Source organism: Microbacterium sp., from assembly GCF_047606385.1.
In the GTDB taxonomy this organism is placed as follows: Bacteria; Actinomycetota; Actinomycetes; order Actinomycetales; family Microbacteriaceae; genus Microbacterium.
Genome location: NZ_JASGEL010000131.1, coordinates 1 through 56,157 on the forward strand (window position 1 = coordinate 1; position 56,157 = coordinate 56,157).

A 56,157-nucleotide genomic window follows, 5' to 3' on the forward strand; every position below is an offset into this window, starting at 1 on the left:
CGATCACGAGCAACCGCGACGACGTCCTCACGGAACTCGCGGGGATAGGGCTTGGGCATGATGACATCCTCCCAGCGGCACCTCTCGGCACCACAGATCAGTTGTCACCTATACGTTCAGCAGACCCGCATGGGCCGGTGCCGCAGTATTCGCGCCCCTGAATTGTTCGCTTCGCCCCTGAAATATTCGCGGAGTCCGTGCGTCCATTTGGGATCAGGAGCGCTTACTCCGGGACTTCGGGTGAAGCGTCCTACCGCCTTCGCTGCGATTGCGGTATACCGACGCAGTGAAGGCGAGGTGGTCGATCATAGCTTGGCGCGCTCTCGTTGCATCCCGGTCGCGGACGGCGTCGAGAATCTCCCGGTGCTGGTGTTCAGTTGCCCGCACATAGTCCGAGGGAAACTCCACCCCCTCGATCTCCAGTTCGACCCCGTGAAGTGCCTCCACGACTGAACCCATCAATGCATTGCCGGTGGACTTCGCTAGGAGAATGTGGAACGCGGTGTGCATCACATCGGCGGCCATTGGGTCGAGAGAAGGATTGGCCGCTGCGGCAATGCTCTCCTCCATCTGGGTGATCTCGTCGTCCGAGTGCCGGGTAGCCGCCATCTCGGCCGAGGGCAGCTCCAGCAGCTCCCGCACCTCGATCATCTCCTCGAGCGAGACAACGCCGAGACGCATGACCGCATCAACAGCAGCGCGAAGGCGATCGCTGAGCTCTGTCGCGCTGAGAGCTTGGACGAACGTCCCCCCTCGCGCTCCCGGTGACTTACGGACGAGGCCCTCGTCGGCGAGGCTTCGGAGCGCCTCGCGCACGGTTGCTCGGCTGACTCCGAAGCTTGCTGCCAAGTCGATCTCGTTCGGCAACCGGCTACCCTCGGCGAAGATGCCATCGAGTATCGCAGCGCGCAACTGCGTTTCCACCTGTTGACGTGGCCGAAGCACGCGGGAGGGCTCGAACGACATCAAACCTATGCATCCTCTCGACCGGCCGCGATCTCCGCGCACAGAGTGCCGAGGTAAGGCGGTGTTCCGTTGTGCCAATAAAAGTCGAACAATCGACCGTTCATCGAAGCGTTCAACTCCAACATAAGCACACATCGGGGCTTGGGTGCACTCATCCGACGGCTTCTTCGTACAGCTCGCGCGAAATGTACGACTTGCAACTATCGGATTATTGTCCGACAATGGCACGGCAATGATTCGCACCTGAATGTACCGATGTATGCGGAGGATCGATGGAGATCAGGCTGGCGGGCTCAGGCCCGATCCGAGTAATCGCCCTACACGGCTGGATGGCCACGTCAAGCTCTTGGGACGACGTTGTGCAATGGTTGGATCCTTCCGTGTATACCGTTGGGCTTTTCGACGCGCGGGGTTACGGCGCTCGTCTGCGTGAGCGGGGCGAGTACTCGATCTCGGAATATGCCGATGACGTCCGCGTGGCGGCGGATCAGCTCGGTTGGGACCGGTTTGACCTCCTCGGCCACAGCATGGGCGGCAAAGCTGCGATGCTTGCCTTCAGTCGGCTCCGCACCCGTGTTGAACGGCTCGTCGGGGTGGCTCCGGTCCCTCCTATCAGCTTGCCTTTCGACAAGGCAACCCGCGAACTGTTCGAAGGTTCGATCTCTGACCCTGCGCTGCGCGCCATGCTCGTTCGCAACGACACAGCAGAAAGGTACGGGAACGGGGTCACCGGGGTGTTAGCGGCGTCTTCTCTCCGAGCCTCGCACCCGTCGGCTGCTCACGCTTACCTGGCCTCCTGGTGCGACAACGATTTCAGCGCGGAGATGCGGAGCGCCAACCGGCCAGTTCTCTTCGCAGTCGGGGCGCAAGATCGGGCGATCACGAAGGACTTGCTGACAGACGCCTGCCTGCCGTTCTTCCCCGGCTCGCGGATTGAGACGATCGAGGCCAGCTCCCACTTCGCGCTTTCAGAGGCGCCGATGACGCTGGCGGACACGATTGATCGGTTCCTCCGCCGGCCAGTACGCGAGTGAAGAAGCGTCCGGCGGGTGACGCTTTTGCCGGCTGAGTCAGCAGTGCGGAGCCATACCTGATCGAAAGGTTGTGGGCATCCGGTGCCGCGGAGCTCCTCACTGAATTCAGTCGAGACTGGTAGGTTCGCTTGAGGTCTCGTTGGGCTGAAGAGGAAGCTGCGGGCGTTGTGGCTGGGAGGAGGATCCAGTGATTGCCGCTACCGTCGGCAACGCTATCTCGCCGCCGGGCTACCGCTGCGGAGGACGAGCTGGCTCTGCCCGGGCCGGAGCGGCAGGATTCTGCAGGATGCGGCCTCGGCAGCTGTCCGTCGAGGGGCGACGCGCGGGGAGGATGTGGACGACGCGCTGCGCTCCGAGCGTAAACACGCGATCGTTTGGCATGGCCCTCCATGATGTCAGATGGTGGGTCAGAGCATCGAGCCGCCGCCGTCGATCAGGTAGTTGACGCCGGTGATCCAGGACGCATCGTCCGAGGCGAGGAAGAGAGCGAGGTAGGCGACGTCGACCGGCTCGCCGAGTCGTCCGAGGACGACGTGCTCGAGCGCGATGCGCCGCGCTGTGGGGTTTTCCAGCTGTTTCGCGGTGGCGGGCTGAGGACGATGCCGGGAGAGATCGACACCGCACGGATGCCGAACTCGCCGCCCTCGATCGCGAGTTCGCGGGTGAACGACGAAACCGCGGCCTTCGCCGCGGCGTGCGCGCCTGCGGGAAGACCGTGCACGACGCGATGGCCGTTGAGCGAGGCGGTATTCACGATGACGCCCTTGCCTGCCCTCTTGAGGTGGGGCCAGGCGGCGCGGCTCATGTGGAAGACGCTATCCAACTCGTTCGAGATCGTGAAACGCCAGTCGGCGTCGGTGAGTCGGTCGATGGGCCTCGCTCAGCATCCGCAGCGCGCGCTGACGGAACTCGTCCGGATACGGTCCTGGCATAACTCCATCCTCCAAAAGGAAGGGACGGAACGAAACTCAGGGCGAATCAGGACATTGATCTGAGCGAATCCTCGTGAAACCGGGGTTCGAGATCGAGCCGGATGTCGGGCGTACGGGTTCATCCCACCGTCACCGCCACCGTCGAAGCCCCGCGAACCCCTGGAAACACTGGGATCGCGGGGCTTCTCTTTGATCCGGAACCAGTTCCTGGGTAAGAAACGGGCAAAACCGTCCTCCGGCGTGGGCTCGAGGCGCGCCGACGTGCCCGCATGAATCCGGGTCTTCCGTCCGGAGCCCCTCCTAGGGTTCGCTGCGTCGTGCATCCTGCTGGGTGACTGCCTGGACGCGGCGGTCAAGATCGTCGAGCTCGGCCATGACGTCGGAGGCTGCCCAGACCCGGTTCTTCCTCCGGTCGGTGAGGCCGCGCGGGGCCACTGCGGTCCCGTGTCCCCGTCGCGCACAACCACAACGTTGTCTCTTCAAATTCGTGCTTAGCTGGTTTGACACACGTTTCCTCGGGAAGGTCGTGCTTAGCACGACGGTGCGGGCGCTGGTGCCGAGTCGGCTGAGCGCCGGCTCACAGCTGGAGCGTGAGTCCTGCCGTCAGGCGGTGGCTGGTCCTGCTAGTGAGTGCAGCGTCATCCGCAGGTCGCGCAGCTGACGAGGATCGACGACACCGAACAGCGCCTGTTCGGCAAGCGTGACATCTGCCCGCGCGGCGTCGTGCAGCGAGATGCCGGCCGGGGTTGCGACGACGACGTTGTTCCGGCGGTCCGTGGGATCGGGCTCTCGGCGCAGCAAGTCGCGGGATTGCAGTTGATCGACCAGCGTGACGACTTGGCTCGGATCCAAGCGGAGGAATTCAGCGAGCTCGCGCTGGGTCGGACGCAGCCCGTCGGCCACGATCGCCAACACCGAGAACTGCCGCACTTTGAGCCCGTGCGGCGCGAGCGCGTCGTGCGCCGCGGCCAACGACAAGGCATTGGCGCGGGCGAGGAGGAAGCTCAGGTCAGTGCCGACGCGTGATTCCCAGAGGCGAGCGGGATCGCGCTGGGGGGTGCCGTCCGCTGTGCTCACCGAACGAGTCTATTCGCATCCCCGAAACAATTGACAGTTTCAATAATTGCAACCTACGATCGTCGGTGCGAGAGCAGAGTCGACGCATGAGAGAGGGAGCACCGATGAGCCTCACCGGCAAAGTCGCCATCGTCACCGGTTCCGGACGCGGTCTCGGCCTGGCCTACGCGCAGGAGCTCGCCCGGCACGGCGCGTCCGTCGTCGTCAACGACGTCGACGCGGCCACCGCGGAGCAGGCGGTGAAGACCATCACGGACGCCGGCGGCACCGCGATCGCCGTCGTCGCCCCCGTCGGGCCCACCGAGACGGCGAAGCGGCTCGTGCAGACCGCGGTCGAGACCTACGGTCGGCTCGACATCCTGGTCACCAACGCAGGGGTGCTGCGCGACACGGTGCTGTGGAAGATGAGCGACGACGACTTCGACACCGTGATCGGCGTGCACCTGCGCGGCACGTTCACCTGTGTGCGGGAGGCGGCGACCTACATGCGCGAGAACCAGATCGCGGGCCGCATCATCGCGATCGGCTCCCCGACCGGGCAGCGCGGCAACTTCGGGCAGACCAACTACGCCGCCGCCAAGGCCGGCATCGTCGGCATGGTGCGCACCTGGGCCCTCGAGCTGAGGAAGGCGGAGATCACTGTGAACGCGGTGATCCCGGTCGCCGCGACCGCGATGACGGCCACCGTCCCCTATTTCGCCGCCGCCGTCGAGGCCGAGGCGAACGGTGAGCCGATGCCGGCGTTCTTCCGTCACGATCTCGGGTTCGGCACGTCCGACGACGTCGCGCCGCTGATCGCCTATCTCGCCTCGGATGCCGCGGCGAGCGTGACCGGGCAGGCCATCGGCGTGGGCGGCGACCGCATCCAGCTCTGGTCGCACCCCGAGGCCGTCGTGACCGCATATCACGACGGCGGCTGGTCTGCCACGGCGCTCGAGGCGGAGTTCCCCGAGCTCGTCGGCGCGCACCAGCAGTCGGTCGGCGAGCGCTTCCCGCCGCTGCCGGAAGAGCTGGCGCGGTGACCACGCGCTACGAGCCCGCCATCGACCTCGAGGCGATCGAGGCGATCGACGTGCACGTGCACGTCGAGGTCGACGCGCACGGACACTCCTCGCTCCCGCCCGACCTGACCGAGGCTGCGGCGACGTACTTCAGCGCCGACATCGACAAGCCAGACATCGACGGGGTCGCCGCGTACTACCGCGAGCGCCGCACGGCGGCGGTCGTGTTCACGGTCGACTCCGAGACGAACCTGGGTCATCCGCCGATCTCGAACGAGGAGATCGCCGCGGGCGCCGCCCGCAACAACGACGTGCTCATCCCCTTCGGCTCGGTCGACCCGAACCGGCCCGACGCCCTCGACCGTGCGAAGCGCCTGATCGAGGAGAACGGTGTGCGCGGGTTCAAGTTCCACCCGACCGTGCAGGGCTTCGATCCGAGCGACCAGCGCTTCTTCCCGCTGTACGAGCTGCTGCAGGACGCGGGCGTGATCGCCCTGTTCCACACCGGGCAGACCGGCATCGGGGCGGGGATGCCGGGAGGTCGCGGCCTCCGGCTGGCGCTGTCGAACCCGATGCTCCTCGACGAGGTGGCCGCCCGCTTCGGGCAGCTGCAGATCATCATGGCCCACCCCTCGGTGCCGTGGCAGGACGAGGCGCTGAGCGTCGCGACCCACAAGCACAACACCTGGATCGACCTGTCGGGATGGAGCCCGAAGTACTTTCCGGATTCGCTGGTGCGCGCTGCCAACTCGTATCTCACACGGCGGGTACTGTTCGGCTCCGACTTCCCGCTGCTGACCCCGGACCGCTGGCGGCGCGACGCCGACGCCGCGGCCCTGTTCAGGCCTGAGGCGCTGCCCGGCATCCTGAAAGACAACGCCGCGCGCCTGTTCGGGCTGGTCTGAGCCATGACGTCGCCCGCGTCCGCGATCGGTCTCGACCCGTACAGGTCCGCGGCCACGCACCTCCGCGACATTCCCACCGAAGGAGACATCCCATGAGCACCGTCGCCCCCTATGCGAAGCTGCCCTCGTACGTCGGCACCCAGATCGGTCCCTCCGAGTGGATCGAGGTCACGCAGGAGCGGATCGACACGTTCGCGGACGCCGCCGACGACCACCAGTGGATCCACGATCCGGAGCGCGCGAAAGAGGGTCCGTTCGGCGCTCCCATCGCGCACGGTTTCCTCACGCTGTCGCTGCTGATCCCGCTGCAGACGGCGGTGTTCGACATCGACGGCGCGACCACGAAGGTGAACTATGGTCTCGACAAGGTGCGGTTCATCTCGCCCGTGACGGTCGGCTCGCGCATCCGTCTGGTCGGCACGATCGCCGAGGTCGCCGAGGTGCCCGGCGGCTACCAGCTGGCACTCGATGCGACGATCGAGATCGAGGGCGGCGCCAAGCCCGCCGTGGTGGCGCGCAGCCTGCAGCGTTTCTACGCCTGACCACCCCGACCCGCGCCGGATGAGACCTCGACGAAGAGGGAGCAGCAACGATGCACAACCATGGACTGGGCTCATGGATGAGCAAGCGCCGGCTGAAGTCGCCGGACAAGACCGCGCTGATCCTCGGCGACGGCGACACGCTCACCTACCGCGAGATGGCAGACCGGGTCGACCAGATCTCCGCGCTGCTGGCGGCGCGCGGCATCGGCAAGGGGGACGCGGTCGCCTATCTGGGTGAGAACAGTCCCGACTTCCTGCAGACGCTGTTCGCGTGCGCCCAGCTGGGCGCGGTGTTCGTGCCGGTGAACACGCGGTTCGCGCCGCCGGAGGTGACGTACGTGCTGACCGACTCGGGCGCGCGTGCCCTGATCCATGACGTGGAGCTCGCCGACCGGGTCGCCGATGGCGTCGAGGCCGCCCGCATCCCGCATGTGCTGCTCACCGGGGACGGCACCGACCGCATCCCGGGCCTGAACCAGCTGGGGCCCGCCGCACCGGGCGGGCACGCGGATGCCGATGTCTCCCTCGACGATCCGGTCGCGATCGTCTACACCTCGGGCACCACCGGCAAGCCCAAGGGGGCGTTGCTCAGCCACGGCAACCTCACCTGGTGCGCCATGAACTGCATCGTCGACTACGACGTCGTCTCCGCCGACGTGGCCCTCATGATCTCGCCGCTGTTCCACGTCGCGTCGCTGGGGATGGGCGCGATGCCGGTGGTCATGACCGGCGGGACGATGGTGCTGGAGAAGGGCTTCGAGGCGGGCCGGGCGCTCGAGCTGATCGAACGGCACCGGGTGACGATGCTCTCGGGCGTGCCGACCACATACCAGCTCATGGCCGACCATCCGGCGTGGCCGAGCACCGACCTGTCGAGCCTGCACAAGCTCACCTGCGGCGGTTCCGCGGTGCCCACCCGCATCCTGAACGCCTACGAGGAACGCGGACTGCACTTCTCGCAGGGGTACGGGATGACCGAGACCTCGCCGGGCGCGACCGCGCTCTCGCCCGACATGACCCGTGCCAAGCAGGGCAGCGTAGGACTGCCGCACTTCTTCACCGACGTGCGCATCGCCGACGAGGAGGGCCGCGTGGTGCCGCGCGGCACCGTGGGCGAGATCGAGATCTCGGGCCCCAACGTGTTCCTCGGCTACCACGGGATGCCGGAGGCGACCGCTGCATCCTTCACCGACGACGGGTGGTTCCGCTCCGGCGACCTCGGCTATCTCGACGAGGACGGCTACCTCTACATCTCCGACCGGCTGAAGGACATGATCATCTCCGGCGGGGAGAACATCTATCCCGCCGAGGTCGAGAGCCTCATCGGCGACATCGAGGCGATCTCCGGCGTCGCGGTGATCGGCGTCCCCGACGAGCGCTGGGGAGAAGTGCCCTGGGCGGTCGTGACGGTTCGAGACGGCGCCGAGGTCACGACCGAGCAGGTGCGCGCGCGCCTCGACGGTGTGCTGGCCCGCTACAAGCTGCCCAAGAACGTGATCGTCGTCGAGGAGCTCCCGCGCACCGCCAGCGGCAAGATCCGCAAACCCGATCTGCGCACTCGCTTCGGCAGGACGGTCTGACGCGGCTGTCACGATCCCGACGCACCATCATCGCGTCGTAGCGAGTGTCCGCCGCGGAGATCACGCGGCCATCGGCCGAGTGGACGACGGCCGAGGCCGATATCGCTAGCTCATCCAGTCGCCGGCCGCCGGAACGTGCTTGAACACCAGGCGGGTATGGGTTCCCGCGACGGCGGGGTCCGAGGTGACGCAGTCGAGCACGAAATCGGAGAGCGCAGCCGGGCTGGCGGCGGCGATGTGCACGAGATAGTCGTCGTCGCCCGCCATCAGCGCCACGGAGATCACCCCCGGCAGCCCCAGCATCTTCTTCAGAAAGCGATCGTTCTCCGCCCGCGTGTGGACCTTCAACTGGACCGACAGCATCGCCTGCATGGGGCGTCCGAGCATGCCGGAGTCGATGTCGGCGTGGAATCCGCGCACGATGCGGGTCTCGACGAGACGACGCACCCGGAGCAGGCATGTCGAGGCGGGGATGCCGACCTCCGCGGCGATGTCCTTGTTCGTCGCGCGACCGTTCCGGCGGAGGATCGCGAGGATCTTCCGATCGATGTCGTCGATCCGCACCTCGGGAACGATATTCGGCATTCGAGGCCCCCACTCCTGTTCGTGCTGAACATCATGCGGTCTACAGGGTTGTTTTCGCAAATTATGCATCGGATACGTGTCTGAAACATTGCGTCTTCAGGATCATGGCCGTTCGTCGAATCGATCGCATCCGAAAGGCTCCACCCCATGTCCCTCGCCCCCGGCTCGCCCTCCACCGTCTACCTCGACGGTGCCACGCTCACCGTCGAGGACGTCGTCACCGTCGCGTACGGCGCGCCTGGCGCACCGTACGTCGCGATGACCGACGCCGCGCGCGAGACGACCGTGACCGTGCGGCGCTACGTGGAGGAGAACTGGCTCTCGCCCGACGCAGGACCCATCTACGGCATCAACACCGGACTCGGGCGCCTCATGGACGTCCGCGTGCCCGTGGCGGAGCTCGACCGCTTCCAGCGCCTCATCATCAACGCCCACTCGGCCGGCATCGGGGAGCCGATGCAGGAGCACGAGGTGCGTGCGCTCCTGCTGCTGCGGGTCAACGCCCTGTCGAAGGGTCACTCGGGCATTCGCATCGAGTGCCTCGACCGACTGCTCGCGATGCTCAACCTCGGCGTGCTTCCCGTCATCCCCTGGCAGGGCTCGGTCGGCGCCTCGGGCGACCTGGCACCTCTTGCGCACATGGTGAGCGTGATGATCGGCCACGAGAAGGCCGAGGCCCGCTACCGCGGCGAGCGGATGCCGGCACGCGACGCCCTCGTGGCCGCCGGCCTCGAGCCCGACTTCGCGCTCGCCCCCAAGGACGTGCTCGCGATGATCAACGGCTCGACGATCTCGCTGGCCAGCGCGATCCTGTCGCTCGCCGATGCCGAGCTCCTCGCTCGCACGGCCGACGTCGCCCATGCGCTCTCGCTCGAAGCGGTGCGCGGCGAGAAGGCCGCGTACGACTCCCGCATCCACGCGGCGCGCAACGCCGAAGGCCAGCTCGAGTCGTCGGAGAACACCCGGAGGCTGATCGCCGGATCCACCCTGACCACGGAGGACGCCCGGAGGGTCAAGCTGCCCGATGAGAACCGGCCGGGCGACGCCTACAAGCCGCGCGTGCAGGACGCGTACTCGTTCCGCTGCGCCCCGCAGGTGCACGGCGCGGCCCGCGAGGGGCTCCGCTTCGCGCGGATGCTGCTCACGCGGGAGGCCAACTCGGCCACCGACAACCCCCTGATCTTCGCGAACGACGCAGGCGGCTACGACGTCGTGTCGGGCGGGAACTTCCACGGCGAGCCCATCGGCTACGCCGCGGACCTCATCGCGATCGCCGCGAGCGAGCTCGGCGCGATCAGCGAGCGGCGCTCGTTCCGTCTCACCGATCCGAACCTCAGCTACGGTCTGCCGCTCAACCTCGTCGGCGGCCAGCTGGGTCTGAACACCGGATTCTCGATCGTGCACTGCAGCGCCTCGGCGATCGCGAGCGAGAACAAGCTCCTGAGCATGCCCAGCGTCATCGACTCCATCCCCGGCAAGGCCAACCAGGAGGATCACGTGAGCATGTGCACGTACTCCGCCCGCAAGGCCCGCCAGGTGATCGCGAACGTGCAGGCGATCCTGGGCGTCGAGTTCATCCTCGCCGCCCAGGGCATCGACCTGGCCGCTCCTCATCTCGCCGGCTTCGCGCTCGGCGAGGGCACGAAGGCCGCCTACGACCGCGTGCGCGAGACGATCCCGCAGACCAAGGAGGACGTCTACCAGTCCGAGTGGATGTACGCCGCCCAGGCGCTCGTCAAGAGCGGAACCGTGCCGGCGGCCGTCGCGACGGCGATCGGAGCCCTCCGATGAGCCCGCGCCTCGTGCGCGGCGACGTCGTGACACCCACCGCTGTCCTGCGGGACGGCGGCCTGGTCGTCGACGGCGAGAACATCGTCGAGACGCTCGCCGCACGCGAGGCGCAGCAGGCGTCCGCGGTGATGCCCGTCGACGACCACCGGGGTGCCGTGCTGTTCCCCGGAGTCGTCGACGCGCACGTGCACTCGTACAGCGATCCGGGGGAGACGTTCGGCGCGGCGACGCGGTCGGCGGCCGCCGGCGGCGTGACCACGATCATCGACATGCCCTACGACGCGTTCCAGCCCGTCAACACGCGCGAGCTCCTCGAGCAGAAGGCCGAGCGCATCGCCGAGCTCGCCGTCGTCGACGTCGCGCTGCACGGCACCGTCGCACCCGGCACCCGCGGCGTGGAGGTCGCGGCCATGGTGGACGCCGGAGCGTGCGGGTTCAAGGTCTCCATGTTCAACACGGATCCGTTCCGCTTTCCGCGCATCGACAACGCGGAGCTGCGCGACATCCTTCTCGCCGGCCGCGAGGCGGGCGTGACGATCGGCGTGCACGCGGAGGACGGCGAGATCATCGGCGCGCTCGTCGCCGCGGCGATCGCCGCGGGACGCACCTCGCCGATCGACCACTGCCGCAGCCGGCCCACCGAGTCCGAGACCATCGCGGTCGCCGCCGGGGCCTACCTCGCCGCCGCCACGGGGGCACGCTTCCACGTCTTCCACGCTTCGACGCCCGAGACCGCCGCGGTGCTCGTCGCAGCTCGTGCCGCGGGCGCGGACGTCACGAGCGAGACGTGCCCGCACTATCTCGTCGTCGACGAGACCGACATGGCGCGACTCGGCGCGCGGGGCAAGATCAACCCGCCGCTGCGCGCCCCCGCACAGGTGGCCCGCAACTGGGAGCTGCTCGCCGAGGGCGGCTTCGACATGGTCACGAGCGACCATGCGCCCTGGGCGATCGAGCGCAAGTCGAAGGCCGTGATCTTCGACAACGCTTCCGGCGCGCCCGGCGTGCAGACGCTCGCGCCCCTGATTCTCGGCGAGGGCTGGCTCGGCGGACGCATGGGGCTGTTGCGCTGCGCTCAGGTCCTCGCCGAGAACCCCGCCTCCCGGTTCAACCTGGGACACCGCAAGGGCCGCCTCGCAGCGGGGTTCGATGCCGACTACGTCGTGTTCGACCCGCGAGGCCGTACGGTGATCCGCGCCGAGGAGCAGCTCTCGACGGCGGGCTGGACGCCGTACGAAGGCGTCGAGCTGGCCGGCTCCATCGTCGAGACGGTCGTACGCGGGCGCGCGGTATACCGCGCGGGGGCGGTGGTCGCGCCCGCCGGCGCCGGCAGCTATGTCGCGGGGCGGGTGGTCTGATGGACCAGTCGTGCCGTTCCTTCCTCGACGATCTCGCCCGCGACGGCGAGGTTCTCGATCTCGTGGGGCCTGTCGCGCTCGACTACGAGCTGGCCGCCATGATCGGCCTCGTCGACGCCGGGCCCGCCGTCCGCGTCGCGCGTACCGACGGGTCGGAGTTCCCGGTGTTCGCGAACGTGCTGAACTCCCGCACCCGCATCGCGCGTGCTCTGGGCTGTCTCACCCGGGAGCTGAGCGCGCGCATCGCGCGCGCCACCACGGTCCGCACCCCACCGGTCGTCGTGTCGCACGCGCCGGTGCAGCACACCGTGCTGCGCGCCGAGGACCACGAGGACCTGCTCGCGCTGCTTCCGATCCCGCGTTTCTTCGAACGCGACAGCGGCCGATACCTCACCGCGGGCCTGATCGTCGCGCACGAGCCCTCGACGGGCCACCGCAACGCGTCGTACGCGCGTATCAAGCCGCTCGGCGACAATCGCGCCTTCATCGGGATCGCGCCCAACCACCACCTGATGGCGCTCGCGCAGGAGGCGGCGCGTCAGGGCCGACCGTTGGATGTCGCGATCACGCTCGGCGCGCATCCGGCGATCCAGCTGGCCTCCTGCCTCTACCTCGGGCTCGGCGATGACGAGCTCGACCACGCGGCGGACCTGCTGGGCGAACCCGTGCGCGTCGTCCCCGGGATCACGGTGGACGTGCACGTGCCGGCGGACGCGGAGTTCGCCATCGAGGCCCGGCTGCATCCCGATCGGCCCATCGAGGAAGGCTGGGTGAGCGAATACCACGGGATGTACGAGGACTACGGCGCCGGCCTCGAGGTCGAGATCACCGCGATCACCCACCGGCGGGACGCCAGGTTCCAGGTCATCCTGCCGGGGCTGTTCTCCGAGCATGCACTGCTGGGCGCGCTGCCGATCGGCGCAGGACTGGTCACGGCGCTGCGCGCTGCGCGGATCGATGTCGCCGATCTCGCGGTCACCCGCGCCGGCGGCGGCCGTGTCGACGTCGTCGCGGCCGTGCGGCACCTCAAGCCGGGCGCGGCGAAGCGGGCGTTCTTCGCCTGCTGGTCCGCGGTCAGCATGATCAAGCAGATCACGCTGGTCGACGACGACATCGACGTCTGGGACGACGAGCACGTGCACTGGGCGCGCACGGCGCGCATGCGCTGGGACGAGGACGTGCTGATCGTGCCCGATGTCATCACCGACCGCAACGAGCCCATGAACGTCGGCGGGCTCGTGACGAAGATCGGCATGGACGCGACGTGCCGGCCGGACCGTCGGCGCACGGGGTGGCATCTCGCGCTGCCGCCCGCGGATGCGGTGCGCGCCGCCGCGCGCCGCCTGTCGGCGGAGCATCCCGGCGTCGTCCTCGACCCGGGCATCGGCCTCGCTCCGCTGCTGGAGCGGTCATGACCGCCGAGCTGCGCTCGCCGCAGGCCGATCGCCTGCGGGAGGACTGGGAGGCGCTTGCCCGGATCCGCGACGACGGTCTCGCGGGCTGGACGCGGCAGACGTTCTCCGAGCCCGAGCGGGACAGCCGGGAATGGGTGGCCGGGCTGATGCGCCGCGCCGGCCTCGCGACGCGCGTCGATCCGATCGGCAACGTCATCGGGGAGCTCGCGGGCACCGACCCGAACGCTGCGGCGATCGTGATCGGCTCGCACACCGACACCGTCGCCGGCGGCGGCCGGTTCGACGGCGTGATCGGGGTGCTGGGCGCGATCGAGGTCGTCCGTCTCCTCGCCGAGTCGGGCATCCGGCTGCGGCACCCGCTGCGCGTCGTCGACTACTACAACGAGGAGCCGAACCGTTTCGGGCTGAGCTGCATCGGCTCGCGCGCTCTCGCCGGGAACCTCCGGCCGGAGCACCTGTCGCTCGTGGACGACGAGGGCGTCACGCTCGCTGACGCGCTCGTCGCCGACGGCCGCGCGCCCGATCGGGTCCGCGAGTGCGCATGGGCGCCCCGCGAGGTCGCGGCATCCCTCGAGCTGCACATCGAGCAGGGGCCTGTCCTCGAGAGCGAGGGAGCCTCACTCGGCGTCGTGACGGCGATCGCCGGAATCGCCCGGCTGCGGGCGCGGTTCTCGGGCCGCCGGGACCATGCCGGCACCATGCCCATGGACCGGCGTCACGACGCGAGCTGCTCGGCGGCCGGCGCCGTGCTCGCGATCGAGCGCATCGCCGCCGCCGGTGCCGGCGCCGTCGGCACCGTGGGAGAGATCCGACTCACCCCCGAGGCGACCAACGTGGTGACCGCGGATGCGCTGGTGACCGCCGAGTTCCGCAGCTCCGACCCGCGCTGGTTCGCCCAGGCACGTGCCGCTCTCGATGACGCGGTCGCCGAGGAGTCCGCACGACGCGGGGTCGCGGGTGCGGTGGACTGGTTGCCCCCCGAGCCTCCGACAGCCATGGACACGGCGGTGTCGGCCGTCCTCGCCGACGGCATCGGACTGCTGGGGCACGAGGCGCGCCGGCTGTATTCCGGCGCCGGTCACGACGCCGTGCAACTGGCTCGTCTCGCACCGGCCGGGATGATCTTCACCCCCTCGCAGGACGGGCGCAGCCATGCGCCCGAGGAATGGACCGACCTCGCGGACGTGGCGCTGGGCGTGCACGCGCTCGGTCAGGGCGTCGTGCTGCTCGACGAACGGAGCGACCGTTGACCCGGCGGCCGATCGTGGTCGTCGCGATCACGGGAGCGAGCGGCGCGATGGTCGGCGTGCGCTGTCTCCGGATCCTGCGGGAGCTCGACGAGCACGACGTGCACCTGATCATCACGCCCGCCGGCAGGCTGACGATCGAGCAGGAGACGGACATCCCGCTGCACGATGTGCAGTCGCTCGCGCACGTCGTGCACAAGCACTCGCACATCGGCGCGTCCATCGCCTCCGGGTCGACGCCGGTCGCGGCGATGGTGGTCACCCCGTGCTCGATCCACTCGCTCAGCGCGATCGCGCACGGCATCACCGACGACCTCGTCTCGCGCGCCGCCGACGTCTGCCTCAAGGAGGGTCGGCCGCTGCTGCTGCTCGTGCGCGAGAGCCCGGTGCACAGCGGTCACCTCGAGTCGATGCGGCGGGTCGCCGATCTGGGCGGCGTCATCGCGTTCCCTGTCCCCGCCTTCTACCAGCGGCCGGCGTCCGTCGCCGAGATCGTCGACGACATCGCGCACCGGACGCTCGCGCGGGTCGGCATCCACGGCGCGCGACGCGAGCCGTGGCCCGGCGTGCCCGCCGAGCGCACCGCCACGACGGCGCTCGGGGAATCTTCCGGGACGCGACGGCAGGGAGTCGCCGCTGTTGAACAACATTCATCCATAGACCCCGGAGTTGCATCGTAGCCCGTCGACACGTGTCGGAAACACGGAAAACGCACGATGGGCTTCGGCAGCCCCAACCGCCCAACCTCTACCTAGGAGACGTCATGAAGTACCGCATCACCATGCGGCGCTCGCGCCTTGCAGCCGTCGCGGTGACCACCGCGGCGGTGATCGCGCTCGCGGGTTGCTCCAGCACGACCACGTCCAGCTCCGACGCATCCTCCGCGATCCCGGACAAGCCCGACTCCCTCACGATCAACGTGTTCTCGGGGGCGTTCGAGGACAACATGGAGAAGTACGTCGTCGAACCCTTCGAGGCCGACACCGGGATCACCGTGAACATGGTGACGACGGCCCCGCCCTTGGCCACGCTCGAGGCGGAAGGCGACTCGCCCGAGATCGACATCTACGTCGCGGGCGACCCGCAGCGACTGCTCGCCGAGCAGGCGGGCGTGCTCCAGCCCTACGACCCCGACGTGGTGACCAACGCGGCCGACCTGTTCGACGTGGCGAAGAAGTCCGACTCCGCGGTGGTCATGAACTACGCCTCCCAGGGCCTCGTCTACGACACGACGAAGATCACCACGGCGCCGACGAGCTGGTTCGACCTGTTCGACCTGGACCTGCCGAACGAGGTCGTGGTGCGATCCCCCGATGCGCAGAACACCGTCAGCTGGCTCTCGCTGATGGCGTACACGCTCAACGGCGCGTGGCCGACGCAGCTCAGCGACTACGACGAGGTTCTCGACGAGGTCAAGACCGAGCTCAAGCCGAACCTCTACTCGGCCGCGAGCAGCTCCGGCGACCTCGCCACGGCCATGACGAGCGGCGCCGCGGCGCTGGGCGTGTGGCAGGACAGCCAGGTCATCGCCGCGAACGCCGACGGCTCGACGCTCGCCTACGCCGCGCCCGAGGAGGGATCGATCCCCGTCGCGACGATGATCGCGCTCACGAACACCCCGAACAAGTACTGGGCCGAGGTGCTCATGAACTACATGCTCGACCCGGTCGCGCAGGCCGGCTGGGCGAGCAACGGCGGCTACGGGCCGTCGAACTCGACCGCGGTCGTCAGCGACGAGCTCGCCGCGCAGATCACCTACGGACCGGACGAGGTCAACGCGCTCGTCCAGATCCCGTGGGAGCAGATCGTGCCGCTCGAGACCGACCTCATCGCGAAGTTCAACGAGGCGATCGGCTGACCGCAGCCGCCCCCGCGCCGAGCATCCGCACGAGAGAACAGGACAGAAGATGACGACCACGGCATCCGCGCCTCCCGCCGCGTCCGTCGAGACGCCCCGCCGCGGCGAGCGCATCGAGCTCACCGACGTGACGGTCGCCTACGGATCGTCTCGGGTCGTCGACGGCCTCTCTCTCACCATCGGGGCCGGGGAGTTCTTCACGCTCCTCGGCCCCAGCGGCTGCGGGAAGACCACGACACTGCGACTCGTCGCGGGCCTGCTCGGCACGAGCACCGGCAGCGTCCGCATCGGCGACCGCGACGTCACCCGCGTGCCGGTGCATCGGCGCGGTATCGCGATGGTGTTCCAGAACTATGCGCTCATGCCACACCTCACCGTGCGGCAGAACGTCGGCTACGGCCTGCGGATGCGCGGAATCCGCAGGCGCGAGCGCGACCGGCAGTCCGATGCCGCCCTCGAGCGCGTCGGCCTGACCGGCTTCGGCGACCGTTACCCCGCGCAGCTCAGCGGCGGCCAGCAGCAGCGCGTCGGACTCGCCCGCGCCGTCGCCGTGCGCTCATCGATCATGCTGCTCGACGAGCCGCTCTCCAATCTGGACACGACCCTGCGCCAGCAGATGTGCGGCGAGCTGCGCGACCTGCAGCGCGACCTCGGGGTCACGATCCTCTACGTCACCCACGACCGGTCGGAGGCGCTCGCCATGTCCGACCGCATCGGCGTCATGTCGGCCGGGCGGGTGCTGGAGATCGGGACGCCGAGCGAGCTGTACCAGCGGCCGCAGCACGCGCAGACCGCGCGCCTGCTCGGCGACGTGAACGAGTTCGACGCGATCGGCGCCGGCGACGCGGTCATCGCCGCCAGCGGACACCGGCTGCCGGTCGGTGTGCCGGCGGATGCCGCAACGATCCGCATCGGCGTACGGCCGGAGCACGTTCTCGTCGGGGAGCTCCCCGACGGCGCCGTCGCGCTCGACGGCCTCGTGGCGCATGTCGAGTTCGGCGGCACGCATCTGTCGGTCACCGCCGAGGTCGACGGCCTCGGCGCACCGATCGCCGCCCGGCTGGCGGTCGACGCCCCGACACGGCCGGCCGTCGGCCAGCGGACGCGATTGGGCTGGCACGCATCCGACACCCTCGTGTTCCGGGACGCCGAATGAGCACCGCCACCCGCCCCGTCACGGCGATCTCGCGCTGGTGGCTGCTCACCTCGAGCCCGTTCTTCCTGCTGTTCTGGGTGGCGATCGGATGGATCGTCGCGGTCAGCGTGTTCACGCCGAGCCTGTTCACGCTGTACGACCCGACCGTCACCTTCGACAACTATCTCCGGGTCTTCATCGACTCGATCTACTACGGCGTGCTCCTGAACACGGTGTGGATGGCCATCGTCGGATCGGCGATCGCGGTGGTCATCGGATACCCGCTCGCACTGCACATCTCGCGGGCGTCGGGGCGGACGCGCGACGTCTACATGGGCATCGTCATCACGGTGCTGCTGGTCGCGTTCATCATCAAGCTGTACGCCTGGCAGATCCTGTTCGACGAGTCGAGTCCGCTCTCGGCCTTCCTCTCGCTGTTCGGCGCGCCCGACTCGATCCTGGGCACGAAGGCGGGCGTCATCGTGGGGCTCGTGTACGCCTCGCTGCCGTACACCGTGCTGTCCCTCTCGGCATCCGTCGATCAGGTTCCCCGTCCGGTCGAGGAGGCCGCCGCCGTCTTCGGGGCCTCCCCGGCACGCGCGTTCCGCACGGTCATCCTGCCGATGACGTCGTCGGGCATGGCGACCGCTCTCATCTTCGCGATCCCGCTCAATCTCTCGGCGTTCCTGGCGCCGCTCCTGCTCGGCCGAGGGAAGGTCCAGATGACCGCTCTGCAGATCTACACGAACTCCGCCGGCGGCGGCACCAGCGCGAACTGGCCCATGGCCGCGGCGCTGTCGATCACGCTGCTCGTGATGTGCGTCGTCTTCACTCTGGTCGCGCTGCAGCTGGTGCAGCGCGCCGGCGCGCGAGGCCGCGCATGAGCCCCGCGGGCGGCACCCGCGCCGGCCGCATCCTGCGCAGCGTCCCCGCCTACCTCGTGATCGTGTTCCTGGTCGCGCCCCTGGTCGTCGTCGCCGCCACGAGCTTCACCTCGGGGGCTCTCGTGGAGTTCCCGCCGCGCGGGTTCAGCCTGCGCTGGTACGTCACCGCCTTCGGCGAGGAGCAGTTCCTCGAGGGTCTCGCGCACAGTGCGTGGCTCGCCGCGATCTCGACCGCGTTCGCCCTCGTGATCGGCTACGTCGCCGCCCTGGCCATCACCCGCAACCCCCGCGGCGCACGCCTGGTCAACGTCATCGCGCTCGGCCCGCTGTTCGTGTCGAGCGCCGTGCTCGGTCTCGCATTCCTCATCATCCTGAGCAAGATCGGCATGCTCGGGAACCCGTTCGGGGTGCTGGTCGCGTACATCGTCATCACGCTGCCGTTCACGACCCGGATGATCGCCGGCGTGCTCGCCGGACAAGGGACGGACGCCGAGATCGCCGCCCGCGTCTACGGCGCCGGCCGTCTCCGGGCCATCATGGGCGTGACCATCCCGTTGTCCGCACAGGGCGTGTTCACCGCCGCCGTCTACTCGTTCGTCCACGCCTTCGACGAGTCGGTCATCATCAACTTCATCGGATCGGTCCGCTACCAGACCTTCCCCGGTGTCATGATCGCCCGGCTGCGGGAGACCTTCGACCCCGTCGCGAGCGTGTACTCGACCCTCATCCTCGCCGTCACGATCGTCGTCGTGGTGCTCGCTGCGCGGCTGTTCGGCCTCGACCGGCTGAGCGGCGGCGTCGGCGGGCGCGACAACTGACCATCACCGAACCCCATGAAGGAGCACCACCGCATGAATCCGAGACAGCGCGCATGAACCGCGCTCTCCGTCTCAGCCTGACCGGCACCGAGCTGGCCGTCACGATCGACCTGCTCACCGAGCAGAACCCCGCGACGTGCGAGCTGGTGTGGGACACGCTGCCGCTCGAATCGATCATCGGCCACGTCGTCGTCTCGGGCGGCGGCCTGTGGATCCCCACCCGTCGCATCTACGTCGGCCCGCGCGTCGCGGTGCGGCGCCGACCGGGCAGCGTATACTTCTACCCGCCCATGCAGAGCATCTGCATCACCTACGGCGCGGTGTCCGAGAGCGCGTTCGTCAACGAGTTCGCGCGGGTGCGCGAGAACGACCTCGCCACGCTCGCGGAGATCGGCAAGCACGTCTGGGACACGACGATCATCGAGCCGCACCGTCGCACGGTGCGCGTCCTCGTCGACCGCGTCGAGGCCACGGCGGTCGCGGCATGAGCTCGTTCAGCGACCTGCGCCAGGACCTGCGCGCGCAGACAGAGCGGATCTGGCTCGACGAGCCCGCCGAGATCACGCTCGTGCGGCACGGCATCGCGATCGGCGGGGGCGGCAGCAACGGCCAGTACTTCGCGAACCTCGTCCATCTGGAGGCCTTCGCGATGATCCTCGGGCCGCACGTCATGTACCGGCTGCTGCTGCTGGCGGAGGACGAGAAGATCGACCTCTACGCGCTGCGCGAGACGACGCTCACGCTGTTCGAGCGCCCCTTCGACCACTTCGAGTTCTTCGGCGACCTGGGCCTGCCCACCCTGCACGCGCTGGGAGAGCGCTACCTGGACGAGATCCGCACGATCGAGTCACGCGATGCCTACCGCGAGCTCACCGGAGACTTCGTCACGTACTTCAACCGCATGTTCCGTTGGATCCACGGGCTGTTCCCGTGGAACCTCGCCGCCGTGTTCCCGAAGCAGACCGGCGCCGACGTGGCTGCGCTGGTCCGCGCGATCGAGGAGGTGTCCCGATGACCCGCAGCGTCCGCGTGAGAGTGCCCGACACCGATCTCGCCGTGACCGTCGACCTCCTCGACGAGGTCAACCCGGAGTCGGTCGCGGCACTCTGGAGGGCGCTCCCGATCGAGAGCTCGCTGGGTCACACCGTCGTCTCCGGCGGCGGCATCTGGGTGCCCACGACGATCGTGCACCTCGGGCAGACCGTTCCCCGGCGGCGCACCATCGGCAGCGTCTACCTCTACGGTCCGATGCAGATCGTCGCGCTGACGTACGGGCAGATCTCCGAGAGCGCCTTCGTCAACGAGGTGGGCCGGGTGCGCGAGCAGGATCTCGACACGCTGACCCGCATCGGTCAGCTGGTCTGGCACAACACCATCGCGTCGGGCGAGAGCCGCCTCACGCCCGTCGTCATCGAGGAGGTGGGCGAATGAGCGCCGTGTCAGACCTCATCGCCGACATCGACGCCGAGACACGTCGTGTCTGGAGCGAGGAGCCGTACGAGATCACGCTCGTCCGCCGCAGCGTGACCCTGACCGGCGCCGGCAGCGAGGGTCAGTACTTCTCCGTGCTCGTGCATCTGGAGTCGTTCCTGATGCTGCTCGGACCCCACGGGATCTACCGCATCCTGCTGCTCAGCCAGGATCCGGATTTCGGGACGTACGAGCTGCGTCAGGCGATGATCGGCCTGCTGAAGCGACCGTTCGACCAGTTCGAGTTCCTGGGCGATCTGGGTCTCGCCTCGACGCACCGGCTCGGCATCCGCTACCTGGCGGCGCTGGAGACGGTCGACCGGGACGAGTTCGTCGCCCTCACCGGCGCCTTCCTCAGCTACTTCAACCGGATGTACCAGTGGGTTCATCTCGTGTTCCCGTGGTGGCTCGGGGACCGGTTCCCGAAGGTCGCCCCCGACGCCACGACCGAGATCGCGGCCGCCGCGGCGCTCTGGCGTCGCGACAACCCGGGGATGTGATGGACACCCTGGCGAGCGCGACGGCCGCCCGTCGCGTCGGCGAGCTGCGGGTGCCGGAGCTGGATCTCGCCGTGCACTTCGTGCTGCACGACGACGTCAATGCCGAGACGGCGGATGCGGTGTGGAACGCGCTGCCGTTCGAGACCGTGATCGGTCACCAGGTGATCGCCGGCGGCGGCCTCTGGGTCATCACGCGGCTCACCTACCTCGGCTCCCGCGCCGCTGTCCGCCGCACGCCGGGCAGCGTCTACTTCTACCCCCTCATCCACAGTCTCAACCTCACCTACGACGACGTGCGGGAGACCGCCTTCGTCAACGAGTTCGCGCGCGTGCCGGACGACGAGCTGCCGATCCTCGCCCGGATCGGTCGACACGTCTGGACGCGCACCGTGCTCACCCAGGCGACTCAGCCGGTGCGGGTCGTCGTGCGGCGGGCGGTGGAGGCGGCATGATCTCCCGTGACACGCGACGACTCTGCGACGAGATCGACCGGGAGCTCGACCGGATCTGGCTCGACGAGCCCGCCGAGATCACGCTGCTGCGCGGCGGGATCAGCACGGGAACCGGTGGAACCGATGCGCAGCTCTTCTCGGTGCTCGTGCACCTCGAAGGGATGCTCACGCTCCTGGGCCCTCATCTGCTGTTCCGGCTCCTGCTGCTGTCGCAGACGGAGGACGTCGACGCGAAGGCTCTGCGCGCCACCGTGAACGCGCTTCTGCGCGAACCGTTCGATCAGTTCACGTTCCTCGGCGATCTCGGTCTCGGCGAGGTGCGCGAGCTCGGTCATCGGTACCTGGACGGCATCGCGGCGTCGACGACCCGGGAGGAGTTCCAGGCGCTCACGACGAGCTTCACCGCCTACCTGAATCGGATGTTCCGTTGGATGTACGGCATCTTCCCGTGGGGCCTGGGGGCCGTCTTCCCGCAGCGCTCCCCGGGCGACATCGCGCGACTCGCGGCCGCTCTCGGCGCCGCGGGCCCTCGTGCCGACTAGCGGGGCAGCCGGCGCCCGTCAGCGATCGGGACCCGCCGCATGGCGGGTCCCGCGGCGGCGTTCACGTCCACGCGGCGGATGACGGCCGCGACCGTGCGAGCGAAGCTTGACCCAGTCGCGACGAGGCGGCGCCGAACGAAGGAGTTCTCATGATCGATGCCGAGCAGCTGCGCCATCCGCCCTTCGACCTCGAGCTCGCCGCCGCGCTGGACGCGCTCGCCGGGGTCTTCCCGACCACGCTCACCCCCGACATGATCCCCGCGTTGCGGAACGCGGCCCTCCCCGGTCTCCCGACGCCGGCCGAGGCCCTCGATCAGGCGGCCCTGGAGGCGCGAGACGTCACGATCGCCGGCTACGGCGGTGACGACATCGTCGTGAGCGTGGTGCAGGCCAGAGGCCGCGTCGGCACGGGGCCCGGCATCTACCACACGCACGGGGGCGGCATGATCCTGGGCGACCGCTGGTCGGGCGTCGCCGCGTTCGCCGAGTGGGTCCATCGGTACAACGCGGTCGTCGTGACGGTGGAGTATCGGCTGGCACCCGAGCATCCCGACCCCGTTCCCGTGGAGGACTGCTACGCGGGTCTGCTCTGGACGGCGGAGAACGCCGACGGGCTGGGCATCGAGCCCGGCCGGCTGCTGATCGCCGGCGGCAGCGCGGGAGGCGGTCTCGCCGCCGGCACCGCTCTGCTCGCGCGCGACCGGCAGGGTCCCGCGCTGATCGGGCAGCTGCTGATGTATCCGATGCTCGACGACCGGGACGCCACGGTGTCCACGTTGCAGATCGACGGGGTCGGGGTGTGGGACCGGGGCAGCAACATCACGGGCTGGAGCGCCCTGCTCGGCGAGCGCAGGGGCACCGACGACGTCTCCATCTACGCGGCGCCGGCCCGGGCCGCCGATCTCAGCGGTCTGCCGCCGGCGTTCATCGACTGCGGCAGCTCCGAGGTGTTCCGCGACGAGGACGTCGCGTATGCGACCGCGATCTGGGCCGCCGGCGGTCAGGCGGAGCTGCACGTGTGGCCGGGCGGTTTCCACGGCTTCGAGGGCTTCGCCCCGCAGGCTGTGCTCTCGCAGCAGATGGTCGCCGCGCGCGACAACTGGGTGGCCCGCATCCTGGGATGATCCCTCCGCCCGGCGAGGCCGGACGGCATAGGATGGGCCGCACAGCGATGGAGCCCAGATGCAGGAACTCGCCGGACGCCTGACCGCTCTCGACGCGGACGCGAGCGCGTCGCTCAAGGTCATCTCGTACTTCGACGCCCTCGTGGCCGGCGGCGCCGGGATCGAGTCGTTGGTGCGTGCGGCCGTGGTGCTGACCGGTGTCGCGGCGGGAGCGGAGACCTCCGGTCGGGTGACCAGGGTCGACGCGAACGGCCGGCGTGGCGACGACGGCGACCGCGGCGACTGGCCGTCGTCGGAGGTCGGCGGACGCACCGTCTGGATCGAGCGGGTCGGCGAGGCGCACGCCAACGACGCGATGGTGCTCGACAGGCTCTCGCTCGCGGTCATGATCGCGGACGCCCGCCGCGGGGTGCCCGAGGCGGGCGCGGTCGAGATCGTGCTGGATGCCGGCCGGCCGGCATCCGAGCGTGCGACGGCGCTCGCACGCCTGCCGTTGGAGGCGGCAGGGCCGGTGCGTGTGATCGCGCAGCAGCCCGACATGCCCGTTGCGGGCCCCTCGGCGCTCGTCGCCGACGCCCGCGGACTGGTCCGAGCCGTGCTCATGACGCCGTCCCACGCCCCGGGCGCGGGCCCCGCGGGCTACGCGCTCGCGTCGTCGGCCGACGTCCTCCCGCAGGCGTGGGAAGACGCGCGTCTCGCTCTGCGTCTCGCCGACCGCCGGCATCCGGTCGTCTGCGCGGACGATCTCGGCGCCCTGATCGTGGTGGCGCGGTCGTTCGACCCCCGACAGTCGCAGCATCCCGACGTCGGGGTGCTGCTCGCCCTCGACGAGCGCACGCGTGAGCTGCTCGACGAGCTCGTCGAGGCCGACAGCGTGCGCGCGGCGGCCGGGGCTCTGGGCCTGCACCACAGCACCCTGCAGGCGCGTCACGAATCGCTCACCCGACAGCTCGGCTACGACCCGCGGTCGGGGCTGGGGCGCACGCGCTACGAGACCGCGCGGCTGCTCGCCCGGCTCGTTTGACCGGTCGGCCGTCTACGTGGCGAGATTCCTGTCGCGGAGCGAGTGTCGGCGGGCAGCGCTCATGGAGGATCGGTCATGCTCGCTGCGGTCCGGCCACGTCGAGGCCCGCCAAGGCCGGAAAGGCGTGCAGAAGCTCCAGGGCAGCGATGGTCTGCTGCGTGCGGTCGAAGGTGGACCGGCCCAGGAGCTCCTCCGCCCGCTTCACCCGGTAGGCGACGGTCGTCGTCGCCACGTGCGTGGCCTGCGCTGCGACCTGGCGGCTTCGGCCGCCGAGCAGGAAGTGGCGGAGGGTTTCACGGATCGCCTCGGACATCGGATCCGGCCCGAGCAGTCCTGCCAGCTCGCGGTGCACGAATTCTCGAGCCTGCTGCCGGTCGGCGATGAGCAGCGCGACGTAGCTGACGTCCTCGTACCGAAGGACGTCCGGGGGCTCGCGCATCGCGAGTCCGACGACGCGCGTCCGCCGCGCCGCCGTTGTGCTCGCGGCGAAGCCGGCTACGCCGGCGATGACCGGCCCCAGTGCCAGCCGCATCCGCGCCGGCCGAGCTGCGTCGACCGCGGCGAGGTCGAACTGGCCGGCACGGGCGAACGACCAGTGGAACTCGACGTGATCGCCGCGCTCGATGACGAGCCAGGAGGCTCCGAGCTGCCGAGCGACCCGTTCGCCGAAGCGGTAGGCGCTGTCCTCGGAGTGGAAGACCCGGTTGCCGCCAGACGACCACGCCATCGCGGCCACGTGGTGATGCTCCCAGGTGATGCCGAGGAGGGATTCTGCGTTCGCCGGGGGTTCGATGCCGTCGAGGACCGCGTCGACGATGCGGCGCCGCTCGACGAGGAGACGGCTCTCGCTCTCGAGCCGTTCGTGCGCGTACGTCGCGCTGATATCCGTGACATAGCGATCGATGAACACGGCCAGCATCGCCACGAGGTCCCGGACCTCATCGACCACGGAAGTCGGCGCGATGGATGCCGCGATCCGTTCCAGCAGCAACTGCTCCACGGCCGCGTGGCACGCCCAGACGATCCGCAGCAGGTTCTCGAGCGGGATGCTCGCCCGTGCGGCGACCCGAGCGTCGTCGAGCGCGGCCTCCGGAGTGATGACATCACCGCTCTGGTCGGCGAGTCCGACGAGAGTGGTGAGCAGGCACTCTTCGCACCCGCGCGCTCCAGCGATCTCCATCGCCCCGGCCGGATCGGTGCGTTCCACGGTGAGGTGTGCGACCACGCTCGCCGTCACCTCCGCAGCCCACGCCACGGCATCCGCGCCGACCCGGCTCTGCGCATGAGAACGGAGCTCGTCGGATGCGGTCGAGGCGACGGGTCCAGTCGGCGCGAGAGTCTCCAGCCACTGACGCATGGTTCTCCTCGATCCGAGCCTGTCGCGACGCGACAAATACTCTAGGACGCTTTCTTCTCCGGGCAGGAGCGAGCGCTGTCTTGTCGCGGGAAAACTATCGTCGGCATCATCGCCCGCGATGCCTTGTCTCGGCGCCATGGTAGCGCCGCCCCACCCGCTACAAGGAGGTAGCTCTCGTGTCATCCTCGACTCCCGAGGCGACGCTCGCCCGGCCGATCCACAATCCGACGATCTGGTCGGCATCGGCTGCCGTCCTCGTCGCCCAGATGTGCCTGACCGTTCTCGCCCCGCTGAACGACACCATCCAGTCCACCTACGGTGCGAGCGCGACGCAGCTGACCTGGTTGACGGCCGCGGTGTTCACGCCCACGGCGCTGCTCGAGCTCAACTTCGGGGTGCTCGGCGATGTCTTCGGCCGCAAGAAGCTGATGCAGATCGGCCTGGCGGTCGTCGGGGTCGGTGCGGTGATCGGCATCCTCTCATCGTCGCTGATCCTGCTGGCGATCGCGCTCGTCCTGCTCGGCATCGGTGCGGCGATGCTTCTTCCTTCGACCCTCGCGTCGGCCGCCGAATACTCTCCCGACGCGGAGTCACGCGCACACGCGCTGTCACGATGGGCGATCGCGATCTCCATCGGCGCCGCGGTCTCGCCGCTGCTGTCGGCGATCATGGTGGAGAACGCGGGGCTCGGAGCCGGCTTCATCCCGATCCTGATCGGTGCGATCATCGCTCTCGTACTCGTAAGCGCCGTCGCCCGTGACAGTCGTTCGACCATCCGACGTTCCCTGGACTGGCCGGGGCAGGTGCTCGTGATCATCGGGCTGATGGCTTTCATCTTCGCCGTGATCCAAGGCTCCGAAGCCGGGTACACGAGCCTCGAGGTCGTCGTCTCGTTCGCCGTCGCCGTCGTCGCCCTGGCGCTGTTCGCGTGGGTGGAGCTGCGCAGCCGGAACCCGATGTTCCAGATCCGGCTGCTGAAGATCCCCGCGTTCGCAGCGGCGGCCGCAGCCGGCCTGCTGGGCATGCTGAGCTTCATGGGGACCGCGTACTCGGTCGCGATCAAGCTCGGTCCCATCGCGCACGCCGCGCCGCTGATGGTCGCTCTTCCCTTCGTCCTGATCCAGCTCGTGCCGCTCGTGCTCGCCCGGTGGCTCCCGGGTCTGATCCACCGGATCTCGCCGCGCACGCTCCTGGTCGTCGGTCTGCTGCTGCTCGCGGTCGGGCAGGTCTGGCTCGCCGCGCTTCCCGACAGCACCACTGACCTGCTCCCGCTCGCCGCGCCCATCCTGCTGCTGGGCATCGGGTTCATCGTCATGTTCACCTCGCTCACGGCGGCTGCGGTCAACTCCGTCAGCCACGAGCACATCGGCATGGCCTCCGGCGCCACCAGCCTCGTGCGCGAGACGGGTCAGACCCTGGGCCCGGCCGTGGTGGCCGCCGTCGCCATCGGCACTGCCGCGGCGTCCACCTCGCAGCAGCTGAGCTCCGGCTCCCTGCCCGCCGACGTCGCGGCCGCCGCCGAGGGAGTGTTCGCCCAGGGCGGTCCGCTCGCCGTCGCCAACGCGCCGCTGCCGGACGCGATCCACGAGCTCGTGGCGCCGATCGCGACGACGGCCCTGGAGCAGGGCTTCGACCTGGGCCTGCTGACGATGGCGGGGCTCTCGGTGGTGGCGGCGCTGATCGTGCTCGTGGTCATGCGCGGCGCGCGGGCCGTGGCGCCGCTGCCCGACGGCGTGGCGGACGGCGCGAGCGCTCCCGCAGCCGGCGAGCGAGCGGAGACCTGATGCTCGACCTGTCGCTGCTGACCACGCTGGACGTCGAGCTGGCCCCGCCGATCGAGATCGGGCGGACGGCGGCCGGGGTGCGCAGAGTCATCCCGATCGTCGGTGGCACGTTCTCCGGCCCCCGACTGTCCGGGAGCATCCTGCCCGGGGGCGCCGACTGGAACCTCGCACGAACTGACGGCATCACGCACCTGTGGGCCCGCTACACCCTGCGCACCGATGACGGCGCGCACGTCATGATCACCAACGAGGGGTGGGGCACACAGGACGACGCGACGATGCAGCGGATCTTCGGCGGCGAGCAGCAGCTCGCCGACAGGTGGTACTGCCGCACGCAGCCGCGTTTCGAAGTGGATGCCGATGGCCCGGTCGCCTGGCTGAACGAGATCGTGTGCGTCGGCAGCCTGCGTGCCCCGCATCGCCCCGATCGCGTCACGGTCGACGTCTTCGTGGTCGACTGACGCTTGACCTACGCTCGCCGCAATTGTCGTATAGCGATAGTTGCGGCGAGCAGGTTCATCCCCGAAGTCGGAGAATTCTGATCTTCTACCAGAAGAGACTGACGTCCGACGCTACAACGACTGTGGCAGAAGCCTGAACACAATGGAGTCTTCGGTCGTCTGGCCATCACTCCCACTGACCTGACGACCACGAAAGAGATCCGTCCATGCGCAGCGCACCGCTCGTCTCCCCGACCCAGTTCCTCCCTCGCGCGACGGCGCCCCGCCATCCTCAGGACGTGCAGTGGGACACCGCCAACAAGTTTCTCAACGGTCCCTTCGCCCCGTGGGCCGAGGAATCGGCGGCGTACGATCTTCCGGTGATCGGGAAGCTCCCTGAGGATCTCGCCGGTGCGCTGTTCCGCATCGCGAACAACCCCCGCTTCGCTCCCAGAGATCTGGACCGCTACCACTGGTGGGAGGGGGACGGCGGCGTCGCTGCCACGTACATCCGCGACGGCAAGGCCTCCTTCCGGATGAAGTGGGTCATGACCGATTCGATGAAGATCGAGGTCGAGGCAGGGGAGGCGATCTACAGCGGCTTCGTGAACGGCTCCAGTTCGGCGCCTGCGACGTTGCCGGCCGGGGCCCCGCCGTCCAAGAACGTCGCCAACACCAACGTCGGCCTGTTCGCCGACCACCTCCTCGTCTATTTCGAGGGAGGGCTGCCCACCTCGCTCGACGCGGAGACGCTCGACACCTACGGCTCGTACGACTTCAACGGCGGGATCGATGTGTTGTGCACGGCGCACTACAAGCTCGATCCGCACAGCGGGAACATGCTGTTCTTCGCCGCCGTCGGGCGGAACCTGACCTGGTACGAGGCCGATGCGCGAACCGCGAACATCATCGACAGCGTCACCTTCGACATGGGGTGTCCGGCGATGGTGCACGACTACATCGTCAGCGAGCACCACGCGATCTTCCTGATCTCGCCCACCCAGTTCCGGCTCGACCGCATCATGCAGGGACGCCCGGGCGTGCTCTGGGACGAGGATGCCGTTCCCGGCGGCAGCCGGTTCGCCGTCCTCGATCGCCGCACGAAGAAGGTCACGTGGTACGACACCGGCGTGATGCTCGCTCCGACGCATTTCTTCAACGCCTATGAGACCGACGACAAGATCGTGGTGGACCTCCATGTGATCGCCCGCCTCGGCAACCCTGCTGGCCTCTCCGACGAGCCGATCGAGTCGCACAGCTGGTTCCCACCGGCTATGGCATGGCGGTTCGAGCTCGACCCCACGACCCGGAGAGCCTCGAACCGGATGCTGAGCGGCGTCGCCGGAGAATTCCCGAAGATCAATGACGCCCTGATCGGGCAGAAGCTCCAGTACGGGTACTTCGCCACGACGCGTGACTTGACGCCCGAGACCATGACCGACGGACTGGCGCGCTTCGACTTCGACTCCGGCCAGACCATCGTCGTCGAGGGCGTCGACGGCCTCACCAATCCGAGCGAGCCCGTCTTCGTGCAGCGCAGAGGCGCTACCGCCGAGAACGACGGCTATCTGCTGTCCCTGTGGTGGAACCGTCACACCGGCCTCTCGGAGCTGCTGGTGCACGAGACCGTGACCTTCGACGCGGCTCCGCTCGCGCGCGTGAGGCTTCCGGTCCGCGTGCCCTTCGCGTTCCATGGCACCTGGGCCGAAGCGGAACAGCTGGATGCCGCGATCGCGGCCCAGCGTGAGAACGTGTGAGCGACCGCCATCCATCCATGCAGACCAGCAGAAAGACAGGTTGATCCGATGACCACCATCTGGGAGAACAGCATCTTCGGCTCCGGCGGCTTCGTCGCCGGGCGCGGAGGCGTGCTCGAGGTCACCGCGCCCGCGACCGGCGCCACGATCGGGACGGTGGGTATCGCCGACACCGTCGACCTCGACGCCGCCGTGGCTGCCGCGAAGGAGGCGCAGCCCGCCTGGGCGGCGCTTCCGTACACCGAACGCGCGGCCGTGCTCGCGAAGGCCGCAGCGTTGCTGCAGGAGGCGCCCGAACGGCTCACCGATTGGCTCGTGCCCGAGTCGGGATCCGGCTTCGGCAAGGCCTCCTTCGAGACGGCGCTGGTGACGTCCGAGCTCGCCGAGTCGGCAGGACTGGCCTCGCAGCCTTACGGGCAGTTGTTGCGAAGCATGAAGCCGCGTCTCTCGGTCGGGCGTTACGTGCCGGTGGGCATCGTGGGCGTGATCAGTCCCTTCAACTTCCCCGCCATCCTCTCCACCCGGTCCGTCGCGCCGGCGCTTGCCCTCGGCAACGCGGTGATCCTCAAGCCCGATCCTCGTACCCCGATCGCGGGGGGTCTGATCCTTGCCGAGATCCTCGCCGAGGCGGGGCTCCCCGACGGCCTGCTCCACGTGCTGCCGGCCGGCGCTGAGGTCGGCGCCGCGCTGGTCGCCCACCCGGACGTGCCCTGCATCTCCTTCACCGGATCCACGGCGGCGGGCCGGAAGATCGGCGAGGCGGCAGCGCCCCTGCTCAAGAAGGTGCACCTCGAGCTCGGCGGCAACAACGCGCTGCTCGTGCTGCCTGACGCCGACCTGGACGCCGCGGCATCCGCCGGGGCATGGGGCTCGTTCCTGCATCAGGGGCAGATCTGCATGACCACCGGTCGACACCTCGTGCCGCGGGCACTCGTCGGCGAGTACACGGCCAAGCTCGCAGAGATCGCGGAACGCATCACCGTCGGCGATCCGACCGACCCGGCGAACGCGCTCGGCCCGATCATCGACTCTGGTCAGCTGGCCAAGGTCGACCAGATCGTGCAGGCGACTGTTTCGGCCGGCGCCGAACTGCGCGCCGGCGGCACGTACGAGGATCTCTTCTACCGTCCGACGGTGCTGGCCGAGGTGCCCCGGGACTCTCCGGCGTTCTCGCAGGAGATCTTCGGCCCCGTCGCTCCGATCACCGCGTACGACACGATCGACGAGGCGATCGAGATCATCAACTCCTCGGAGTACGGCCTGTCGGTGTCGATCCTCACCGGGGATCCGTTCCGTGCCTTCGAGCTGGCCGACCGGATCGTCTCCGGCGCCGTGCACATCAACGATCAGACGGTCGACGACGAAGCGGTCGCACCCTTCGGCGGTGCCAAGGCGTCTGGGACCGGCGGCCACTTCGGCACGTCCGTCAACCTCAGCACCTTCTGCGACCTGCAGTGGATCACGGTGCAGTCGGACATCGCCCGCTACCCGTTCTGACGACGTGTCTCGGTGGGCCGTCTTCGTTTCTGCGGAGACGGCCCACCGAGAGCGGACGACCGAGAAGCGTGTCCGCTGCGGCCTCGTGCGCGGCAGGACCCGTGCCTGCGCACAACTCAGGCGCGATCGATGCGGCAGCGTCTGACGCGGGCGGCATTCCGCGGGCCGGGGATCCGGGTAGGCGCGACCTGCCTGAGTTGTGCACCGCCTCTCGGCCCGGACTCCGCCAGTTCGTCCGGCGGCATCCACCTCATCGAGTGGTTCTGCCATCCGACGATGCCACCGTGGCGCCCATCGAGATGCTCGATGGCGGCCATCCGGATTGCGCATCCCGCACGGCGCCGCGCCGCGCCGGTCGATATCAATGTCAGGGCACGTCGCAGCAGACGCGTCCGACCGCTGCTGGGGCGAACGGCTCCGCGGTGACATCGACAAGGGAGTGAAGTGATGGCGTCTGTGTCCAACGGACTCATTGTGGGTGGCGGCATCGCGGGGCTCTCCGCGGCGATCGCTCTGGAGCAGGTCGGCGTGCACGTCGATGTGCTGGAGCTGAACGCAGCTTTCGGGGCGGTGGGCGCCGGGATCGGCATCGCCGGCCGCGCGCCCAACGCGCTGGCCGATCTAGGCGTCTACGACGAGGTCGCCGCGCAGGGCGAGATCGGCCTGGCCGCACCCGACCTCTACGACACGGCCGGCATGCTCGTGAGCGCGCCGCCGCCTCCGCCGCCGATCGGCGATGCCCCGGAGCCCATCGGCGCCTTCCGCCCGGCGTTGGCCGCGAGCCTCGTCAGACGAGCGCGAGAGGTCGGCGCCACGCTCGCCACCGGCGTCACGATCGAGGGACTGGTCGACACCGGCGACGCGGTCGAGGTGACCCTCGGCACGGGCGAGCGACGCACATACGACTTCGTGATCGGGGCCGACGGCGCCTATTCGACGGTGCGGGGGCTGATCTTCCCCGACGCGCCGCTGCCCGCCTACGCGGGGCAGATGAGCGTTCGGTGGCTGACGGACGGACCGGCGCTGTCGCCCGAGGGATGGTACGTGCAGGGCGAGCGCGGCCGGATGGCGTTCTACTGGCAGCCCTATCCCGAGAAGATCTACGTGCCCTTCGTGCTGAACATGCCACGCGCCCGGCTGTCGCAGCAGGAGGCATATGAACTGCTGAGGGACGTCATGTCCGAGTACACCGCGCCCGCCATCGTCGAGCTGCGTTCGCGCCTGAAGCCGGACGACGAGATCATTCCGCGCCCGTTCGACTGGATCCTGCTCGAGAAGTGGTCGCGTGGACGAATCCTGCTGATCGGGGATGCCGCGCACGCCACCACCGCCCACATGGGTCAAGGCGGCGCGATGGCGCTCGAGGACGGCGTGGTGCTCGCCCAGGAGATCGCGTCGGCAGCCACGCTGGAGGAGGCGTACGAGTCGTTCTTCACCCGCCGCTGGGATCGCGTGCGCACGGTCGTCGAGACGAGCGTCGCACTCTCCCGACGGGAGCAGGAGAACCTGCCCGCGGACGGCCGCCTGATGTCCGACGCCGTCCGCCGCCTGGCCGAACCGTACTGACGAGGGAGGAGGCATGGACATCGAAGCCCGGCTGATCGAAGCGGCCGACCGCGCCGCCCTCCACGATCTCATCGTTCTCTACGCGAAGGGGCGCGACACCACCGAGCCTGCGATCTACCGCGAGATCTTCGCGCCGGACGCGACCGTCGGGATCGGCGATCGCGTCCTCTCGCACGACCTGAGCGAGATCCTCACGAAGGTCGAAGGCGACAAGGCTCGTTTCAACCCCGACTACGCCGAAGGCCGCACGACGTGGGCGAAGATGCTGCACGAGGTGAGCAACGTGCTCATCCGCGTCGACGGCGACACCGCGACCGGCGAGTACTACGTGAAGACGATCGCCTACAACGAGGCGAAGAAGCGGCCCGAGCTCCTGTCGGTCGCGCACAACACGGATGCCTATGAGCGTCGCGACAAGCGCTGGTGGATCGTGCGGAGCGTGATCGGATACGGCTGGGAGGGCGAGGAGCTCGGCAAGGCGCTCCAGGTGGGGCGCTGGACACCACCGCAGTACCGGCGCTAGCCAGCGGTCACAAGGCAGGACGCGCGCGCTCGGCAGGCCGGACCAGAGCCTGCTCGCGGAAGTAGTCGAACTGCGCGCGCATCCACCGATGCTCGCGATCGGTGTTGTGGGTGGGATGCCACCAGAACGACAGCACGATCGGGTCCATCGCGAACGGCGGACTCATGACCTTGAGGCCGTGCCGTGCGTCCAGGGCGCGGAAGAGCCGCTCCTGGATCAGCGCGACGCGCTTCGTCCCGCGCACGCACAGCGGCATCTCGGAGAAGTGATCGACGACGACGGCGATCCGGGTCGCGATGGAGGCCCACTCGTTGCGCTGCATCTGCGCCGGAGGGATGCCGGCGGCCTCGAACGGCGTCACCCACGCCAGGTCGCTGAGCTGCCGGATGGTCGGTCTCGATCCGATGCTGTCGTTGGACTCGTCGGCGATGATCACCCAGCGATCCCGAAGCACGTCGAGGTGGGGCATCTCGTCGGGGAAGTATCCATGCGGTGCGATGGCGCCGTCGATGTCGCGCGTGCGCACCTCGTAGGGCGTCAACTCCTCCGGCGGGAGCGTCCGGAAGGCGACGCGCACGTTCGGCGCCTGGCGGGAGATCATCGTGCTCCACTGGGCGCCGAGGGCGCCCAGGCCATAGTCGGAGGTGGCGATCGCGAACCGCCGCTGAGACGTGGACGGATCGAACTCGAGATGCGCGGCGAAGACGTGCTTCGCCGAGTCCAGTGCCTCGGCCACGAGGGGGCGTAGCCGGACGGCGAGCGGGCTCAGCTCCATGTCGTTGCCGATGCGGATCAGGAGCTCGTCGTCGAAGTGGGCGCGCAACCGGGCCAGTGAACGCGACACGGTGGGCTGCGCGAGGTTCAACCGCTCGGCCGCCCGGGTGACGTTCTCCTCTCGGAGGAGGGCGTCCAGCGCCAGCATGAGGTTGAGGTCGAGACCGCTGAGGTTCACGTCGCCATTCTGCCGCCCGGCATCCCGACCCGGCTCTCGGGCTCATGCCCGTCATGGATGACCGGTATTGCTTCCGCGTATCACCTCGGGGGTCCGACCCGATCCGCCGGGTAGCAATGAACGGCCAGCCATCGCAGGCTGCGCCCATCCAGACAAGGAAGTCAGTGAGGACCCCGATGACACAGCACATCACCCACCGTTCGCGGCCGCTGCTCGCGATCGCGGCCACCGGAGCCGCGCTCGTCCTGCTCGCCGGATGCTCGGGCGGCGGCAGCTCCGACGACGACGTCACCCCGGCGTCCAGCTTCACGCTGGTCGCGCCCACCTCCGGTGCCGGCTCGACGGCGCAGGACTTGATCGCGGCGGACTACGAGGCTGCGACCGGCATCCACATCGACGTCACCGACGTGCCGGCGGACTCCTACGACAGCACCGTCAAGACGCAGCTGCAGGGCGGTTCCGCCGCCGACCTGATCACCGTCACCGGCGGCAACCTCTTCCCGACCTCCGTGGGGCCGCTCGTGGATGCCGGCATGCTCACGCCGCTGGAAGGCGACGCCTACGAGGCCTCGATGACACCGCAGACGCAGAGCCTGTTCGAAGGCGCCGACGGCACCGTCTACGCGCAGCCCACCGGAACGGTCGTCTACGGGCTCATCACCAACGACGGCACCGTCACCGTCACGGGGCGCGCCTTCCCGGCCGACACCTCCGATCTCCTCGCGTCCTGCGCGGCGACGAACCAGGCGCCGGCCTTCAACGCCGTCGCCGGCAGCACCGCATCCAGCACCGCCGTGGTCGTCGCCGAGGTCGCGGCGAACTATGTCTACGCCGCCGATCCCGACTGGAATCAGAAGCGGGAGAACGGCGAGGTCACCTTCGCGGACAGCGACGGGTGGAAGGCGACCTTCGACGCACTGACTGAGATGGTGACGGCGAACTGCTTCCAGCCCGGAGCCGCCGGTGCCGGATTCACCGACCTCGTCGGCGGCCTCCTGGGCGGAGCGACGCAGACGGTCGCGCTGCCCTCCTTGCTGATCGCGCAGCTCAATGCGCAGGCCGGAGCCACTCTTCCGCTGAGCGTCCAGGCATGGCCCGCGACCGACGACGGCGACGCGAAGCTGATCGCCCAGCCGGGTGCCGGCTTCGGCATCAACGCCGCCGCCGACCCGAGCGCGCAGGCCGCGGCGCAGAAGTTCCTCGACTGGCTCGCCGAGCCCGAGAACGCCGCCGCCTTCGCCTCCTACGAGGGATCGATCCCGGTCGCCGACCTGGCCGACGCCGCAACGATCCCGACCGCCTACGCGGCGGTGGCCACCCAGCTCGTCGCGGGCGACTACACGTACCTGCCCAGCAGCGACTGGACCAACCCCGCCGTCTACTCCGCGATGGGGGACGGTCTCACCGCGATCATGACGGGTCAGGGCGACACCGCCTCCGCCCTCGCCGCCATGGACGCGGCCTGGGACCAGTAGGTCGCGGAAGGAAATCCTTGTGAGCACAGCGACCGAGAGGCTCCTCACGGCGCCGCGGGGAAGCCGCGGACGGCGACCGCGCGATGCCGGTGCCGAGTCGGAGCCCAAACGGCTGATCCACTTCGGGCACTGGTGGTGGGCGCTGCCCGCGATCGTCTTGATGGTCGGCGCGGTCTATCTGTCCACCGCTACGGGCGCGTTCTACGCGTTCACGGATTGGAAGGGCCTCGGTTCCTTCGACATCGTCGGATTCGACAACTTCGCCCGCATCTTCAAAGACCCGAAGATGATCACCGCGCTGGTGAACACGCTGCTGCTGGCGGCCGGTTTCGTGGTGGGGACGAATGTCGTCGGCATGAGCCTCGCCCTGGCGCTGAACCGCACGGTGCGGTCTCGGTTGGTGCTGCGCGCGCTGCTGTTCATGCCCGTCATCCTCAGCCCGCTCGCCGTCTCGTACCTGTGGCGGTTCATCTTCGAGTACGACGGACCGCTCAACGGTCTGCTCGCCGGCCTCGGGCTCTCCGATTGGCAACGCACCTGGCTGGCCGATCCCACGTGGTCGCTGTGGGTCGTGCTGTTCGTGATGCTGTGGCAGGCGAGCGGCATCGCGATGGTGATCTACATCGCCGGCCTCGCCGGCGTGCCGGAGGAGATCGAGGAGGCCGCCGCTCTCGACGGGGCAGGGGCGTGGACGCGATTCTGGCGGGTGATCGTGCCGAGTGTCCGCTCGTCGATCGTGATCGCTTTGACCCTGACCACCATCCAGGGGCTGCGCACCTTCGATCAGATCATCGCGCTCACCGGCGGAGGTCCGGCGGGCGCGACCGAGACGATGGCGACGCAGGTGTGGAAGCAGGCGTTCGTCAACAACAGCTTCGGTTACGGGGCCGCGATCGCTCTGGTGCTGACCCTGATCATCCTGGTCTTCGCCGTCGCGCAGCAGGCTGCCGGGCGCGAGCGGGCGAGGGGCATGTGATGTTCCGATACACCACGGCCACCGCGGTCCGCGAGACCATCCTGTGGGTCATCACGGCGCTCGCGCTCTTCCCGTTCTGGATCCTCATCGTCACTGCTCTCAAGCCGACCGAACAGCTGTACACGACGAGCGCGGCGGTGCCGACCGCACTCGACTTCTCGTCGTTCGTGGCTGTGCTCACCGACACGAAGAACAATGTGGCGCTCTCGGTGCTCAACAGCATCCTGGTCACAGCGAGCGCGATAATCGGGCTCGTTGTGCTCGGTTCGCTGTGTGCGTACGTGATCGCCCGCAGCACGCGGGCCTGGAGCCGGGTGACGTTCTATCTCGTGCTGATCGCCATCCTGCTGCCGACGCAGCTGGGTACCCTCCCGCTCTATATCGGCGCGAAGTCCTTGCACCTGACCGGAACGGTCTGGGGCGTCGCGATCGTGTGGATCGGCATGTTGATGCCCTTCGCCGTGTTCCTCTACGCCGGCTTCTTCCGATCGCTCGGTACCGAGTACGAGGAGGCCGCGGCGATCGACGGCGCATCACCGACGCAGACGTTCTTCCGCGTCGTGCTGCCGCTGATGGGGCCTGCGACCGGAACGGTCGCGATCCTCACCGGGCTCATCGTCTGGAACGACTTCTTCACCTCGCTGCTGTTCCTGACCGGAAGCAAGGCGCAGACGCTGCCCGTGACGCTGTACAACTTCGTCGGCGGCTCGGTGACCGAGTGGAACAAGGTGTTCGCGATCGTGATCCTCTCCATGGTGCCGATTCTCGCGTTCTATGTCTTCGCGCAGAAGCAGTTCATGCGGGGCTATTCCGGAGGAGTGAAGGGCTGATGCGCAAGAAGCTGTTGATCGTGCTCTCGGAGGACGCGCCGGGACATGAAGAGGAATATGCGACCTGGAACGCGGAGCACATCGAGGTCATGTCGATGCTGCCCGGGATCATCTCGGCGCAGGCCTTCCGCGCCGACGCCGCCTTCGAAGAGGCGATGGGGGAACGGTCGCACACACCCCGCTATCGGCACCTCAACGTGTTCGAAGTCGACGCGGACTTCCCCGGGCCCCGGGCCGGCACGCCGCTGCCGGATCAGCCCGGTGGGACCGGTCCGAACCGGCCTGCACCCTTCATGTTCGTCGCCGTGACGGACGAGTTCCGAAAGGACCAGTCGTGACCAGATATCTCGTGCTCTACCGTCTCCCACTCGATGCGCCCGACCCGATGAATAATCCCGACCCGGCATCGGAGGCCGAGGGCAAGGCCGCCTGGGGAACCTGGATCCGCGATGCCGGGCGAGCCGTCGTCGACATCGGTGCTCCGACCTTCCCGTTGGACCGGCCCGCAGAGCCCGACCGCGTCAGCGGCTTCTCGATTCTCGAGACGGCGTCGCCGGCGGAACTCGAGTGGCTGCTCGCGACGCACCCGCATCGGAAGGCGGGGACATTCGAGGTGCATGCCTTCGCGGCTCCCGCTGCCGACGCGGTCTGACCGGAGCCGGCTCCGGTCGACTCCCGTCCGGAACCGGCGCCGTCGGCCTACTCCGGGTTCTCGCGCTCGGCCGCGATGCGGTCGGCCTCGGCGCTGTCGACGAGGTCGTCGTTCACGTCCTCGTCGAGCACCTCTTCGCCGTCCTCCTCACGGATCGCGGGGTTCTCGGTGTCGTCGTCGCCGAGCGGGATCGGAGGGGGGAATCCGCCTGTGGACATGGTCGTCTCCTTTCACGGTGAGATGAGCCCCACGCTAGGCACGGCGCGGCCGTGCGGATACGGGCTTGACGCGGACCGGCCTCAGGACGTCCGGCCGGCAGAAGCCGTACGGCGCCAGGCGACGATGGCACCCGCGATGAGCACCAGCAGCACGGCGATGTCGACGATGCTGCCCTCGGCACCGTAGTCGCCGCCGGTGAGCGCGTCGGCGGCATCCGGAGCCGTGTAGACGGCGAGCAGGGAGTCGGGCGGCTCCGTCCCCGAGACCGCGACGCCGAACAGACTGCCCTGCACCCAGTTCCACGTGGCGTGGTAGGCGATGATGCCCCACAGTCCGCGCTCGGTGAGCGCCCAGAACACGGCCAGCACCGAGTACAGCGTCATGTCGACGATCGGCAGCAGGATGAACTCGTCCGAGAACGAATGCGCCGTCGTGAAGTACACGGCCGAGACGACGAGCGCCCCGACGATCCCGGTCTTCGGGTACCAGACCTGCACGAGGTAGCCGCGGGCGATGATCTCCTCCGCCCCGCTCTGCACCGCGAAGGCGACCAGCGCGACCGCGACCCATCCCAGTGCCGGCAGATTCAGGATGCCGCCCGTCGGCGCCTCGCCGAAGGTCAGCGCGCCGGCGGCGAAGCCGACCGCGAGGTACACCGCGAACTGAGCCAGGGCGATGCCGACGCCCCGCAGCACCCGCAGCGCGATCCGGGCGCCGGAGGGGCGGACGGCGAACCCGATGGTCGCGAACGGGCGCCGCTCCTTCAACCGCAGCCACAGCCACAGCAGCAGCCACGTGCTGAGGAAGGCCGGCGCCACGCCCGCGACGCCGGCCGCGGCCAGCACGTCGGCGGGGATCAGGAAACGGATGAGCGGTCCGAGCTGGAACAGCAGCGCGGTCAGCGCGATCGCGACGATCGTCCCGAGCAGGATGCCGGTGGGCCGCCGCGCGCTCACCATCGCGCCGGCGAACTCGCGCTCGGCGGTCCCGCGCATCGCTCGAGCCCCCATCGGAGCGATCATATCGACGCGGGCGCGCGCCGCCGGCTGACGCGTCGAGGACCCGGAGCGCCGGGTCCTCAGCCCAGGAGGTAGGCGACGTTCGCCTTCGCGAGCTCGGCGAGCATCTGGTCCCAGGTGCGGGGGAGGTCGGACTCGAGGGCCTCTCCTTCGAGCACGCGGTGCGAGCAGGCCGCGTGGATGAGGCGGTAGGCGAAGTCGACGGCGGCCTCGGGGTCGGGCTGCCGGATCGATTCGCGGTGCCGCAGCATGGACAGGGCGAAGAGCCGTCCGGCGCGGACGCTGGTGTGATGGCCGGCTTCGTAGACGGCGGGGTTCTGGAGCCCGACGAGCATGATCGCGTGCAGAGCGTCCGCGTTGAGCTGGAAGCCGCGGCCCATCGCCGTGGTCATGTGCGTCACGGTCGCGCGCGGATCGGCGGCGACCTCCGGCGTCATCGCCATCGCGGCATCCACCATCTGGTCCTCCACCAGACGGAGCAGCTCCGCCTGGGTCGCCAGCAGGAGCTGCTCCTTGTCGCCGAACCGGCGGTAGATGCTGCCGACCGACACGCCGGCGGCACGGCTCACGCTGCCGGTCGTGAGCCCGTCGGCGCCGGACTCGCTGAGCACGGTGAGCGCCGCGTCGAGGATCTGCTGCTCCGTGCGCCGGCTGCGATCCTGCTGTGCGCGCGGCCGCCCGGTTGCCGCTGACGTCATGCATCGAGACTACCCCGGGCCGAGGCGAGATATATGTGATCTAACGCTCGCATTTTTCGCGGACCGTTCCTGACAGCGGCGGCGATGCTTGACCTCGGGAAGAAAAATATGTGAGTATGCACTCGCATTCCTCGCTCCCGGCGTCGATGCGCACCCGAAAACCTTGCAGAGTCGCACAGGAGAGCTCAATGACGAACACGACGCTCGACGGCGGTCCCGGCCACGTCGTCAACGATGCCCGAGTCAACCCGAGGACCGGCCGCCCCGCCGGCTTCGCCGAGCTGGCGCTGCTGCTGGCGGGGAGCTGCCTGTCCGTCCTCGGCGCCGTGCTGCTGGCGCCCGTCCTGCCGGCGATGTCCGAAGAGTTCGCCGACGTGCCCGGGGCGGAGGCGCTGGTGCCGTTGACGCTCACTCTCCCGGCGCTGTTCATCGCGCTCCTCGCGCCGGTCGCCGGTCGACTGGTCGACAAGCTGGGCCGCAAGCGCGTGCTGATCGTCGCGCTGCTCGGCTACGCCGTCGTCGGCACCGCTCCGCTGTGGCTGGACACGTTGGCCGGCATCCTCGCCTCTCGTGCTCTGGTCGGGATCGCCGAGGCCTTCATCATGACCTGCTGCACGGCATCCATCGCCGACTACTTCCTCGGCGGCCGCCGGGTCCGCTACCTCGGGATGCAGGCCGTCGTCACCACGGGTGCGGCGACGATCTTCCTCGCCCTCGGCGGACTGCTCGGCGCCTCGGGATGGCGCGCGCCGTTCTGGCTGTACACGGTGAGCGCCGTCATCGCACTGGGCGTGATCGTGGTCATCTGGCCCATCCGCCAGACCGACGACGGGCGGGAACGCAACGCCGAGAAGCTGGCGCCCATGCGGTGGCGTCCGCTGATCCTGCCGATCGTCGTGTCGACCGCCGCCGGGGTGATCTTCTACACGCTCATCGTCGAGCTCTCCTACGTCCTGGCCGCGCACGGCGTGACCTCCACCGCGACCCTGGGCGGCCTCGCGGCGATCTCGTCGCTCGCGACCGCGATCGGCTCGTTCCTGTTCCACTGGGTCACGGCGCTCGGCGCCCGCGTGCTGCTGGCCGCATCGCTGGCCCTCGCCGGCATCGGATACGTGGTGATCATGGTCGCCGGAGCCGTGCCGCTCGTCATGGCCGGCGCCGTGATCGCCGGGTTCGGCGGCGGGCTGCTGCTCCCCACCCTCATCACGTGGGCGATCTCCGGGCTCCCGTACGAGCTGCGGGGACGGGCGACCGGCGCCTGGACGTCGTCGATCTTCTTCGGCGAGTTCCTCTGCCCGCTGATCGTCGCCGCCCTCACGGCCGCCACCGGCTCGCTCGGCACGGCCGTCGGGATCGTCGGCGTCGCGGCGCTCGTCATCGCCGCGCTGATCGCCGTCCTGATGCGCTCGCCCCGCCCCCTGGTCAGCGAGACGCTCTGACCGACGCCGGCCGAGACCACGAGAGGATGCCGCCGATGACCGACAACGCCCTGGACGCCTTCGCCGCGATCGTCGGCGAGGTGAACGTGGTCCGTGCCGAGGACGAGCGCATCGGCGCGTACGCGGACCCGTTCGCGTTCGACGACAACCACGCCGGTCCCGCGCGGGGGGCCGTGCTGCCGGCGTCCGTCGACGAGGTGCAGTCGATCGTGCGCGCGGCGGGACGCCTCGGCGTCTCGCTGTGGACCGTCTCACGAGGACGCAACCTCGGATACGGCGGCGCCGTCCCGCGGGACACGGCCAGCATCGTGCTCGACCTGCAGCGCATGAACCGCGTGCTCGAGGTCGACGTCGAACGCGGCTTCGTCGTCGTCGAGCCGGGGGTCAGCTTCTTCCAGCTCTACGAGCACCTGCGCGAGCAGGACGTGCCGCTGATGATCTCGGTGCCCGACCTCGGCGGCGGCAGCGTCATCGGCAACGCCCTCGAGCGCGGGTTCGGGTACACGGTCAACGGCCAGCACGCCGAGCTGCTGTGCGGGCTCGAGGTCGTCATGCCCGACGGCACGCTCGTGCGCACCGGGATGGGCGCGATCGGCGGCGCCACCACCGCGCACGTCTATAAACCCGGCTACGGCCCCGCGCTGGACGGCCTCCTGTTCCAGTCGAACCTCGGCGTCGTGGTCGGCGCCGGCGTCTGGGTGCTGCCACGACCCGACGAGATCGCCTCGGTCACCGTCTCCGCCGCGGACCGGAGTCGGCTGGGAGACCTCGTCGACACGCTGCGACCGCTCATGCTCGACCGCACGATCGACGGCGTCGTCATCGCCGGCAACGTCCTGGCCGCCGCGAGCGGCATCATGCCCCGCGCCGCCATCCACCCCGACCCCGGCCCGATCCCGGATGCCGTCGTCCTGGCGCTCGCGGAACGTCTCGGCCTCGGGTGGTGGAACGCGAAGTTCGGGCTGTACGGACCCCCCGCGGTCGTCGACGCGAAGCTCGGCGTCATCGGCGATGCCGTCGGACGCGCCGGACTGGCCATGACCGTGCGACGCTATCCCGGCTCGGTGGATGCGGGAGACGTGCATCCGGCCGACCGCGCCCAGCTCGGCATCCCGTCCGGCGACCTCATCCAGATGGCCGCCTGGCGGGGAGGGACGCCCGCCCACACCGACTTCTCCGTCGTCTGCTCGACCACCGGCGCGGACGCCCAGCGACTTGTCGACCTCGTGCGACATCGGGTCGAGGCGGAAGGTCTCGACCACGTCGGCGGCTTCACGATGTTCGGGCGGCACGCGATCATGCTGAACCTCGTCTCGTTCGACGCCTCCAGCACCGAGGAGCGGGAGATGGTGGTCCGGCTCTTCCGCGACCTCATCGCCGCCGCCGCCGCCGAGGGCTTCTCGCCCTATCGTGCGCACCCGGCCTTCATGGACCGCATCGCCGGCCTCGCCGATCCGGCGCTGCGTCGCGCCGTGCAGACGGTCAAGGACGCCCTGGACCCCGCCGGAATCCTCAGCCCCGGCAAGCAGGGCGTGTGGCCGTCGGGGCGCGGCTGAGGTCCCTCCGCACGCCGCGGCGGTCGCGGCTCGACCGAGTGGTACAGGCCACCGTGGTAGCCTGTTCTTCTCCTGTCCGAACGTGCGCGTCTGACGAGCTTCTGCCTCATCGTGGAGCAGCAGAAGACACGACGTCCGTTCGGAATCCTGCGCTGATCTGCGCCGCATCCTTCCCCTGTGAGCTTCTCCATGCCCTCTCCTTCGGCGCTGTCGTGGCGCCCGGCGTCCGACGACGTGTTCGTCGCCTCCCGTGTCGGCGAATACGCCGGCTTCATCGCACGATGCTCCCAGGGCTACGAAGCCCACGGCGCGCGGGGCGAGAACCTCGGTCTGCACGACTCGACCGCGGCGGCCCGCCTGGCCGTCGAGTCGCCCCTGCCTCCCGGCTCCTACCGTCCGCGTCGTCTTCGTCGGCGCGGCATCCCCCGTCGCTCCGGCGGCCCGAACAACAGAAGGAAAGACACGATGGCCACTGGCACCGTGAAATGGTTCAACTCCGAGAAGGGCTTCGGCTTCATCGCCCCTGACGACGGCACCGACGACCTGTTCGCGCACTTCAGCGCGATCGCCGGAAACGGCTACAAGGAGCTGCGCGAAGACCAGAAGGTGGAGTTCGACCCCGAGCGCGGCCCGAAGGGCATGCAGGCGGCCAACATCCGCGTCCTGTGAGATGCGGGTCAGCCGGGGTCGCGTGGAACCCCGGCTGACCATCGCCTGCGAGTCCCGACGCATTCCGTGGGACGGTCCGCGACGGCACGTAGTGTGAGCCTCAGCGATCGGCGGTCCCGCCTTTGGCTTCCGCCACGATCGAAAGAGCAGGTGCTCTCATCGCCGCCTCCGTCCTCGAGCCCCGGCTCGGTCCCGTCCGGCAGACCTACGCCCGCACCGGCGACTTTCCCTCGTTCACCCGCGCGTACACCGACGTCGCCCAGGTCGTGCGTGAGAGCGGCCTGTTGCGGCGCACGCCCTGGTTCTACGGCCTCGTCGCCGGCGCGATCGCGCTGGGCTTCGGCGGCTGCATCACCGGTTTCGTCCTGTTCGGGCACAGCTGGTTCCAACTGCTGATCGCCGCAGCGCTCGGCATCCTGTTCACCCAGGTGGCCTTCCTCGCGCACGAGGCCGCGCACCGGCAGATCCTCGCCTCCGGGCCCGCCAACGACCGGCTCGCGCTGCTCATCGGCAACGGCGTCGTCGGGATGAGCTACTCGTGGTGGGGCAGCAAGCACACGCGCCATCACGCCAACCCGAACCGGGTCGGCAAAGACCCCGACATCGAGATCGACACGATCTCCTTCCTCGACGAGGACGCCGCCGCCGCCCGTGGCCTGCGGCGGATCATCACCCGCCGGCAGGGCTGGCTGTTCTTCCCGCTGCTGACGCTGGAGGGGCTGAACCTCCATGCGCTCGCCTTCCGCCACCTGCTCGGCGGTGGCAAGGCCGAGCGTCGTTGGAGCGAGCTCGGCCTCCTCGCCGCGCGGTTCGCGATCTTCGTCGTCCCCGTGTTCGTCTTCCTCCCCCTGGGAATGGCCTTCGCGTTCTTCGGGGTGCAGGTCGCCGTGTTCGGCGTCTACATGGGCGCCTCGTTCGCCCCGAACCACAAGGGGATGCCGGTCATCGCGCCCGACGCGAAGCTCGACTTCTTCACCAAGCAGGTGCGCACCTCCCGCAACGTGTCGGGCGGATGGTGGGCCACCTGGCTCATGGGCGGCCTGAACTACCAGGTGGAGCATCACCTGTTCCCGAGCATGCCGCGCCCGCACCTCCACCGGGCTCGCGAGATCGTCAGGGACCAGTGCCACACGCTGGACGTCCCCTACACGGAGACCACCATCTGGCGCTCCTACGGCATCGTCATCGCCTACCTCAACCGCGTGGGCCTCGCCGCGCGCGACCCGTTCGACTGCCCGATGGTGACGGCCTACCGCCGCGTGTGAGCCGGCGGTAGGCCGTCACCATCGGAACGGTTCCGCAGCAGGGTCCGAGGTCAGCCGCGCTCGACGCGGCACCTCAGGTGACGCGGTAAGCGACGTAGGCGACGCGGTTCGCCTCGCGGACGCACGAGGCCACGTACAGCGACCGCTCGAGCTCCGGGTGCGTGGCCGACTCGACGGTGACGACGGTGCGGAAGTAGTACCGCGAGGGATCGACGTCCTCCCCGTCCAGGAGCGCCTCGAGCACGTCCGGCGGCCCGCTGCGCACACCGACCGCGTGGAGGTGGAGGAGCGACCCGTCGGCGGAGCGGGCGGAGTAGCGCCCGTCGATCTCGATCCCGCCGTCGGCGCGCGCGATCTGCCAGTCGGCGCCCCCGGGGAGGATGTCGCCGTCGAACGCGCCTTCGACCGTGCCGCCCACGATGGGCACGACGCGGCGGTGCCCTGCCCGCGTCATGCCGTGGTCTTCCAGCGGACCCAGCTCGACCGTCACCTCGAACGCGGGCTCGAGCGAGGGCACCGGCGCCCGCGCGCTCATCGGCGCCACTCCGGCAGGTCGATGCGGGCGCCCTCCGGGCCGTGCCCGATCTCCTGATGCGCAACGACGGTCGCGACCGCGTCGAACGCCGCCTCGCCCGTGCCCGGGTTGCGGGCGTACCGCGGATGCGCCCCGGAGCTCACCTGCAGTCCCACGCGATGGCCCCGGGCGAACCGGTGGAACGTCGGCCACAGGGGGACGGTCACCTCGCGGAAGCCGTCGGCGTCCGCCTCCGGGTCCGTCGCCGCCGTGCCGACCGAGCCGATGCGCCGGATGCCGTCGCACACCGACATGACCCGCCCGTCGGGATGCACGTCCGTGATGCGCACGAACACGTCGAAGCAGGGTGCGGAGGAGCGGATGCGGATCCGCGCGACCGGGTCGCCCGCCACGTCCAGCGGCGCGTCGAGCGGCTCCGACCGGAAGACGCGGATGTCGGCCCGCCGCTCCAACGCCGCATTGTCCTTCGGCAGGGTGTCGGGCTGCAGGCTCGGGCCGCCGAGCGCCGGGGTCGGATCCGTCGGATCGTAGGTGTACGCGGTGGTGCCGGTGACGGCGGGCTGCGCTGACAGGCCCCCGCCCGGGTGCAGGAACCACGTGCCGGCACGGGATCCGGCCGGCGGCCACGAGCCGAGGTCGTGCCATTCCTCGGCGCCGGTCTGGTAGGCGCGTACCGGCGCGACGCGCCCGGAGTCGGCGTCCGTGAAGGTGTCCGCCAGGAACGCGAGGGTGTCGCGGTGGGCGGGCGCGGACTTGTCGGGGGAGATGTGGCCCCAGGGCCCGACGGTGAGCCGCGGGGCGCGCCCGGCCGCGGCGAGCAGGGCGTACGTGCGCAGCTGCCAGGGCAGGAAGATGTCGTACCAGCCGGTGACCATCAGGATCGGCGCGGTCACGTCGGAGACCGATGCCGTATGGCTCTGCTGGGTCCAGTACTCGTCGGCGAGGCTCTCGTGGGCCACCCAGTCCTGGTACCAGTGCACGCTCTCGCCGGTCGCGGCGACATCGCCGGCGCTCAGCGGCAGCACGTCGAACGCGCGGGCCAGCCTGCGGTCGGGCAGCATCATGCCGAGCAGGGCGAGACCGCCTCTGCGCATGCGCACCATCATCCTTGTCCAGCCGAGCGCGTTGCGCAGCGAATAGGCGCCGTTGTCCCACGTGATGGCGCCGAAATCGGGCATGGTGATCTGCAGCACATGCGCCTCCGGGGCGTTCTCGGGCTCCTCTCGCTGCATCCTCCCCGCGACCGCCCACTGCGTGTAGCCCATGTAGCTCTCGCCGAACATCGCGAGCCGCCCCGTGAACCACGGCTGCTGCCGCACCCAGCGGACCGTCTCGATGCCGTCGCGCTGCTCGTCGATCTGCGGGGTGAACACGCCTCCCGAGCCCCAGGTGCCCCGACAGCTCTGGAAGAACACCGTGTACCCCTCGTATGCGAGCGCGCGGGCCGCCCCGCCCAGCAGTCCCCGCCGTCCGTAGGGGCCGCGCACCAGGATCGTCGGCGCCGCGCCGTCCGCGCCGACCGGACGGTACAGGTCCCCGAGGAGCTCGACGCCATCGGCCAGGGGCGTGCGCAGATCCTTCACGTGCTCCACCTCGTGCGGCCCGAGCACCACGCCCCTGCGGGTGCGCGCGTCGATCGCGCGGGTGATGCGCTGTCTGATCGTGGACATTCCGCCTCCTCGCGGATCCTGGCGACGCCAGCGATGCGGCGGCGTCCCCGGCCTCGGGGCGCACCTCGCCCCCCGCCATCATGCCGCGCGCGGCGAGTTCCGCTCAACGGGATCGGCTCCGGATAGTGACCCGGCGGCGGCATACGCTGGCGGGGCTTCCGCAACCGAAGAAGAGAGGTCGACGATGACCGAGACACTCGCCGAGGCGATCCGACGTGCCGGAGGGGCGGTCGAGCTGCTGCGCAACCAGGACTGGCCCGCGTTCACGTTCCCCGTCGCGCCGGAGTTCACGAACTGGCGCGACGAGCAGCGCGCCTGGAACACGACGGTCGCGCTGATGGACCAGTCGCACCACATGACGCAGCTGTTCCTGTGGGGCGACGACCTCATCCCGCTGCTGGAGTCCATCTCGCCCAACACGTTCGGCACGTTCCGCGCCGGGGTGGCCAAGCAGCTCATCTCGGTGAACCAGGACGGCTATCTCATCGGCGACGGCATCCTGTTCTACAACGCCGAGGGCGAGGAGGGGCTGGTGCTCATCGGGCATCACCTGCTCATCGACTGGGTGCGCTTCAACGTCGAGAAGGCCGCCGCCGCGGGCGAGGACGTGCACAGCCGGCTCGAAGGCAACTCGCACATGCGTCAGGGCCCCCCGACGTTCTACCGGTACGAGCTGCAGGGCCCGAAAGCCGACGAGGTCATGGCGAAGGTGTTCGGGGGTCCTGCCCCCGACATCAAGTTCTTCCACATCGGCGACGTCGAGATCGCGGGGCGCCCGGTCAAGGCGCTGCGCCACGGCATGGCCGGGCAGCCCGGCTTCGAGTTCTACGGGCCGTGGGCCGACAACGAGATCGTGCTGGACGCGCTGATGGCGGCGGGCGAGGAGTTCGGCATCCGTCGCGTCGGCGCCAAGGCGTACTCGTCGTCCCCGCTGGAATCGGGCTGGGTGCCGACGCCGTTCCCCGCGATCTTCGACGACGACCTCGCCGAGTACCGCGAATGGCTGCCGGCCGCGCGCGCCGGATCGATCGGCGGATCCCTGTATTCGACCGACATCCACGACTACTACATGACCCCGTACGACATCGGCCTGGGCAAGTCGGTGCGCTTCGACCACGACTTCCACGGCCGCGCCGCCCTCGCCGGCCACGCCGAGAGCCAGCGCCGTCGCAAGGTGACGCTCATCTGGAACGCCGACGACGTGGCATCCGTCGTGCGCTCGCAGCTGGAGCCGGGCACGCCGGCCAAGTTCCTCGACTTCCCCAAGAGCCGCTACGGCCTGTTCCAGATGGACGAGGTGGTGCAGGACGGGAAGCAGGTGGGCATCTCGACGGATGCCGGCTACGTCGCGTTCGACCAGCTGTACATGTCGCTCGCGACCCTCGACGTCGGCATCCCCGACGGCGCCGAGGTCGAGGTCGTATGGGGAGAGGACCCGATCTCCTCGAAGCCCCAGGTCGACGCGGCGCATCGGCAGGTGCGCATCAGGGCGACCGTCGCGCCGGCGCCATACCACGAGTACGCGCGCACCGTGTACCGCCAGAACGCGTGAGCGTCCGCCCGCCGGGCGGGTAGCATGACGGCGTCATCGAGGAGGATGCCGTGGCGCGAGGGTCGGCGGGGGAGTCGGTGCTCCACCGGCATCTGCGCGTGATCGAGAGCTTCGACGCCTGGCATCCCTTCCTCAGCCTCAGCGAGATCGCCGACGCCGCGGGGCTTGCCCGGTCGAGCGCCCATCGACTCGTCGCCGAGCTGGAGCGCGAGGGCCTGCTCGAGCGGATGCCGGACCGTCGCTACCGGCTGGGCGTGCGGCTGTGGGAGTTCGCCAGCCGCACCCCCGGGGCGGTCGGCCTGCGCGAGATCGCGCGGCCGTGGCTGAGCGCGCTGCACGAGCGGGTGCGGCAGCACGTGCAGCTCGGGGTGCTCAGCGGACGCGACGTCCTCTACATCGATCGGCTGTCGACCCGGGACGCCGTGCTCAACGCGACGGTGATCGGCGGCCGCATCCCCCTGCACGCGTCGTCGAGCGGACTCGTGCTGCTCGCGCACGCCGACGGCGGGCTGGTCGCCGACGTGATCGCCCGTGGCCTGCGGACGTACACGGACCGCACGATCCGCACCGGCGCCGAGCTGCGCCGAGAACTGCGTCGCGTGCGGGACGCCGGCTACGCCGTCACCGACGGTCACATCCACCCCGAGTCCCGCGGCATCGCCGTGCCGGTGGCCGGCCCCGACGGCAGGGTGCACGCCGCCCTGGGGATCGTGGTGCCCAACGACGCGACCGCCACGCACGGCTATGTCGAGCTGCTCCGCCGGGCCGCGGACGGCATCGCGAGAGATCTCGCGGTCGCCTACCGGCCGGACGTCGACGAACGCGGTCACGGCATCCGGTCGCTGATGAGCGGATCCCGCCGTTCGCTCGAGTACCTCGAGAGCCTCGAGATCGACGGGCGGCAATAATGCTGGCAATATAGATTGCAATCTGTCGGCTGATCGAGGAGGAGGCGTGGATGCAGCTCGTCTTCATCCCCGGTGCCGGCGCGGGAGCATCCGCCGACGCGTACGTCCATCAGACGAGCCGCTTCCCCGGCAGCCTCGCGGTCACGCTGCCGGGGCACCCGACGGGCACGCTGTGCGCGGACGTCCGCGGCTACGCCGACTGGCTGCGCGGGTGGCTGTGGGCGCACGACGCACGTCGCGACCTCGTGCTCGTCGGATACACGCTGGGAGCCTCGATCGCGCTCGAGTACGCCCTGGACTATCCGGACGAGGTCGCCGGCATCGTGCTCATGACCGCGGCCATGCGCCCGAAGCTGCATCGCACCGCCAGCTACGAGCTGCATCTGAAGGCGCTGGACAGCGAGGACGACTTCGAACGGTGGCTCGACGCACGTCGGCGCTCGATGGCCTTCGTCGAGCCCGGGCTGCGCGAGCGTCTGCTCGACCATCACCGCCGCAACGGGCCGATGGTGCAGCTGGCGGACACCAAGGCCATCGACGCGTTCGACGTCCGCGACAGGATCGCGCAGCTGCGCCCGAGGCTCCTCCTCATCCGAGGAGCGGCGGACCCGACCGCCCCGCCGGCGTACGAGGCCGAGATCCACGGCGCGGTGCCGGGATCGCGACTGATCGAGCTGACGGGCGCCGGTCACTTCCCCATGCTGGAGCAGCCCGACGAGGTCAATGCGCTCGTCGCGGCCTTCACCTCGGAGCTGGAGAGCGCGGTGCGCGGCTGACGGTGCGTCAGCGCGCGAGGAAGGCGTCCATCCGGCTCCGCTTGTCGGCGGTCTCGAAAAGGACGGCCTGGGCGATATCGTCGATCGCCGGGTGCGCGTCGCGGGGTGCGCGCAGCGCCGTCTTCGCCAGGCGCAGCGCCAGCGGCGGAGTGCGCATCATCCGGTCCGCCCAGGCGTGCGCGACGGCGAGCAGGTCGTCCTCGGCGGCGATCTCGCTGAGCAGTCCGATGTCGAGGGCCTTCTCCGCGCTCACCTGGCGGCCGGCGAAGAGCATCTCTTTGGCGCGCGCCATCCCGATCAGCTCCGGCAGCCGCCAGGTGGCGCCCGCGGCGGCCAGGATGCCGAGCCCGCCCTCCGGGTTGCCGAACCGCGCCTGGTTCGTCCCGACGCGGATGTCGCACGCGTAGGCGAGCTCGGCGCCTCCGCCGATGGCGGCTCCGCCCACCGCGGCGATGGTGGGAAGCGGCAGTGCGGCGACACGCTCGAACACGCTGCTGTTGATGCCTTCCATCGCCTCCGCCGCTCCGCGTTCGCGGAGCTCGCGGATATCGGCCCCGGCAGCGAAGACGCCATCCGCGCCGGTGATGATCGCGACGCGCGGGCGGCGCTCGAGCTCGGCGCATGCCGCGTGCAGCTCGCGAACCGTGCGTGCGTCGATGGTGTTGCGCACCTCGGGTCGGTTCAGCGTGATGACGACGCGCTCATCGTGCTCCTCGACGAGCAGGGCGTCGGCGCTCATCGCCCTGTGGCCCAGTCGTAGAAGCCACGGCCGCTCTTCTTGCCGAGGCGGCCTGCCGCGACCATCTCGACCAGCAGCGGCGGCGGCGTGAACCGGTCGCCCAGCTGCGACTCCAGGTATCGGGCGATCCCGAGACGGACGTCCAGTCCGACGAGGTCGGTGAGCCGGAGCGGGCCGATCGGGAATCCGTAGCCGAGCATCATGGCGGCGTCGATGTCCTCGGCGGAGGCGACGTCCTCCTCGAGCATCCGGATCGCTTCGAGCCCGATGGCGACGCCCAGCCTGCTGCTCGCGAATCCGGGACTGTCCCGCACCACGATCGGCGTCTTGCCCAGCCGTCGCACGATGTCCTGTGCCCGCGCGGCCGTCTCCGGCGACGTCCGGCCACCGTCGACGACCTCGACGAGCTTGCTGGTCGGGACAGGGTTGAAGAAGTGCATCCCGAGCACGCGCTCGGGATGCGGGACGGCGGCGGCGAGCGCGTCCACGGAGATGCTGCTGGTGTTGCTGGCGATCACCGCGCGCTCGTCGATGACACCGGCCAGGCGGGTCAGCGCCTCGATCTTCAGCTCCAGGTCCTCGGGGACCGCTTCGATCGCGATCTGCGCGTCGTGCGCGCGGCCGATGTCGACGGTCACGTCGAGGCGTACGAGGAGCGTCTCCGGACCGGCGACGATCCCGCGTTCCACGCTGCCGTCCACGGCGACGCCCACTCGCCGGCGTGCGGCATCCGCGGTCCGCGCGTCCCGCTCGACCAACGTCACGTCGATCCCGGCCAGGAGCATCGCGTGCGCGATGCCGGCCCCCATCGTCCCGCCGCCCACGACGGCTGCGCGAAAGATCGTCTCGTCATCTGTCATCGCCGTGTCCTCGCTCCTCGATCCCGGTAAGGCTATCAAGATTGGCAGCAATACTGATAGCATCTAGTTCAGCAATATTCGTGCACATCGGGGACGAGCCGCAGGGCCGTCCCGCGGAGACGCACCGCACATGAGCGAAGGAGCCGATCGATGGTGGACAAGAGCCTCTGGAACGAGCTGCTCAGCGACGAGTTCAACCAGGAGGTCGACAGCTGGGCGGACGCACGCAATGCCCTTCGGGGGCAGGTGGCCTATCCGGAGCAGGTCGGCAACACCCGCAACCCCTGGTCGGGTCCGTCCAAGCGCGGCCCGAACTCGCATTACGCGATGTTCAACGAATGGGTCACCACCGACCTGATCCGTCACTTCTGCGACGGCGTGGGCGACAAGAACCCGCTGTACCGGTGGGAGGACTACGCCAGGTTCACCCGCTACGGACGGGTCGTCGCGCCCAACGGCATCCTGATCTGCATGGGTGAGGCCGGCGCCGGTCAGGGCACCGTCGCCCCCGGCTTCGGCCGCAGCCTCGCCGGCGGCAGCACCTGGACCTGGTTCAAGAGCGTCTACCCCGGCGACCGGTTCCACGTCTTCGGCACCGACATGGGGGTCAACGAGAAGAAGCCTCGCCGGGCGGTGCCGTACCGCCTGTTCCAGGCGATGTATCGCACGACATACCTGAATCAGCGCAACGAGATCGTCGCGACCCGCGACCGGACCAGGATGCAGATCGTCGCGGAGAGCCGGCAGAAGACCGAGGCGGCCTTCACGGAGCGGCCGCGTCATCGCTACACCCCGCAGGAGCTCGACGCGATCCATCAGGCCTATCGCGACGAGGAGACGCGTCGCCGCGGCGCCGACACCCGCTTCTGGGAGGACGTGCACGTCGGCGACGAGATCTTCCCCGTCGTCGCAGGACCCCTCACGACCCTCGACGTGCACGTGTGGATGGCGGCGATGGGACAGCAGTCCGCCCTCAACATCAACTGGGACATGCTCGACGGACACGTCGACGACCACGGCTGGGTCGACCCCGAGACGAACGCGCCGCGGTGGCGCGCCGAGGCTCACCTCGTGGATGCCGCCGCCCGCGTGACCGGGCTGCGCTCGGGCGCCTACGGCCACCACGGGCAGTTCGAAGCCCTCATGCAGAAGGCCCTCCAGAACTGGATGGGCGACGACGGCTTCCTGAAGTATCAGAGCAACCGCACCCGCCGCCCGTCCTGGATGGGCGACACGACGACGGTGACCGGCACGGTCACCCGGACCTATGTCGAGGACGGCCAGCATCTCGTCGACCTGGCGGTCGAATGCACCACCCAGAACGACGAGGTCCACCAGACCTGCGACGCCACCGTGATCCTGCCGTCGCGGACGCAGTTCATCTACCCGGGGGTGTGACATGAGCACACCGCCCCTCGCCCCGATCAAGGTCGTCGAGCTGGCCGAGTTCGTCTCCGGTCCGTTCTGCGCGCGGCTCTTCGCCGATTTCGGCGCCGACGTCGTGAAGGTCGAGCCGCCGGAAGGCGACCGGGCGCGCCGGACCGCGCCGTTCCTCGGCGACGAGGAGGACCCGGAGCGCTCCGGCCTGTTCATGTACCTGAACACGAACAAGCGCGGCGTGACGATCGACCTCGGCACCGCCGACGGCGTGGAGCGGTTCCGTGCGCTCGTCGCCGACGCCGACATCCTGATCGAGGACCGCGCCCCGGGCGAGCTCGCAGGACTGGGCCTGGACTACGATCACCTCGCCGCGAAGAACCCGGGCCTGATCATGGTGTCGATCACGCCGTTCGGCTCGGACGGCCCGTACCGCGACTACGCCGATGCGCCGCTCACGACCTATCACGCGAGCGGCCAGGGGTACATGCTGCCGATGATGTCCCCGAACCTCGACCGCGAGCCGGTGCGCGGTCCCGGGTATCTCGGCGAGTACGACGCCGGCAGCGCGGCGGCCGTCGCCGCCCTGGCGGCGCTGCATTGGCGTCATCGGACGGGCCTGGGCCAGCACGTCGAGGTCTCGAAGCAGCACGCGATGACCCATCTGGAGCGCTCGCAGCTGCGCCGGTACCTCGACACCGGCGAGAGCCCGGATCGCACCGGGATGGGGCGGCTGCTCGAATCCCTCGTGGAATGCAAGGACGGCGAATACGTCATCCTCATCCTCTCGTCCCAGCACCAGTGGAACGGCCTGTTCGAGGCCATGGGCCGACCGGCATGGGGGCGCGACGAGAAGTTCCTCACCCAGCAGTCGCGTTCGGAGAACTACGCGGAGCTGCGCGCTCGTCTCGCCGACTGGGCGAAGACCCTCACCGCCGAAGAGGTGTTCCATGCCGTGCAGGCGCGGAAGAGCGCCTGCGCGCCGGCCCAGACCGCGGCGATGTTCCACGCGTCGGCGCAGACGAGATCGCGCGGCTACTTCATCGACGTCGACCATCCGGTCGCCGGCGCGCTGCAGCATCCGGGCTGGCCGTACATCTTCTCCGGCATCCGGGCCGAGCGGCGGGCCGGCGCCCCGTTGATCGGACAACACAATGCGGAGATCCTCCGCACCACAGAAGCGGAGGCGCTCTCATGACCCACGGCCCGCTGTCCGGAGTACGCGTCGTGGACTTCGGACACGTCCTCGCCGGACCCTACGCGACGATGCTGCTGGGCGCGCTCGGCGCAGAGGTGATCAAGATCGAGAGCCGGGCGAGGATCGACGAGCAGCGCATCCTGCACGGCGCCGGCGCGAGTGACGATCCGGAGGCGTCGTCGAACTTCTTCGAGATCAACCTCAACAAGCTCTCCGTGACGCTCAACCTGAAGACCCCCGAGGGTGTCGAGCTGGCCAAGCGCATCGTCGCCGCGGCCGACATCGTGATGGAGAACATGAGGCCGGGGGTCATGGACCGTCTCGGGCTCGGCTACGCCGCGCTCGCCGAGGTCAAGCCCGACATCATCATGCTGTCGCTGTCCGGATTCGGCGCGACGGGGCCGTTGCGCGGCTACACCGCATATGCCCCCTGCTTCACCTGCTTCTCCGGCCAGGCGCATCTGACCGGCTATCCGGACTGGGCGCCGAACCAGCTCACCAGCAGCGGAGACTCGCGCGCGGGGACGACCGGGGCGTTCGCGATGCTCATGGCGTTGGCGATCCGTGATCTGACGGGCGAGGGACAGTACATCGACCTGTCCTCGTCCGAGGCGCTGAATCAGCTGATCGGCGACCAGATGATGGACTTCACGATGAACGGCCGCTCCCCGCGCCGTCACGGCAATCACGTCGCCGACATGGCACCTCATCAGGTGTATCCCTGCGCCGGCGCGGATGAATGGGTGGCGATCGCGGTGCGGACCGATGCCGAATGGCAGGCGCTCGTGGCGGCCATCGGCTCGCCGTCGTGGGCGACGGAGCCCTCGTTCGCGACGGTGGCGGGACGCCTGGCAGGCCAGAAGCTGATCGACGCGAAGCTCGCGGAGTGGACCTCAGGGCGCGCCGCCCGGGAGATCATGACGCTGCTGCAGGACACCGGCGTCGCCGCCATGCCGTCGTTCACGGCGGAGCAGATCTTCTCCGATCCGCATCTGATCGCCCAGGGGGCCATCACCGAGGTGACGCATCCGGTGCTCGGCACACGCAAGGCGATCGCGCCGCCCTGGCGTCTCTCGCGGACCCCGGCGCGCATCTCGCGCACGGCTCCGCTTCTGGGCGAGCACAACCAGGAGGTGCTGCGCGATGTCGTGGGTCTTTCCCAGGAGGAGCTGGACGCGTTCATCGCCGCGGGCGTGGTCGCCTGACGGCGTCCGCGGGGCGCGGACCACGGCGACTCGCTGTGGTCCGGCTCGGGCTAGCCCGTCTTGGCCTGAGCCGCGAGCTGATCGCGCACGTCGCCGATGTGATCGCGCATCAGCCGCTCCGACCGCGCCGCGTCGCGGCTGCACACCGCGTCGATGATGGCCAGATGCTGAGGCAGCCCGACGTGGGGGCTGTTGGAGTCGACGGCCATGTGGAACTGATTGCGCACGACGCGCGCGTTCAGCTGCTCGAGCATCCGGTCGGCGGTCTCGTGCTCGGCGATCTCGCGCAGCCGCTGATGGAGCCCGTCGTTGAGGCGTGCGTACTCGGTGATGTTGAGATCCTTGATCGCGGTCTCCATCGCCTCGGCGAGGCCGCGCAGCTCGGTGATCTGATCGTCGGTGATCCGCTCCGCCGCACGAGCG

The 56,157-nt window shown here is 69.4% G+C and carries 57 protein-coding genes and 1 pseudogene (1 of these 58 only partly in view); 43 read left to right on the top strand and 15 right to left on the bottom strand.

Features of this window, described 5'->3' with window-relative positions; genetic code table 11:
- Positions 1-213: 213 nt before the first annotated feature.
- Positions 214-966 (bottom strand): FadR/GntR family transcriptional regulator, encoded by a 753-nt coding sequence (locus tag QM626_RS13430; RefSeq protein ID WP_415077462.1) that lies wholly within the window; start codon positions 964-966, stop codon positions 214-216.
- A gap of 272 nt (positions 967-1,238) precedes the next feature.
- Here QM626_RS13430 and QM626_RS13435 point away from each other — a divergent pair, with 272 nt between their 5' ends.
- Positions 1,239-2,000: an alpha/beta fold hydrolase gene (locus tag QM626_RS13435; RefSeq protein WP_415077463.1), complete on the top strand. Its 762-nt coding sequence runs from the start codon at positions 1,239-1,241 to the stop codon at positions 1,998-2,000.
- Positions 2,001-2,407: 407 nt separating this feature from the next.
- Here QM626_RS13435 and QM626_RS13440 read toward each other — a convergent pair whose 3' ends face one another.
- From QM626_RS13440 to QM626_RS13450, 3 genes and pseudogenes are all read right to left on the bottom strand, one after another.
- Positions 2,408-2,572: an SDR family oxidoreductase gene (locus QM626_RS13440; RefSeq protein ID WP_415077553.1), complete on the bottom strand. Its 165-nt coding sequence runs from the start codon at positions 2,570-2,572 to the stop codon at positions 2,408-2,410.
- Positions 2,573-2,592: 20 nt separating this feature from the next.
- Positions 2,593-2,871 (bottom strand): annotated as a pseudogene (locus QM626_RS13445) (SDR family NAD(P)-dependent oxidoreductase); the annotation flags it as partial.
- 664 nt (positions 2,872-3,535) lie between these two features.
- On the bottom strand, positions 3,536-4,009 hold the full coding sequence (locus QM626_RS13450; RefSeq protein ID WP_415077464.1) for a MarR family winged helix-turn-helix transcriptional regulator: 474 nt from the start codon (positions 4,007-4,009) through the stop codon (positions 3,536-3,538).
- Between the two features lie 104 nt (positions 4,010-4,113).
- Between QM626_RS13450 and QM626_RS13455 the strand changes: the two genes are divergently transcribed.
- The 4 genes from QM626_RS13455 to menE all read left to right on the top strand — a co-directional run bounded on the left by QM626_RS13455 (position 4,114) and on the right by menE (position 8,037).
- The gene (locus tag QM626_RS13455; protein ID WP_415077554.1) at positions 4,114-5,031 is read left to right on the top strand and encodes an SDR family NAD(P)-dependent oxidoreductase; all 918 of its coding nucleotides are present in this window, start codon (positions 4,114-4,116) and stop codon (positions 5,029-5,031) included.
- Entirely contained in the window at positions 5,028-5,915 is an 888-nt protein-coding gene (locus QM626_RS13460) for an amidohydrolase family protein (protein ID WP_415077465.1), read from the top strand. Before QM626_RS13455 ends, QM626_RS13460 begins: the two co-directional genes overlap by 4 nt.
- A gap of 92 nt (positions 5,916-6,007) precedes the next feature.
- Positions 6,008-6,457, top strand: coding sequence for a MaoC family dehydratase (locus tag QM626_RS13465; protein ID WP_415077466.1), 450 nt, complete (start codon positions 6,008-6,010; stop codon positions 6,455-6,457).
- A gap of 50 nt (positions 6,458-6,507) precedes the next feature.
- Positions 6,508-8,037, top strand: a complete 1,530-nt coding sequence (gene menE / locus QM626_RS13470; protein WP_415077467.1) for an o-succinylbenzoate--CoA ligase — start codon at positions 6,508-6,510, stop codon at positions 8,035-8,037.
- 105 nt (positions 8,038-8,142) lie between these two features.
- Here menE and QM626_RS13475 read toward each other — a convergent pair whose 3' ends face one another.
- Complete coding sequence (locus QM626_RS13475) at positions 8,143-8,601, bottom strand: Lrp/AsnC family transcriptional regulator (RefSeq protein ID WP_415077468.1); 459 nt, start codon at positions 8,599-8,601, stop codon at positions 8,143-8,145.
- A gap of 168 nt (positions 8,602-8,769) precedes the next feature.
- On the opposite strand from QM626_RS13475, the gene QM626_RS13480 reads away from it, so the two are divergent.
- The 17 genes from QM626_RS13480 (at position 8,770) to QM626_RS13560 (ending at position 24,240) form a co-directional block, all read left to right on the top strand.
- Positions 8,770-10,413, top strand: coding sequence for an HAL/PAL/TAL family ammonia-lyase (locus tag QM626_RS13480; protein WP_415077469.1), 1,644 nt, complete (start codon positions 8,770-8,772; stop codon positions 10,411-10,413).
- On the top strand, positions 10,410-11,771 hold the full coding sequence (locus QM626_RS13485) for a dihydroorotase (RefSeq protein ID WP_415077470.1): 1,362 nt from the start codon (positions 10,410-10,412) through the stop codon (positions 11,769-11,771). Before QM626_RS13480 ends, QM626_RS13485 begins: the two co-directional genes overlap by 4 nt.
- Positions 11,771-13,186, top strand: a complete 1,416-nt coding sequence (locus tag QM626_RS13490; protein ID WP_415077471.1) for a UbiD family decarboxylase domain-containing protein — start codon at positions 11,771-11,773, stop codon at positions 13,184-13,186. The genes QM626_RS13485 and QM626_RS13490 overlap by 1 nt, the downstream gene beginning before the upstream one ends.
- Entirely contained in the window at positions 13,183-14,436 is a 1,254-nt protein-coding gene (locus QM626_RS13495; RefSeq protein WP_415077472.1) for a M20 family metallo-hydrolase, read from the top strand. Before QM626_RS13490 ends, QM626_RS13495 begins: the two co-directional genes overlap by 4 nt.
- Positions 14,433-15,113, top strand: coding sequence for a UbiX family flavin prenyltransferase (locus QM626_RS13500; protein ID WP_415077473.1), 681 nt, complete (start codon positions 14,433-14,435; stop codon positions 15,111-15,113). Before QM626_RS13495 ends, QM626_RS13500 begins: the two co-directional genes overlap by 4 nt.
- Before the next feature lie 83 nt (positions 15,114-15,196).
- On the top strand, positions 15,197-16,291 hold the full coding sequence (locus QM626_RS13505; RefSeq protein ID WP_415077474.1) for an extracellular solute-binding protein: 1,095 nt from the start codon (positions 15,197-15,199) through the stop codon (positions 16,289-16,291).
- 49 nt (positions 16,292-16,340) lie between these two features.
- On the top strand, positions 16,341-17,447 hold the full coding sequence (locus QM626_RS13510; RefSeq protein ID WP_415077475.1) for an ABC transporter ATP-binding protein: 1,107 nt from the start codon (positions 16,341-16,343) through the stop codon (positions 17,445-17,447).
- Positions 17,444-18,310 (top strand): ABC transporter permease, encoded by an 867-nt coding sequence (locus tag QM626_RS13515; RefSeq protein ID WP_415077476.1) that lies wholly within the window; start codon positions 17,444-17,446, stop codon positions 18,308-18,310. Before QM626_RS13510 ends, QM626_RS13515 begins: the two co-directional genes overlap by 4 nt.
- On the top strand, positions 18,307-19,128 hold the full coding sequence (locus tag QM626_RS13520; protein ID WP_415077477.1) for an ABC transporter permease: 822 nt from the start codon (positions 18,307-18,309) through the stop codon (positions 19,126-19,128). Before QM626_RS13515 ends, QM626_RS13520 begins: the two co-directional genes overlap by 4 nt.
- A 53-nt stretch (positions 19,129-19,181) precedes the next feature.
- Positions 19,182-19,616, top strand: coding sequence for a DUF3830 family protein (locus QM626_RS13525; protein ID WP_415077478.1), 435 nt, complete (start codon positions 19,182-19,184; stop codon positions 19,614-19,616).
- Positions 19,613-20,143 carry a hypothetical protein gene (locus QM626_RS13530; RefSeq protein ID WP_415077479.1) on the top strand — a complete coding sequence of 177 codons (531 nt, stop codon included), beginning with the start codon at positions 19,613-19,615 and terminating at the stop codon, positions 20,141-20,143. The genes QM626_RS13525 and QM626_RS13530 overlap by 4 nt, the downstream gene beginning before the upstream one ends.
- Positions 20,140-20,559, top strand: a complete 420-nt coding sequence (locus QM626_RS13535; RefSeq protein ID WP_415077480.1) for a DUF3830 family protein — start codon at positions 20,140-20,142, stop codon at positions 20,557-20,559. Before QM626_RS13530 ends, QM626_RS13535 begins: the two co-directional genes overlap by 4 nt.
- Positions 20,556-21,098: a hypothetical protein gene (locus QM626_RS13540; RefSeq protein WP_415077481.1), complete on the top strand. Its 543-nt coding sequence runs from the start codon at positions 20,556-20,558 to the stop codon at positions 21,096-21,098. Before QM626_RS13535 ends, QM626_RS13540 begins: the two co-directional genes overlap by 4 nt.
- Complete coding sequence (locus QM626_RS13545) at positions 21,098-21,550, top strand: hypothetical protein (RefSeq protein ID WP_415077482.1); 453 nt, start codon at positions 21,098-21,100, stop codon at positions 21,548-21,550. Before QM626_RS13540 ends, QM626_RS13545 begins: the two co-directional genes overlap by 1 nt.
- Complete coding sequence (locus QM626_RS13550; RefSeq protein ID WP_415077483.1) at positions 21,547-22,092, top strand: hypothetical protein; 546 nt, start codon at positions 21,547-21,549, stop codon at positions 22,090-22,092. The genes QM626_RS13545 and QM626_RS13550 overlap by 4 nt, the downstream gene beginning before the upstream one ends.
- Positions 22,093-22,241: 149 nt before the next feature.
- Complete coding sequence (locus QM626_RS13555; protein ID WP_415077484.1) at positions 22,242-23,216, top strand: alpha/beta hydrolase; 975 nt, start codon at positions 22,242-22,244, stop codon at positions 23,214-23,216.
- 58 nt (positions 23,217-23,274) lie between these two features.
- Positions 23,275-24,240, top strand: a complete 966-nt coding sequence (locus QM626_RS13560; RefSeq protein WP_415077485.1) for a hypothetical protein — start codon at positions 23,275-23,277, stop codon at positions 24,238-24,240.
- 73 nt (positions 24,241-24,313) lie between these two features.
- Here QM626_RS13560 and QM626_RS13565 read toward each other — a convergent pair whose 3' ends face one another.
- Positions 24,314-25,597 carry a PucR family transcriptional regulator gene (locus QM626_RS13565; protein WP_415077486.1) on the bottom strand — a complete coding sequence of 428 codons (1,284 nt, stop codon included), beginning with the start codon at positions 25,595-25,597 and terminating at the stop codon, positions 24,314-24,316.
- A gap of 176 nt (positions 25,598-25,773) precedes the next feature.
- Here QM626_RS13565 and QM626_RS13570 point away from each other — a divergent pair, with 176 nt between their 5' ends.
- The 6 genes from QM626_RS13570 to QM626_RS13595 all read left to right on the top strand — a co-directional run bounded on the left by QM626_RS13570 (position 25,774) and on the right by QM626_RS13595 (position 33,164).
- Positions 25,774-27,381: an MFS transporter gene (locus tag QM626_RS13570; protein ID WP_415077487.1), complete on the top strand. Its 1,608-nt coding sequence runs from the start codon at positions 25,774-25,776 to the stop codon at positions 27,379-27,381.
- Positions 27,381-27,842, top strand: a complete 462-nt coding sequence (locus QM626_RS13575) for a DUF3237 domain-containing protein (protein WP_415077488.1) — start codon at positions 27,381-27,383, stop codon at positions 27,840-27,842. Before QM626_RS13570 ends, QM626_RS13575 begins: the two co-directional genes overlap by 1 nt.
- A 278-nt stretch (positions 27,843-28,120) precedes the next feature.
- The gene (locus QM626_RS13580; protein WP_415077489.1) at positions 28,121-29,578 is read left to right on the top strand and encodes a carotenoid oxygenase family protein; all 1,458 of its coding nucleotides are present in this window, start codon (positions 28,121-28,123) and stop codon (positions 29,576-29,578) included.
- A 48-nt stretch (positions 29,579-29,626) separates the two neighbouring features.
- Entirely contained in the window at positions 29,627-31,075 is a 1,449-nt protein-coding gene (locus QM626_RS13585; protein WP_415077490.1) for an aldehyde dehydrogenase family protein, read from the top strand.
- A 447-nt stretch (positions 31,076-31,522) separates the two neighbouring features.
- The gene (locus QM626_RS13590) at positions 31,523-32,641 is read left to right on the top strand and encodes an FAD-dependent monooxygenase (RefSeq protein WP_415077491.1); all 1,119 of its coding nucleotides are present in this window, start codon (positions 31,523-31,525) and stop codon (positions 32,639-32,641) included.
- Between the two features lie 13 nt (positions 32,642-32,654).
- Positions 32,655-33,164 (top strand): nuclear transport factor 2 family protein, encoded by a 510-nt coding sequence (locus QM626_RS13595; protein WP_415077492.1) that lies wholly within the window; start codon positions 32,655-32,657, stop codon positions 33,162-33,164.
- A 7-nt stretch (positions 33,165-33,171) separates the two neighbouring features.
- On the opposite strand, the gene QM626_RS13600 is transcribed toward QM626_RS13595, so the two are convergent.
- Positions 33,172-34,116 (bottom strand): LysR family transcriptional regulator, encoded by a 945-nt coding sequence (locus tag QM626_RS13600; protein WP_415077493.1) that lies wholly within the window; start codon positions 34,114-34,116, stop codon positions 33,172-33,174.
- Between the two features lie 176 nt (positions 34,117-34,292).
- Here QM626_RS13600 and QM626_RS13605 point away from each other — a divergent pair, with 176 nt between their 5' ends.
- The 5 genes from QM626_RS13605 to QM626_RS13625 are packed head-to-tail and all read left to right on the top strand — an operon-like array spanning position 34,293 to position 38,049.
- A complete protein-coding gene (locus QM626_RS13605; protein ID WP_415077494.1) occupies positions 34,293-35,591 on the top strand; it encodes an ABC transporter substrate-binding protein in 1,299 nt (432 codons plus the stop codon).
- Between the two features lie 19 nt (positions 35,592-35,610).
- Entirely contained in the window at positions 35,611-36,567 is a 957-nt protein-coding gene (locus tag QM626_RS13610; protein ID WP_415077495.1) for a carbohydrate ABC transporter permease, read from the top strand.
- Complete coding sequence (locus QM626_RS13615; RefSeq protein WP_415077496.1) at positions 36,567-37,397, top strand: carbohydrate ABC transporter permease; 831 nt, start codon at positions 36,567-36,569, stop codon at positions 37,395-37,397. Before QM626_RS13610 ends, QM626_RS13615 begins: the two co-directional genes overlap by 1 nt.
- Positions 37,397-37,735: a hypothetical protein gene (locus QM626_RS13620; RefSeq protein WP_415077497.1), complete on the top strand. Its 339-nt coding sequence runs from the start codon at positions 37,397-37,399 to the stop codon at positions 37,733-37,735. Before QM626_RS13615 ends, QM626_RS13620 begins: the two co-directional genes overlap by 1 nt.
- Complete coding sequence (locus QM626_RS13625; protein ID WP_415077498.1) at positions 37,732-38,049, top strand: hypothetical protein; 318 nt, start codon at positions 37,732-37,734, stop codon at positions 38,047-38,049. Before QM626_RS13620 ends, QM626_RS13625 begins: the two co-directional genes overlap by 4 nt.
- A gap of 47 nt (positions 38,050-38,096) precedes the next feature.
- Here QM626_RS13625 and QM626_RS13630 read toward each other — a convergent pair whose 3' ends face one another.
- The 3 genes from QM626_RS13630 to QM626_RS13640 form a co-directional block, all read right to left on the bottom strand.
- Positions 38,097-38,267: a hypothetical protein gene (locus QM626_RS13630; RefSeq protein WP_415077499.1), complete on the bottom strand. Its 171-nt coding sequence runs from the start codon at positions 38,265-38,267 to the stop codon at positions 38,097-38,099.
- Between the two features lie 81 nt (positions 38,268-38,348).
- Complete coding sequence (locus tag QM626_RS13635; protein WP_415077500.1) at positions 38,349-39,278, bottom strand: type II CAAX prenyl endopeptidase Rce1 family protein; 930 nt, start codon at positions 39,276-39,278, stop codon at positions 38,349-38,351.
- A 68-nt stretch (positions 39,279-39,346) separates the two neighbouring features.
- Positions 39,347-39,985 (bottom strand): TetR/AcrR family transcriptional regulator, encoded by a 639-nt coding sequence (locus tag QM626_RS13640; protein ID WP_415077501.1) that lies wholly within the window; start codon positions 39,983-39,985, stop codon positions 39,347-39,349.
- 188 nt (positions 39,986-40,173) lie between these two features.
- Here QM626_RS13640 and QM626_RS13645 point away from each other — a divergent pair, with 188 nt between their 5' ends.
- The 4 genes from QM626_RS13645 to QM626_RS13660 all read left to right on the top strand — a co-directional run bounded on the left by QM626_RS13645 (position 40,174) and on the right by QM626_RS13660 (position 44,914).
- Positions 40,174-41,424 (top strand): MFS transporter, encoded by a 1,251-nt coding sequence (locus tag QM626_RS13645; RefSeq protein ID WP_415077502.1) that lies wholly within the window; start codon positions 40,174-40,176, stop codon positions 41,422-41,424.
- A gap of 35 nt (positions 41,425-41,459) precedes the next feature.
- The gene (locus QM626_RS13650) at positions 41,460-42,980 is read left to right on the top strand and encodes an FAD-binding oxidoreductase (RefSeq protein WP_415077503.1); all 1,521 of its coding nucleotides are present in this window, start codon (positions 41,460-41,462) and stop codon (positions 42,978-42,980) included.
- 465 nt (positions 42,981-43,445) lie between these two features.
- Complete coding sequence (locus QM626_RS13655) at positions 43,446-43,649, top strand: cold-shock protein (RefSeq protein WP_415077555.1); 204 nt, start codon at positions 43,446-43,448, stop codon at positions 43,647-43,649.
- Between the two features lie 137 nt (positions 43,650-43,786).
- Positions 43,787-44,914 carry a fatty acid desaturase family protein gene (locus QM626_RS13660; RefSeq protein ID WP_415077556.1) on the top strand — a complete coding sequence of 376 codons (1,128 nt, stop codon included), beginning with the start codon at positions 43,787-43,789 and terminating at the stop codon, positions 44,912-44,914.
- Between the two features lie 73 nt (positions 44,915-44,987).
- Here QM626_RS13660 and QM626_RS13665 read toward each other — a convergent pair whose 3' ends face one another.
- Together QM626_RS13665 and QM626_RS13670 are read right to left on the bottom strand one after the other, a co-directional pair.
- Positions 44,988-45,449 carry a DUF3237 domain-containing protein gene (locus QM626_RS13665; protein ID WP_415077504.1) on the bottom strand — a complete coding sequence of 154 codons (462 nt, stop codon included), beginning with the start codon at positions 45,447-45,449 and terminating at the stop codon, positions 44,988-44,990.
- Positions 45,446-47,119, bottom strand: coding sequence for a CocE/NonD family hydrolase (locus QM626_RS13670; protein ID WP_415077505.1), 1,674 nt, complete (start codon positions 47,117-47,119; stop codon positions 45,446-45,448). Before QM626_RS13670 ends, QM626_RS13665 begins: the two co-directional genes overlap by 4 nt.
- A 184-nt stretch (positions 47,120-47,303) precedes the next feature.
- Between QM626_RS13670 and QM626_RS13675 the strand changes: the two genes are divergently transcribed.
- The 3 genes from QM626_RS13675 to QM626_RS13685 are packed head-to-tail and all read left to right on the top strand — an operon-like array spanning position 47,304 to position 50,355.
- Positions 47,304-48,671, top strand: a complete 1,368-nt coding sequence (locus QM626_RS13675; protein WP_415077506.1) for an aminomethyl transferase family protein — start codon at positions 47,304-47,306, stop codon at positions 48,669-48,671.
- A gap of 50 nt (positions 48,672-48,721) precedes the next feature.
- Entirely contained in the window at positions 48,722-49,579 is an 858-nt protein-coding gene (locus QM626_RS13680; RefSeq protein ID WP_415077507.1) for an IclR family transcriptional regulator, read from the top strand.
- 50 nt (positions 49,580-49,629) lie between these two features.
- Complete coding sequence (locus QM626_RS13685) at positions 49,630-50,355, top strand: alpha/beta fold hydrolase (protein ID WP_415077508.1); 726 nt, start codon at positions 49,630-49,632, stop codon at positions 50,353-50,355.
- Between the two features lie 7 nt (positions 50,356-50,362).
- Here QM626_RS13685 and QM626_RS13690 read toward each other — a convergent pair whose 3' ends face one another.
- Together QM626_RS13690 and QM626_RS13695 are read right to left on the bottom strand one after the other, a co-directional pair.
- Complete coding sequence (locus QM626_RS13690) at positions 50,363-51,094, bottom strand: enoyl-CoA hydratase/isomerase family protein (RefSeq protein WP_415077509.1); 732 nt, start codon at positions 51,092-51,094, stop codon at positions 50,363-50,365.
- Positions 51,091-51,954 carry a 3-hydroxyacyl-CoA dehydrogenase family protein gene (locus QM626_RS13695; RefSeq protein WP_415077511.1) on the bottom strand — a complete coding sequence of 288 codons (864 nt, stop codon included), beginning with the start codon at positions 51,952-51,954 and terminating at the stop codon, positions 51,091-51,093. Before QM626_RS13695 ends, QM626_RS13690 begins: the two co-directional genes overlap by 4 nt.
- Positions 51,955-52,104: 150 nt before the next feature.
- Between QM626_RS13695 and QM626_RS13700 the strand changes: the two genes are divergently transcribed.
- The 3 genes from QM626_RS13700 to QM626_RS13710 are packed head-to-tail and all read left to right on the top strand — an operon-like array spanning position 52,105 to position 55,734.
- Complete coding sequence (locus QM626_RS13700; protein WP_415077512.1) at positions 52,105-53,352, top strand: MaoC family dehydratase N-terminal domain-containing protein; 1,248 nt, start codon at positions 52,105-52,107, stop codon at positions 53,350-53,352.
- A gap of 1 nt (position 53,353) precedes the next feature.
- The gene (locus QM626_RS13705) at positions 53,354-54,529 is read left to right on the top strand and encodes a CaiB/BaiF CoA transferase family protein (RefSeq protein WP_415077513.1); all 1,176 of its coding nucleotides are present in this window, start codon (positions 53,354-53,356) and stop codon (positions 54,527-54,529) included.
- Positions 54,526-55,734, top strand: coding sequence for a CaiB/BaiF CoA transferase family protein (locus tag QM626_RS13710; RefSeq protein WP_415077514.1), 1,209 nt, complete (start codon positions 54,526-54,528; stop codon positions 55,732-55,734). Before QM626_RS13705 ends, QM626_RS13710 begins: the two co-directional genes overlap by 4 nt.
- Positions 55,735-55,784: 50 nt before the next feature.
- Here the strand turns inward: QM626_RS13710 and QM626_RS13715 are convergent, their stop codons facing one another.
- On the bottom strand, positions 55,785-56,157 hold the 3' portion of the coding sequence (locus QM626_RS13715) for a GntR family transcriptional regulator (protein ID WP_415077515.1). 266 nt of this gene lie beyond the right edge of the window; only the last 373 of its 639 coding nucleotides appear in the window; the start codon falls outside the window, past its right edge; the stop codon is at positions 55,785-55,787.

Coding starts and splice junctions, on each gene's coding strand:
- QM626_RS13505 (WP_415077474.1), top strand. CDS start 15,197: ATGAAGTACCGCATCACCATGCGGCGCTCGCGCCTTGCAGCCGTCGCG.
- QM626_RS13620 (WP_415077497.1), top strand. CDS start 37,397: ATGCGCAAGAAGCTGTTGATCGTGCTCTCGGAGGACGCGCCGGGACAT.
- QM626_RS13705 (WP_415077513.1), top strand. CDS start 53,354: ATGAGCACACCGCCCCTCGCCCCGATCAAGGTCGTCGAGCTGGCCGAG.
- QM626_RS13545 (WP_415077482.1), top strand. CDS start 21,098: ATGGACACCCTGGCGAGCGCGACGGCCGCCCGTCGCGTCGGCGAGCTG.
- QM626_RS13550 (WP_415077483.1), top strand. CDS start 21,547: ATGATCTCCCGTGACACGCGACGACTCTGCGACGAGATCGACCGGGAG.
- QM626_RS13535 (WP_415077480.1), top strand. CDS start 20,140: ATGACCCGCAGCGTCCGCGTGAGAGTGCCCGACACCGATCTCGCCGTG.
- QM626_RS13515 (WP_415077476.1), top strand. CDS start 17,444: ATGAGCACCGCCACCCGCCCCGTCACGGCGATCTCGCGCTGGTGGCTG.
- QM626_RS13590 (WP_415077491.1), top strand. CDS start 31,523: ATGGCGTCTGTGTCCAACGGACTCATTGTGGGTGGCGGCATCGCGGGG.
- QM626_RS13510 (WP_415077475.1), top strand. CDS start 16,341: ATGACGACCACGGCATCCGCGCCTCCCGCCGCGTCCGTCGAGACGCCC.
- QM626_RS13655 (WP_415077555.1), top strand. CDS start 43,446: ATGGCCACTGGCACCGTGAAATGGTTCAACTCCGAGAAGGGCTTCGGC.
- QM626_RS13670 (WP_415077505.1), bottom strand. CDS start 47,119: ATGTCCACGATCAGACAGCGCATCACCCGCGCGATCGACGCGCGCACC.
- QM626_RS13560 (WP_415077485.1), top strand. CDS start 23,275: ATGCAGGAACTCGCCGGACGCCTGACCGCTCTCGACGCGGACGCGAGC.
- QM626_RS13585 (WP_415077490.1), top strand. CDS start 29,627: ATGACCACCATCTGGGAGAACAGCATCTTCGGCTCCGGCGGCTTCGTC.
- QM626_RS13540 (WP_415077481.1), top strand. CDS start 20,556: ATGAGCGCCGTGTCAGACCTCATCGCCGACATCGACGCCGAGACACGT.
- QM626_RS13575 (WP_415077488.1), top strand. CDS start 27,381: ATGCTCGACCTGTCGCTGCTGACCACGCTGGACGTCGAGCTGGCCCCG.
- menE (WP_415077467.1), top strand. CDS start 6,508: ATGCACAACCATGGACTGGGCTCATGGATGAGCAAGCGCCGGCTGAAG.
- QM626_RS13650 (WP_415077503.1), top strand. CDS start 41,460: ATGACCGACAACGCCCTGGACGCCTTCGCCGCGATCGTCGGCGAGGTG.
- QM626_RS13665 (WP_415077504.1), bottom strand. CDS start 45,449: ATGAGCGCGCGGGCGCCGGTGCCCTCGCTCGAGCCCGCGTTCGAGGTG.
- QM626_RS13640 (WP_415077501.1), bottom strand. CDS start 39,985: ATGACGTCAGCGGCAACCGGGCGGCCGCGCGCACAGCAGGATCGCAGC.
- QM626_RS13635 (WP_415077500.1), bottom strand. CDS start 39,278: ATGGGGGCTCGAGCGATGCGCGGGACCGCCGAGCGCGAGTTCGCCGGC.
- QM626_RS13595 (WP_415077492.1), top strand. CDS start 32,655: ATGGACATCGAAGCCCGGCTGATCGAAGCGGCCGACCGCGCCGCCCTC.
- QM626_RS13710 (WP_415077514.1), top strand. CDS start 54,526: ATGACCCACGGCCCGCTGTCCGGAGTACGCGTCGTGGACTTCGGACAC.
- QM626_RS13630 (WP_415077499.1), bottom strand. CDS start 38,267: ATGTCCACAGGCGGATTCCCCCCTCCGATCCCGCTCGGCGACGACGAC.
- QM626_RS13485 (WP_415077470.1), top strand. CDS start 10,410: ATGAGCCCGCGCCTCGTGCGCGGCGACGTCGTGACACCCACCGCTGTC.
- QM626_RS13615 (WP_415077496.1), top strand. CDS start 36,567: ATGTTCCGATACACCACGGCCACCGCGGTCCGCGAGACCATCCTGTGG.
- QM626_RS13645 (WP_415077502.1), top strand. CDS start 40,174: ATGACGAACACGACGCTCGACGGCGGTCCCGGCCACGTCGTCAACGAT.
- QM626_RS13700 (WP_415077512.1), top strand. CDS start 52,105: ATGGTGGACAAGAGCCTCTGGAACGAGCTGCTCAGCGACGAGTTCAAC.
- QM626_RS13690 (WP_415077509.1), bottom strand. CDS start 51,094: ATGAGCGCCGACGCCCTGCTCGTCGAGGAGCACGATGAGCGCGTCGTC.
- QM626_RS13525 (WP_415077478.1), top strand. CDS start 19,182: ATGAACCGCGCTCTCCGTCTCAGCCTGACCGGCACCGAGCTGGCCGTC.
- QM626_RS13435 (WP_415077463.1), top strand. CDS start 1,239: ATGGAGATCAGGCTGGCGGGCTCAGGCCCGATCCGAGTAATCGCCCTA.
- QM626_RS13495 (WP_415077472.1), top strand. CDS start 13,183: ATGACCGCCGAGCTGCGCTCGCCGCAGGCCGATCGCCTGCGGGAGGAC.
- QM626_RS13685 (WP_415077508.1), top strand. CDS start 49,630: ATGCAGCTCGTCTTCATCCCCGGTGCCGGCGCGGGAGCATCCGCCGAC.
- QM626_RS13465 (WP_415077466.1), top strand. CDS start 6,008: ATGAGCACCGTCGCCCCCTATGCGAAGCTGCCCTCGTACGTCGGCACC.
- QM626_RS13555 (WP_415077484.1), top strand. CDS start 22,242: ATGATCGATGCCGAGCAGCTGCGCCATCCGCCCTTCGACCTCGAGCTC.
- QM626_RS13675 (WP_415077506.1), top strand. CDS start 47,304: ATGACCGAGACACTCGCCGAGGCGATCCGACGTGCCGGAGGGGCGGTC.
- QM626_RS13530 (WP_415077479.1), top strand. CDS start 19,613: ATGAGCTCGTTCAGCGACCTGCGCCAGGACCTGCGCGCGCAGACAGAG.
- QM626_RS13520 (WP_415077477.1), top strand. CDS start 18,307: ATGAGCCCCGCGGGCGGCACCCGCGCCGGCCGCATCCTGCGCAGCGTC.
- QM626_RS13480 (WP_415077469.1), top strand. CDS start 8,770: ATGTCCCTCGCCCCCGGCTCGCCCTCCACCGTCTACCTCGACGGTGCC.
- QM626_RS13695 (WP_415077511.1), bottom strand. CDS start 51,954: ATGACAGATGACGAGACGATCTTTCGCGCAGCCGTCGTGGGCGGCGGG.
- QM626_RS13565 (WP_415077486.1), bottom strand. CDS start 25,597: ATGCGTCAGTGGCTGGAGACTCTCGCGCCGACTGGACCCGTCGCCTCG.
- QM626_RS13455 (WP_415077554.1), top strand. CDS start 4,114: ATGAGCCTCACCGGCAAAGTCGCCATCGTCACCGGTTCCGGACGCGGT.
- QM626_RS13430 (WP_415077462.1), bottom strand. CDS start 966: ATGTCGTTCGAGCCCTCCCGCGTGCTTCGGCCACGTCAACAGGTGGAA.
- QM626_RS13490 (WP_415077471.1), top strand. CDS start 11,771: ATGGACCAGTCGTGCCGTTCCTTCCTCGACGATCTCGCCCGCGACGGC.
- QM626_RS13605 (WP_415077494.1), top strand. CDS start 34,293: ATGACACAGCACATCACCCACCGTTCGCGGCCGCTGCTCGCGATCGCG.